This is a genomic window from Rhodococcus sp. NPDC058532 (assembly GCF_042719255.1).
In the GTDB taxonomy this organism is placed as follows: domain Bacteria; phylum Actinomycetota; class Actinomycetes; order Mycobacteriales; family Mycobacteriaceae; genus Rhodococcus_G.
Window position 1 is genome coordinate 468,306 of the sequence record NZ_JBHXNU010000001.1, and the last position, 56,247, is coordinate 524,552.

The 56,247-nt window shown below is 71.2% G+C and carries 56 protein-coding genes (2 of these 56 running past the window's edge); 38 read left to right on the plus strand and 18 right to left on the minus strand.

The features are described 5' to 3' along the window. Positions 1-88, minus strand: partial view of a D-arabinono-1,4-lactone oxidase gene (locus ACFWQG_RS02065; protein ID WP_378505892.1) — the 5' end (the start) only. 1,226 nt of this gene lie to the left of the window's left edge; only the first 88 of its 1,314 coding nucleotides appear in the window; its start codon is at positions 86-88; the stop codon falls past the left edge of the window. Positions 89-165: 77 nt separating this feature from the next. On the opposite strand from ACFWQG_RS02065, the gene ACFWQG_RS02070 reads away from it, so the two are divergent. Together ACFWQG_RS02070 and ACFWQG_RS02075 are read left to right on the plus strand one after the other, a co-directional pair. After that, positions 166-807 carry a TetR/AcrR family transcriptional regulator gene (locus ACFWQG_RS02070; protein WP_378505893.1) on the plus strand — a complete coding sequence of 214 codons (642 nt, stop codon included), beginning with the start codon at positions 166-168 and terminating at the stop codon, positions 805-807. 94 nt (positions 808-901) lie between these two features. After that, positions 902-2,077: an amino acid deaminase/aldolase gene (locus ACFWQG_RS02075; protein WP_378506051.1), complete on the plus strand. Its 1,176-nt coding sequence runs from the start codon at positions 902-904 to the stop codon at positions 2,075-2,077. Here ACFWQG_RS02075 and ACFWQG_RS02080 read toward each other — a convergent pair. Continuing rightward, entirely contained in the window at positions 2,062-5,538 is a 3,477-nt protein-coding gene (locus ACFWQG_RS02080) for a TM0106 family RecB-like putative nuclease (RefSeq protein ID WP_378505894.1), read from the minus strand. The genes ACFWQG_RS02075 and ACFWQG_RS02080 overlap by 16 nt on opposite strands. A 39-nt stretch (positions 5,539-5,577) precedes the next feature. Here ACFWQG_RS02080 and ACFWQG_RS02085 point away from each other — a divergent pair, with 39 nt between their 5' ends. Beyond that, on the plus strand, positions 5,578-6,198 hold the full coding sequence (locus tag ACFWQG_RS02085; protein ID WP_378506052.1) for an alpha/beta hydrolase: 621 nt from the start codon (positions 5,578-5,580) through the stop codon (positions 6,196-6,198). Beyond that, the gene (locus ACFWQG_RS02090) at positions 6,195-6,944 is read left to right on the plus strand and encodes a maleylpyruvate isomerase N-terminal domain-containing protein (RefSeq protein ID WP_378505895.1); all 750 of its coding nucleotides are present in this window, start codon (positions 6,195-6,197) and stop codon (positions 6,942-6,944) included. Before ACFWQG_RS02085 ends, ACFWQG_RS02090 begins: the two co-directional genes overlap by 4 nt. On the opposite strand, the gene ACFWQG_RS02095 is transcribed toward ACFWQG_RS02090, so the two are convergent. The 5 genes from ACFWQG_RS02095 to ACFWQG_RS02115 all read right to left on the minus strand — a co-directional run bounded on the left by ACFWQG_RS02095 (position 6,941) and on the right by ACFWQG_RS02115 (position 12,283). Next, the gene (locus ACFWQG_RS02095; RefSeq protein WP_378505896.1) at positions 6,941-7,390 is read right to left on the minus strand and encodes a hypothetical protein; all 450 of its coding nucleotides are present in this window, start codon (positions 7,388-7,390) and stop codon (positions 6,941-6,943) included. The genes ACFWQG_RS02090 and ACFWQG_RS02095 overlap by 4 nt on opposite strands. A gap of 126 nt (positions 7,391-7,516) precedes the next feature. After that, positions 7,517-9,304: an AMP-dependent synthetase/ligase gene (locus tag ACFWQG_RS02100; protein ID WP_378505897.1), complete on the minus strand. Its 1,788-nt coding sequence runs from the start codon at positions 9,302-9,304 to the stop codon at positions 7,517-7,519. A gap of 182 nt (positions 9,305-9,486) precedes the next feature. Continuing rightward, a complete protein-coding gene (locus ACFWQG_RS02105) occupies positions 9,487-10,113 on the minus strand; it encodes a phosphoribosyltransferase (protein ID WP_378506053.1) in 627 nt (208 codons plus the stop codon). A gap of 36 nt (positions 10,114-10,149) precedes the next feature. Next, positions 10,150-10,947, minus strand: a complete 798-nt coding sequence (locus tag ACFWQG_RS02110; RefSeq protein ID WP_378505898.1) for a carbon-nitrogen hydrolase family protein — start codon at positions 10,945-10,947, stop codon at positions 10,150-10,152. 43 nt (positions 10,948-10,990) lie between these two features. Beyond that, complete coding sequence (locus ACFWQG_RS02115) at positions 10,991-12,283, minus strand: TrpB-like pyridoxal phosphate-dependent enzyme (protein ID WP_378505899.1); 1,293 nt, start codon at positions 12,281-12,283, stop codon at positions 10,991-10,993. Positions 12,284-12,409: 126 nt separating this feature from the next. Here ACFWQG_RS02115 and ACFWQG_RS02120 point away from each other — a divergent pair, with 126 nt between their 5' ends. Beyond that, the gene (locus tag ACFWQG_RS02120; protein ID WP_378505900.1) at positions 12,410-14,170 is read left to right on the plus strand and encodes a DEAD/DEAH box helicase; all 1,761 of its coding nucleotides are present in this window, start codon (positions 12,410-12,412) and stop codon (positions 14,168-14,170) included. 33 nt (positions 14,171-14,203) lie between these two features. Here the strand turns inward: ACFWQG_RS02120 and ACFWQG_RS02125 are convergent, their stop codons facing one another. From ACFWQG_RS02125 to ACFWQG_RS02135, 3 genes are read right to left on the minus strand one after another with little or no spacing between them, the layout of a single operon-like run. Further along, on the minus strand, positions 14,204-14,722 hold the full coding sequence (locus tag ACFWQG_RS02125; RefSeq protein ID WP_378505901.1) for a hypothetical protein: 519 nt from the start codon (positions 14,720-14,722) through the stop codon (positions 14,204-14,206). Positions 14,723-14,748: 26 nt separating this feature from the next. Further along, a complete protein-coding gene (locus ACFWQG_RS02130) occupies positions 14,749-15,516 on the minus strand; it encodes a deoxyribonuclease IV (RefSeq protein WP_378505902.1) in 768 nt (255 codons plus the stop codon). A gap of 17 nt (positions 15,517-15,533) precedes the next feature. After that, complete coding sequence (locus ACFWQG_RS02135; protein WP_378505903.1) at positions 15,534-16,070, minus strand: TetR/AcrR family transcriptional regulator; 537 nt, start codon at positions 16,068-16,070, stop codon at positions 15,534-15,536. Between the two features lie 93 nt (positions 16,071-16,163). On the opposite strand from ACFWQG_RS02135, the gene ACFWQG_RS02140 reads away from it, so the two are divergent. From ACFWQG_RS02140 to ACFWQG_RS02155, 4 genes are all read left to right on the plus strand, one after another. Continuing rightward, entirely contained in the window at positions 16,164-17,693 is a 1,530-nt protein-coding gene (locus ACFWQG_RS02140; protein ID WP_378505904.1) for an MFS transporter, read from the plus strand. A gap of 115 nt (positions 17,694-17,808) precedes the next feature. After that, positions 17,809-18,591, plus strand: coding sequence for an ABC transporter ATP-binding protein (locus ACFWQG_RS02145; RefSeq protein WP_378505905.1), 783 nt, complete (start codon positions 17,809-17,811; stop codon positions 18,589-18,591). Between the two features lie 2 nt (positions 18,592-18,593). Beyond that, positions 18,594-21,119, plus strand: a complete 2,526-nt coding sequence (locus ACFWQG_RS02150) for an ABC transporter permease (protein WP_378505906.1) — start codon at positions 18,594-18,596, stop codon at positions 21,117-21,119. Between the two features lie 400 nt (positions 21,120-21,519). Further along, a complete protein-coding gene (locus ACFWQG_RS02155) occupies positions 21,520-22,134 on the plus strand; it encodes an HNH endonuclease signature motif containing protein (protein WP_378505907.1) in 615 nt (204 codons plus the stop codon). A gap of 10 nt (positions 22,135-22,144) precedes the next feature. Here the strand turns inward: ACFWQG_RS02155 and ACFWQG_RS02160 are convergent, their stop codons facing one another. Beyond that, entirely contained in the window at positions 22,145-22,765 is a 621-nt protein-coding gene (locus ACFWQG_RS02160) for a hypothetical protein (protein WP_378505908.1), read from the minus strand. Continuing rightward, a complete protein-coding gene (locus ACFWQG_RS02165) occupies positions 22,762-23,394 on the minus strand; it encodes a histidine phosphatase family protein (protein WP_378505909.1) in 633 nt (210 codons plus the stop codon). Before ACFWQG_RS02165 ends, ACFWQG_RS02160 begins: the two co-directional genes overlap by 4 nt. 81 nt (positions 23,395-23,475) lie before the next feature. On the opposite strand from ACFWQG_RS02165, the gene ACFWQG_RS02170 reads away from it, so the two are divergent. Together ACFWQG_RS02170 and ACFWQG_RS02175 are read left to right on the plus strand one after the other, a co-directional pair. Beyond that, entirely contained in the window at positions 23,476-23,757 is a 282-nt protein-coding gene (locus ACFWQG_RS02170; RefSeq protein WP_378505910.1) for a helix-turn-helix transcriptional regulator, read from the plus strand. Between the two features lie 58 nt (positions 23,758-23,815). Continuing rightward, on the plus strand, positions 23,816-24,967 hold the full coding sequence (locus tag ACFWQG_RS02175) for a hypothetical protein (protein ID WP_378505911.1): 1,152 nt from the start codon (positions 23,816-23,818) through the stop codon (positions 24,965-24,967). 10 nt (positions 24,968-24,977) lie between these two features. On the opposite strand, the gene ACFWQG_RS02180 is transcribed toward ACFWQG_RS02175, so the two are convergent. Then, positions 24,978-25,583, minus strand: a complete 606-nt coding sequence (locus ACFWQG_RS02180) for a TetR/AcrR family transcriptional regulator (RefSeq protein WP_378506054.1) — start codon at positions 25,581-25,583, stop codon at positions 24,978-24,980. A 164-nt stretch (positions 25,584-25,747) separates the two neighbouring features. On the opposite strand from ACFWQG_RS02180, the gene ACFWQG_RS02185 reads away from it, so the two are divergent. The 10 genes from ACFWQG_RS02185 (at position 25,748) to ACFWQG_RS02230 (ending at position 34,533) form a co-directional block, all read left to right on the plus strand. Next, positions 25,748-26,923, plus strand: coding sequence for an acyl-CoA dehydrogenase family protein (locus ACFWQG_RS02185; protein WP_378505912.1), 1,176 nt, complete (start codon positions 25,748-25,750; stop codon positions 26,921-26,923). Between the two features lie 9 nt (positions 26,924-26,932). Beyond that, a complete protein-coding gene (locus tag ACFWQG_RS02190; protein WP_378506055.1) occupies positions 26,933-28,066 on the plus strand; it encodes an acyl-CoA dehydrogenase family protein in 1,134 nt (377 codons plus the stop codon). Between the two features lie 105 nt (positions 28,067-28,171). After that, the gene (locus tag ACFWQG_RS02195) at positions 28,172-28,729 is read left to right on the plus strand and encodes a TetR/AcrR family transcriptional regulator (protein WP_378505913.1); all 558 of its coding nucleotides are present in this window, start codon (positions 28,172-28,174) and stop codon (positions 28,727-28,729) included. A gap of 107 nt (positions 28,730-28,836) precedes the next feature. Beyond that, positions 28,837-30,432 carry a GMC oxidoreductase gene (locus tag ACFWQG_RS02200; protein ID WP_378505914.1) on the plus strand — a complete coding sequence of 532 codons (1,596 nt, stop codon included), beginning with the start codon at positions 28,837-28,839 and terminating at the stop codon, positions 30,430-30,432. A 133-nt stretch (positions 30,433-30,565) separates the two neighbouring features. Further along, positions 30,566-30,781 (plus strand): hypothetical protein, encoded by a 216-nt coding sequence (locus ACFWQG_RS02205; RefSeq protein WP_378505915.1) that lies wholly within the window; start codon positions 30,566-30,568, stop codon positions 30,779-30,781. A 198-nt stretch (positions 30,782-30,979) separates the two neighbouring features. After that, positions 30,980-31,423, plus strand: a complete 444-nt coding sequence (gene rplM / locus ACFWQG_RS02210) for a 50S ribosomal protein L13 (RefSeq protein WP_378505916.1) — start codon at positions 30,980-30,982, stop codon at positions 31,421-31,423. Further along, complete coding sequence (rpsI, locus tag ACFWQG_RS02215) at positions 31,420-31,938, plus strand: 30S ribosomal protein S9 (protein WP_378505917.1); 519 nt, start codon at positions 31,420-31,422, stop codon at positions 31,936-31,938. Before rplM ends, rpsI begins: the two co-directional genes overlap by 4 nt. Before the next feature lie 142 nt (positions 31,939-32,080). Then, complete coding sequence (gene glmM / locus ACFWQG_RS02220; protein ID WP_378505918.1) at positions 32,081-33,421, plus strand: phosphoglucosamine mutase; 1,341 nt, start codon at positions 32,081-32,083, stop codon at positions 33,419-33,421. A 111-nt stretch (positions 33,422-33,532) separates the two neighbouring features. Then, positions 33,533-33,790, plus strand: a complete 258-nt coding sequence (locus tag ACFWQG_RS02225) for a hypothetical protein (protein WP_378505919.1) — start codon at positions 33,533-33,535, stop codon at positions 33,788-33,790. Continuing rightward, positions 33,787-34,533 (plus strand): hypothetical protein, encoded by a 747-nt coding sequence (locus ACFWQG_RS02230; protein WP_378505920.1) that lies wholly within the window; start codon positions 33,787-33,789, stop codon positions 34,531-34,533. The genes ACFWQG_RS02225 and ACFWQG_RS02230 overlap by 4 nt, the downstream gene beginning before the upstream one ends. Positions 34,534-34,657: 124 nt before the next feature. Here ACFWQG_RS02230 and ACFWQG_RS02235 read toward each other — a convergent pair whose 3' ends face one another. Further along, positions 34,658-35,488: a hypothetical protein gene (locus ACFWQG_RS02235; protein WP_378505921.1), complete on the minus strand. Its 831-nt coding sequence runs from the start codon at positions 35,486-35,488 to the stop codon at positions 34,658-34,660. A 93-nt stretch (positions 35,489-35,581) separates the two neighbouring features. Here ACFWQG_RS02235 and ACFWQG_RS02240 point away from each other — a divergent pair, with 93 nt between their 5' ends. The 10 genes from ACFWQG_RS02240 to ACFWQG_RS02285 all read left to right on the plus strand — a co-directional run bounded on the left by ACFWQG_RS02240 (position 35,582) and on the right by ACFWQG_RS02285 (position 45,687). Beyond that, a complete protein-coding gene (locus tag ACFWQG_RS02240; RefSeq protein WP_378505922.1) occupies positions 35,582-36,676 on the plus strand; it encodes an alpha/beta fold hydrolase in 1,095 nt (364 codons plus the stop codon). 34 nt (positions 36,677-36,710) lie between these two features. After that, positions 36,711-38,573 carry a glutamine--fructose-6-phosphate transaminase (isomerizing) gene (gene glmS / locus ACFWQG_RS02245; RefSeq protein WP_378505923.1) on the plus strand — a complete coding sequence of 621 codons (1,863 nt, stop codon included), beginning with the start codon at positions 36,711-36,713 and terminating at the stop codon, positions 38,571-38,573. Positions 38,574-38,655: 82 nt separating this feature from the next. After that, complete coding sequence (locus tag ACFWQG_RS02250) at positions 38,656-40,095, plus strand: NAD(P)H-hydrate dehydratase (RefSeq protein WP_378505924.1); 1,440 nt, start codon at positions 38,656-38,658, stop codon at positions 40,093-40,095. Positions 40,096-40,155: 60 nt separating this feature from the next. Continuing rightward, positions 40,156-41,376: an alanine racemase gene (alr, locus tag ACFWQG_RS02255; RefSeq protein WP_378505925.1), complete on the plus strand. Its 1,221-nt coding sequence runs from the start codon at positions 40,156-40,158 to the stop codon at positions 41,374-41,376. Next, positions 41,376-42,449: an alpha/beta fold hydrolase gene (locus tag ACFWQG_RS02260; protein ID WP_378506056.1), complete on the plus strand. Its 1,074-nt coding sequence runs from the start codon at positions 41,376-41,378 to the stop codon at positions 42,447-42,449. The genes alr and ACFWQG_RS02260 overlap by 1 nt, the downstream gene beginning before the upstream one ends. Further along, on the plus strand, positions 42,442-42,921 hold the full coding sequence (gene tsaE, locus ACFWQG_RS02265) for a tRNA (adenosine(37)-N6)-threonylcarbamoyltransferase complex ATPase subunit type 1 TsaE (protein WP_378505926.1): 480 nt from the start codon (positions 42,442-42,444) through the stop codon (positions 42,919-42,921). The genes ACFWQG_RS02260 and tsaE overlap by 8 nt, the downstream gene beginning before the upstream one ends. A gap of 22 nt (positions 42,922-42,943) precedes the next feature. After that, the gene (gene tsaB / locus ACFWQG_RS02270) at positions 42,944-43,594 is read left to right on the plus strand and encodes a tRNA (adenosine(37)-N6)-threonylcarbamoyltransferase complex dimerization subunit type 1 TsaB (RefSeq protein ID WP_378505927.1); all 651 of its coding nucleotides are present in this window, start codon (positions 42,944-42,946) and stop codon (positions 43,592-43,594) included. Beyond that, the gene (rimI, locus tag ACFWQG_RS02275) at positions 43,591-44,079 is read left to right on the plus strand and encodes a ribosomal protein S18-alanine N-acetyltransferase (RefSeq protein WP_378505928.1); all 489 of its coding nucleotides are present in this window, start codon (positions 43,591-43,593) and stop codon (positions 44,077-44,079) included. Before tsaB ends, rimI begins: the two co-directional genes overlap by 4 nt. Then, positions 44,076-45,128 (plus strand): tRNA (adenosine(37)-N6)-threonylcarbamoyltransferase complex transferase subunit TsaD, encoded by a 1,053-nt coding sequence (gene tsaD, locus ACFWQG_RS02280; protein WP_378505929.1) that lies wholly within the window; start codon positions 44,076-44,078, stop codon positions 45,126-45,128. The genes rimI and tsaD overlap by 4 nt, the downstream gene beginning before the upstream one ends. Continuing rightward, positions 45,118-45,687, plus strand: coding sequence for a potassium channel family protein (locus ACFWQG_RS02285; RefSeq protein WP_378505930.1), 570 nt, complete (start codon positions 45,118-45,120; stop codon positions 45,685-45,687). Before tsaD ends, ACFWQG_RS02285 begins: the two co-directional genes overlap by 11 nt. Before the next feature lie 6 nt (positions 45,688-45,693). Here ACFWQG_RS02285 and ACFWQG_RS02290 read toward each other — a convergent pair whose 3' ends face one another. Further along, complete coding sequence (locus tag ACFWQG_RS02290) at positions 45,694-46,137, minus strand: RrF2 family transcriptional regulator (RefSeq protein WP_378505931.1); 444 nt, start codon at positions 46,135-46,137, stop codon at positions 45,694-45,696. A gap of 88 nt (positions 46,138-46,225) precedes the next feature. Next, positions 46,226-47,974, minus strand: coding sequence for a TIGR03767 family metallophosphoesterase (locus tag ACFWQG_RS02295; RefSeq protein WP_378505932.1), 1,749 nt, complete (start codon positions 47,972-47,974; stop codon positions 46,226-46,228). A gap of 241 nt (positions 47,975-48,215) precedes the next feature. Here ACFWQG_RS02295 and groES point away from each other — a divergent pair, with 241 nt between their 5' ends. Together groES and groL are read left to right on the plus strand one after the other, a co-directional pair. Beyond that, positions 48,216-48,518 (plus strand): co-chaperone GroES, encoded by a 303-nt coding sequence (gene groES, locus ACFWQG_RS02300; RefSeq protein WP_378505933.1) that lies wholly within the window; start codon positions 48,216-48,218, stop codon positions 48,516-48,518. A gap of 79 nt (positions 48,519-48,597) precedes the next feature. Then, positions 48,598-50,214, plus strand: coding sequence for a chaperonin GroEL (gene groL, locus ACFWQG_RS02305; RefSeq protein ID WP_378505934.1), 1,617 nt, complete (start codon positions 48,598-48,600; stop codon positions 50,212-50,214). A 75-nt stretch (positions 50,215-50,289) separates the two neighbouring features. On the opposite strand, the gene ACFWQG_RS02310 is transcribed toward groL, so the two are convergent. Beyond that, positions 50,290-50,583, minus strand: a complete 294-nt coding sequence (locus ACFWQG_RS02310) for a WhiB family transcriptional regulator (RefSeq protein ID WP_378505935.1) — start codon at positions 50,581-50,583, stop codon at positions 50,290-50,292. Positions 50,584-51,126: 543 nt separating this feature from the next. On the opposite strand from ACFWQG_RS02310, the gene ACFWQG_RS02315 reads away from it, so the two are divergent. The 3 genes from ACFWQG_RS02315 to ACFWQG_RS02325 all read left to right on the plus strand — a co-directional run bounded on the left by ACFWQG_RS02315 (position 51,127) and on the right by ACFWQG_RS02325 (position 53,599). Further along, complete coding sequence (locus tag ACFWQG_RS02315; protein WP_378505936.1) at positions 51,127-51,930, plus strand: hypothetical protein; 804 nt, start codon at positions 51,127-51,129, stop codon at positions 51,928-51,930. A 90-nt stretch (positions 51,931-52,020) separates the two neighbouring features. Next, positions 52,021-52,599, plus strand: coding sequence for a sigma-70 family RNA polymerase sigma factor (locus tag ACFWQG_RS02320; RefSeq protein ID WP_378505937.1), 579 nt, complete (start codon positions 52,021-52,023; stop codon positions 52,597-52,599). Beyond that, positions 52,592-53,599, plus strand: a complete 1,008-nt coding sequence (locus ACFWQG_RS02325) for an anti-sigma-D factor RsdA (protein ID WP_378505938.1) — start codon at positions 52,592-52,594, stop codon at positions 53,597-53,599. Before ACFWQG_RS02320 ends, ACFWQG_RS02325 begins: the two co-directional genes overlap by 8 nt. Positions 53,600-53,663: 64 nt before the next feature. On the opposite strand, the gene ACFWQG_RS02330 is transcribed toward ACFWQG_RS02325, so the two are convergent. Further along, the gene (locus ACFWQG_RS02330) at positions 53,664-54,068 is read right to left on the minus strand and encodes a DUF5319 domain-containing protein (protein ID WP_378505939.1); all 405 of its coding nucleotides are present in this window, start codon (positions 54,066-54,068) and stop codon (positions 53,664-53,666) included. Positions 54,069-54,358: 290 nt separating this feature from the next. Between ACFWQG_RS02330 and guaB the strand changes: the two genes are divergently transcribed. Both guaB and ACFWQG_RS02340 read left to right on the plus strand, forming a co-directional pair. Continuing rightward, on the plus strand, positions 54,359-55,882 hold the full coding sequence (guaB, locus tag ACFWQG_RS02335) for an IMP dehydrogenase (RefSeq protein ID WP_378505940.1): 1,524 nt from the start codon (positions 54,359-54,361) through the stop codon (positions 55,880-55,882). 37 nt (positions 55,883-55,919) lie between these two features. Next, positions 55,920-56,247, plus strand: the beginning of a protein-coding gene (locus ACFWQG_RS02340) for a GuaB3 family IMP dehydrogenase-related protein (protein ID WP_378505941.1). 812 nt of this gene lie beyond the right edge of the window; the window shows 328 of its 1,140 coding nt (coding positions 1-328); it begins with the start codon at positions 55,920-55,922; its stop codon lies off the right edge, out of view.

Sequence of the window (56,247 nt, forward strand, 5' to 3'; positions counted from 1 at the left end):
TGAGCTCGGCAACGGACTTCGGCGTGGCGAACCGCCGGGGGTCGGCACCGGCGCTGCGCGCCCAGTTGTGCCACTTCTGTGAGTGCATCTGCACACTATTACCTGGACGTCCGTCCAGGTCAACACCTTGTATCCAATCAGGTTGGGACGTTTTAGGATCGTCGAATGCTGAATCGCCTTCCTGCGGACGAACGCCGCGCACAGCTGGTCGAATCGGCGATGGGGATCGCGGAACGAGGCGGCGTCAGCTCCGTCACGATCCGCGCCGTCGCGGAGGAAGCGGGTGTGTCGCTCGGTGTCGTGCACTACTGCTTTGAGAGCAAGGAGGCGCTCGTCGCGGCGATGGGCGAGGCCCTCGTCCTGCAGCTGAGCCAGGCCCTGCGGTACGCCTTCGGGCAGGCGCACACCGACGAGGCGCAGACCGGGGTGCGCGGACTGCGTGAGCTCCTGCACAGCGGCCTGTCCGCGATGTGGCCGATCGTCGAGGCCACCCCCGACCGGCAGCTGCTCACCTACGAGATCACCGCCTACGGTCTGCGGCAGCAGGCCGCCGGGGCCGAGCTGGCCGGTTCCATTGCCGCCAACCAGTACGCGACGATGGACGCCGAGGCGATCGAGTTCCTCGAGACCTCGGCCGCGCATGTCGGCATGCGATGGACCGAGCCGGTGGCGCACATCGCCCGGTTCGCGCTCGCCGTCATCGACGGCATCGTGCTGCGCTGGCTGGTCGATCGGAACGGCGAGGCCGTGCTCGCCGAGCTCGACGATCTGGTGCAGATGGTCACCGGCAAGGCCGTCGAGATCTGACCGGTCCCGCCGCGGCGCCAGCCCCGAATCATGGACAGTTGTCCAAATGGGGTGATTGACTGGGCAGGTGACCGCGACCACCGATCGATCCGCCATGACACCCACCGGCACCGTCGCCCGGCTCGACGCGGCGACCCGCCCGCTCGATCCGCCGTTCGCCGCGGTGGACCTGGCCTCCCTCGACGCCAACGCCGCCGACCTGGTGCGGCGCGCGTCGGGCACCCCGATCCGGGTGGCAAGCAAGTCCGTCCGCACCCGTGCGGTCCTCGAACGCGCGTTGGGATCGGGGCTCACCGAGTCCGGCGGATTCCGCGGCATCATGTCCTACTCGCTGCGCGAGGCGATCTGGCTCGTCCGCGCGGGCGCCCGCGACGTGCTGATGGGGTATCCCACCGTCGACCGGGGTGCGCTGGCCGAGCTCGGTGCCGACTCGCTGCTGCGGGACTCGATCACCCTGATGATCGACGGAGCCGAGCACCTCGACGTCATCGCCGCCGCCGGCGCCACCGGGGCGCGGCTGTGCCTCGACGTCGACGCCTCGCTGCGGATCGGGCCGGTCCATCTCGGCGTCCGCCGCTCGCCGCTCCGCACCCCCGAGCAGGCCGCCGACCTCGCCCGCGCCGCAACGACCCGGGGCTGCGCGGTGGTCGGGGTCATGTTCTACGAGGCGCAGATAGCCGGGCTCCCGGACACCAGCGCCGCCGTGCGACTGGTTAAGAGGGCCTCCGCCACGGAACTGTCCACCCGGCGCGGTGCGGTCGTCGCCGCCGTCACCGCGGTGGCGGGCCGCCTCGAGATCGTCAACAGCGGCGGCACCGGCTCGCTTGAGGTCAGCTCCGCCGACCCGGCCGTCACCGAGGTCACCGCCGGGTCCGGCCTGTTCGTTCCGACCCTCTTCGACCGCTACCGGTCGTTCACCCCGCGTCCGGCGATGTTCTTCGCGCTGTCCACGGTGCGGCGGCCGAGCCCGAAGATCGCGACGCTGTTCTCTGGCGGCTACATCGCCTCCGGCCCCGCCGGGGCGTCTCGGGTGCCGACGCCGGTGTGGCCTGCCGGGCTGAGTCTGCTGCGCAACGAGGGCGCGGGCGAGGTGCAGACCCCGGTGACCGGACTCGCGGCGAGCGCGCTGCGGATCGGGGACCGGGTGTGGTTCCGGCACGCGAAGGCGGGCGAGCTGTGCGAGCGGTTCACCGACGTGCACCTCGTCGCCGCGGACGGCGCCGTCACCACGGTGCCCACCTACCGCGGCGAAGGTCAGTGCTTCGGCTGAACCAGGGCGGGCCCGGGATGGGTGCGGAGGAACGCGCCCAACTCGGTCAGCCCGTCCGGCGTTGACGGCAGGTAGTCGGTGAGCGCGGGGGAGCGGACGATCATCGCGCGCCACTTGCCCCGGGAGATGGCCACGTTCAACCGGTTCCGGGACAGCAGGAAGCCCATCCCGCGGGGCACATCCGCGGCCGACGACGCCGTCATCGACACGAACACCACGGCGGCCTCCCTGCCCTGGAACTTGTCGACGGTGCCGACGAGCACCTCGCCGAGGCCCGCCGCGGCGAGGTGCTCGCGGATCAGCGTCACCTGCGCGTTGTAGGGCGCGACGACGAGGACGTCGGCCTGCCCCAGCGGGCGCGGGGCCTCGCCCGCCGCGGTGGTCCACGGCGTGCCGATCAACGAGACGGCCGCCGCGGTGATCGCCGCCGCCTCCTCGGCGGACGCGGTCGAGTTCCCGACATGGTCGACGAACAGCGCCTCCACCCCCGGCTCCACGCCCGCGAGGTGCCGCCCGGTGGTGACCGACTCCTTCGCGTGCAGCCTGCCCTCGTACGACAGGTCCGACACCGCCGCGCACACCGCGGGGTGCATCCGCCAGGTGATGTCGAGGAAGTACCCGAGTTCCGGTGGGAGCGCGCCGTGCCCGGCGGCCAGCCACCCCAGCGCGGAGGTGTCCACCGGCTCGGGGTGGATGCCCTGGCTGACCTGCGGAAGCTGCTGCGGGTCGCCGAGCAGCAGCAGGTTGCGTGCGGAGCGCCCAACCGCGACCGTGTTCGCAAGCGAGAACTGCCCGGCCTCGTCGACGACCAGCAGGTCGAGGCTGCCCGGCGGGACCCGGTGGGGGTGCGCGAAATCCCATGCGGTGCCGCCGATCACGCAGCCGCCCTCCGCGTTCTCGTCGAGGAAGGCGGGGAATCCGGACGGGTCGAGTTTGGTCCACTTCGGGTCGTCCGCGAGCCCCGACCCGGGTTTCTTCGCGACCCGGTCACCGGCGACCCCCGACCGCACGATGCCGTCGAGCATGTTCTCGACCACCGAATGCGACTGCGCGACCACCCCGACCCGCCACCCGTGCCGGGTGACCAGGTCCGCGACGACGGCGGCGCCGGTGTGCGTCTTCCCGGTCCCCGGCGGCCCCTGCACGGCCAGGTACGAGTCGTCGAGGTCGAGCAGCGCCCCGGTGATCGCCTGCGCCCGATGGTCGGGGTCGGCGGCGGGGAGCGGCGCCCCGGACCGGGTGCGGGGCGGGATGCGGCGCAGGATGTCCAGGGCCGCGGTGCCCGGCATCGTCGGCAGCGCGGCCGCGACCACGGCGGCCTGAGCGGCGATCGCGGCCTCGATGTTCTTGGTCGGCACCGGCCTGCCGGGTGCCAGCGCCATCGGCACGCTGTCGTGCGGGTCGGCACCCTGCAGTTCCTCGATGAGCACCACGTCGCGGGTGCGGCCGTCGCTGCCCGGGTCGGACGCGAGCGCGCGCACGGTGACGGTGACCGTCCCGCGGCTCGCCGCGTCCTCGCTGCCGATCCCGGTCGCCGCGTCGTACAGCGCGAACGGCTGATCGCCGACCCGGGCCGTCGAGCCGGACCCCCACCGGCCGACGAGCCGGACCGTGCGACGCTGTTTGCGTTGCCGCGGCGTGCTCGTGTGCCAGTCCTCGGTGACCGTCACGGTGTCGGCGACGAAGGCGTCCGCGGTGTCGGCCCACTCGTCGACGGGGGCGGTGAGCCGCTCGAAGTGTGCCCACCAGTACGGCTTTCGTTCGCGGCGGTGGTAGCCGAGCGCCGCGGCAAGGAGCGCCGCCGCCTGCTGGTCCTTGCTCCGGTCGCCGGCCAGTGCCCCGCCGACGTGCGCCAGCAGCGCCGTCTCGTCCGCGCCGGGCTCTTCGACCGTGACGTCGACGGCCTGCTGCGCCGGGTGCGGCCGTACGCCCCGCTCGGCGGCAAGGCCGAGCAGCCAGTCCCGCAGGCGCAGCGTCGATAGGCAGTCGTACTCGTTGTAGTCCGCGATCCCGGCCAGCACCGCGGCCGCGGCGTCGTCACCGGCGTCCCGCAGCGCGCAGTACCGGCCGTACTCGACGATCGAGTCGGCGGCGTTGTCGACGCCGGTCCGGATCGAGTCGCCCATGTACAGCGGCTCCAGCTTCTTGATCGAGTAGGACGGGGCCCCGACCCGCAGCGCACCCCGCACCACCGGGTACAGGTCCACCAGGACGTTCTCGCGCAGCAGCGCGTCCACCGCGTCCTCCCCGACGCCGTGGCGACCGGCCAGGCGCAGCAGGGCGGTCTTCTCGTACGCCGAGTAGTGGTGAACGTGCATGTGCGGGAATCGTTTCCGGCGGTCGGTGAGGTAGTCCAGGAAGTCGAGCAGCGCCCGGCGCTCCCCGATCCGGTCGTGCGCCCAGAACGGCAGGAACGTGCCGTCGGACTCCACCACCCCGAACAGGTACTCCAGCCCCCAGTCGGTGGATCCGTCCTCCGCCCACAGCGGGTCGCCCTCGAAGTCGAAGAAGATGTCACCCGGGTCGGGGGCGGGGATCGCGGCGAGCGCGTCCGGGTCGGTGACCTCGACCGCAGGCGGACCGCCGGGTGGTGTGCGGAGTTGGACGGCGGCCTGCCCCCGCAGGGCGGCGAAGGTGCGCTCGCTCATCCCGGCGACCCGCTCGGTGGCGCCGGCGAGGGCGTCCACGGTGGTGAGGCCGCCGCGGATCAGGACGTCCCGCTGCGTCGAGCGCAGTCCCGCGACCAGGGTCAGGTCCCGGCTGCGTTCCACCTCCGGGCCGCAGTCGGCGCACCGCCCGCAGCCGCGGACCTCCCCCCACACCACCGCCGTTCCCCGGTCGCGGTGCTCGTCGAGCAGCCGCACCAGCGCGTCCCTGCGCTGCCGGAACACCGGAAGGATGTCGTCGAGCGGGTAGGACACCTCGGTGCCCTCGCCGAGGACCAGGCTCACCGTCGGTGCAGGCGGGACGCCGTCGGCGGCCAGTGCGTCCGCGTACGCGGCCACCTGCAGGAGGGCGGGCACCCTGGCGTGCCGGGACAGCTTGGTGTCGACGACCCGGTACCCGGCGTCGGTGCGCACCAGAAAGTCGCAGAAGCCGAGGAACCGGGCGGCGGGCGTCGCCTGCCGGAAGAAGGTGCCCTGGTAGATCACCTCGACACCCGCGCGGGCGGCATCGATCGTCGCCTTCGTCGCGCGGGCCAGGTCCTCGGCGTCGAGCCGCGGCCGCTCGATGGTGACGACACCGTCGCCGAACCGCTGCCGGTACTCGTCCAGCCTGCGGCGTTCGTGGGCGTCGCCGAGGGCGGTGGTCCGCTCGAGCATCGGATCCGACGGGCCCGCCGCGGGCCGGGCGCGATGCCCGAGGGTCACGTCGAGCTGCCGCAGCAGCGCGAACTCGCAGTCCGCCGCCCGCGTCAGGTCGCCCGCGCTGTGGACGAGGACGTCGTCGAGGAGGAACACGACTGCGACTATGGCAGACCGTCCCGACATAATCGGGTGGTGCCGTTCTTCACCGGGGCCTCCGGGCAGGTCCACCACCGTCGCTGGCCGTGCCCCGACCCCGTCGCCGCGCTGGTGTTCCTGCACGGCATGGGGCAGCACACGGGCCACTATCACCGGTTCGGGCGGGCCCTCGCCGCCGAGGGCATCGAGACCTGGGCACTCGACCACGTCGGGCACGGGCTCAGCGAGGGCGAACCCGGCCACCCCGGTTCGCTCGACGTGCTCGGGGCCAACGCGCTGCTACTCGCCGACCTCGCCGCACACGACCGACCCGGGCTGCCGCTCGCGGTCATGGGGCACTCGCTCGGGGCCGCCACCGCGATCGCCGCGCTCGGCGCCGCGCCGGACCGGTTCGGGGCCGTCGTGCTGTGCGGGCTTCCGCGCGCCGCCGCGGCCGATCCGGGCGCGGTCGGCGGGGTGCTGGCGCCGATCCTGGTGGTGCACGGCGTCGACGACCGGCTCGCCCCGATCGACGGTGCACGGGCGTGGTCGGCCGCCGTCCCGACCGCGGACCTCCGCGAGTACCAGGACGCGGGCCACGACCTGCTGCACGAACCGGTGCATCGGCGGGTCACCTCCGACGTCGCCGCGTTCCTCCGCGCTACCGTTCGGGCATGACACCCGACGAGCATGTCGCCGTGCTGCGGGCCGAGGGCATGCGCCTGGCGGCGATGCCCCCGGACGCGCTGGGCGCCCCGGTCCCGACGGTGCCGGGGTGGACCCTGGAACGGGTGATCCGGCACACCGGGAAGGTGCACCGCTGGGTGACGGGCGTGCTCGCCGCCGGGCCGGGCGCCACCCTCGCCGGGTCCGCCGACGCCCCGCCGCTGCCGCACGGACCCGGCTGCCTGCCCGCCTACCGGGAGTCCCTCGATGCGCTGCTCGCCGAGCTGTCCGGCAGCGACGTCGACCGGGCCGCACCGACCCTGACCGGCCCGGGCACGGCCCGGTTCTGGGCGCGCAGGCAGGCGCACGAGGTGACGGTGCACCGGGTGGATGCAGCCGACGCGGTGCACGCCGCCGGTGGCCGGCCGCCCGCGCCGGTCGATCCGCGCTGCGCCGCGGACGGTGTCGACGAGTGGGCGCGGCTGATGCTGCCGCGGGCCGTCCCGCAGATTCCGAACACGTTGCACGGCAAGAGCGTTCACCTGCATGGCACCGACACCCCGGATGCGGAGCTGCTGCTCGCCTTCGGCGCCGACGGAGTCCGGGTGGAGGCCGGACACGGGAGGAGTACTGTGGCGATCCGCGGCACAGCGGAGGACCTGTTGCTCACGATGTGGCGCAGGCGCCCGCTTGCCGCACTGGAGATGGTCGGCGACGCCGACGTCGCGCGCCGGATGATCGACGCCGCCAGGATTTAGGCCCGGCCACCGCATCCCCACGCCAGCCCGGCCGCCCGCTGCGCCGCCGCAAGCGCCCCGGCGAGCGCCGCGTCGGTGAGGGCGGCGTCGTCGAGGTCGGGGCACGCGAGCACGGTGACCGGTCGGTCGCCCGCGCTCACCGTCGATGCCCCCGGCGCGTAGTCCGGACCGCTGAGCGACAGGACGGCCTGCATCGCGGTCCACGCGTCGGCGCCGAACGTCACCGCCGCCCGCACCCAGGGCCCCAGCTCGTTCCATCCGTCCGCCGGGTCGTCGACGATGCGGGCGCCGAACAGTTTCTGCCCGCTGGCCTCCCGGTCGCCGGGGAGCGCCGCGACCCCAGCCAGGTGCAGCGCGCGCAGGAGCCGCGGCTCGGCGACCGCGCCCGGACCAACAAGCAGCAGCTTGGGGAACCGATCACCGAAGCCAGGAACTGTCGTCGTCATGCCCGCCATTGAACCCGATCCCGCTGAACCCAATCCGGCTGAACCCGAACCGCCGCGAACGGCAAATGGGCCGCCTCCCGCGGGAGACGGCCCATTCGGCGGCGCCGGGAACGTCCGCCGGTGACGTCAGGTGTAGATCGCCTCGATGGCGGTGCCGAACGTGTCGTGGATGACGTTGCGCTTGAGCTTGAGCGTCGGCGTCAGCTCCCCGGTCTCGATGGTGAAGTCCACGTCGAGGATGCGGTACTTCTTGATCTGCTCCGGGCTGGAGACCTTTTTGTTGCCCTCGGCGATCGCGGCGTCGACCTCGGCGACCAGGTCGGGGTGCTTGACCACCTCGGCGATCGGCAGGTCGGCGGCGACCCCGTTGCGCTCGCGCCAGCCGGGCAGCGCCTCCTGGTCGATCGTGATCAGCGCACCGATGAACGGCTTTGCGTCGCCGACGACGAGGCACTGGCTGATCAGCGGGTGCGCACGCAGGGCGTCCTCGAGGACCGCGGGGGCGACGTTCTTGCCGCCCGCGGTGACGATGATCTCCTTCTTGCGGCCGGTGATCGAGACGAAGCCGTCCTCGTCGATGGAGCCGAGGTCGCCGGTGTGGAACCAGCCGTCGCGGATCGAGTCGGCGGTTGCTGCGTCGTTGTGCCAGTACCCGCCGAACACGACCGGGCCCTTGAGCAGCAGCTCGCCGTCCTCGGCGATCTTCGCGGCGTGCCCGTTGAGCGGCTTGCCGACGGTGCCGACCCGCTGCGCGGTGGTGGTGTTCACGGTGACGGCCGCGCTGGTCTCGGTGAGGCCGTAGCCCTCGTAGACCGGGACGCCGATGCCCCGGAAGAAGTGGCCGAGGCGGGCGCCGAGCGCGGCGCCGCCGGACACGGCGCGGTCGCATTCGCCGCCGAGCGCGGCCCGCAGCTTGCCGTAGACCAGCTTGTCGAACAGGGCGTGCTTGAGCTTGAGTCCGAGGCCGGGCCCGCCGTTCTCGATGGCCTCGCTGTACGCGATCGCCGTCTCGGCGGCCTTGCCGAAGATCTTGCCCTTGCCGCCGTCCTCGGCCTTCTGCTTCGCCGAGTTGTAGACCTTCTCGAACACCCGCGGCACCGAGAGGATGAAGTTCGGCTTGAACACCGCGAACTGGTCGACCAGCGTGGTCAGGTCGGCGGTGTGGCCGACGGTGACCTTGTTGTCGAACGCGCCGAACGAGATCGCGCGGGCGAACACGTGGGCGAGCGGGAGGAACATCAGGGTGCTGCGGCCCTCGTACATCGCGTCGGCGAGGGCGATCTTCACGGCCTGCGACTCCGCGCTGAAGTTGCCGTGCGTGAGCTGCACGCCCTTGGGCCTGCCGGTGGTGCCGGAGGTGTAGATGAGGGTGGCGGGGGAGGAGGCCCCGACCTGCCCGCGGCGCTCATGCAGCGCCTCATCGGTGATCTCGGCGCCCCGGGCGGTGAGCTCGTCGAGCGCGCCCGCCTCGATCTGCAGCATCTCCCGCAACGCGGGCGCCGCCTCGGCGACATCCTTGACGGTGGCGGCGTGCTTGGCCGTCTCGACGACGAGCAGCGCGGTCGCCGAGTCCTCGAGGATCCACTGGGCCTGGTCGGCGGACGAGGTCTCGTAGATCGCGACGGTGCAGCCGCCCGCGGTCCAGATCGCGTAGTCGAGGACGACCCACTCGTAGCGGGTGGCGCACAGGATCGCGACCCGGTCGCCGAGCTCGATGCCGGACGCCATCAGCCCCTTGGCGACGGCCGTGACCTGGGCGGCGAACTCCGCCGCGCTGACATCGACCCAGGCGCCGCCGACGAGCTTCTTGAAGGGCACATGCTGCGGGCATTCCTTCTCGAAGCGGAACACCGTGTCTGCCATCGAGACGTCGTCCGGAACGGAAAACGACTGCGGAACTTCGAACTCTCGCACTTGGGGACCCTCCAGGACTACCGACACATACGGGTGTGCATTGCATCACATTCCGGCGGGGGATGCACGAGCTTCCCTGTCCGGAATGACCGGATGTAACGCCGCCGAAACAAGGTGTCTGTTACTCGAAGTTCCGCGAACTGTGACTTTGCGGTGTCCGGCGCAGGGGAGTGAGGCGTAGATCACGTTTTCAGCGCCGCCCGCACCTCGTCGTCGGTGAGCTGGTGAAAGTCGCGGTAGGCGCCGCCGACGCCCCCGAGCCACCGGGGCACGAGGGGGCACACCACCTCGTCCGCGACCGCGCGCAGCCGATCCATCGCCTCCTCCGACGACACCGGCATCGCGACCACCACCCGGGCGGCGGCCCCGGCCCGCGCGACCAGGCAGGCGACCTCGGCGGTCGCGCCGGTGGCCATCCCGTCGTCGACGAGGACGACGGTCCGCCCGGCCATCGGGATCGGCGGGCGGTCGCCCCGCAGCAGCCGGACCCGCCGGTCCAGTTCGCGGCGCTCGGCGGTCTCCGTGCTGGACAGGGTCAGCGGCGATACCCCGGACCGGCCGATCACGTCCTCGTTGAGCACCCGGACGCCGCCCTCGCCGATGGCGCCCATCGCCAACTCCGGCTGCCACGGCAACCCCAGCTTCCGGACCACGATGACGTCGAGGTCCCCGGCAAGGGCCCGGGCCACCTCGACGGCCACCGGCACGCCGCCGCGCGGCAGTCCCAGCACCAGCGGGTCGGTGCCGCGCAGGTGCCCGAGGGAGGTGGCCAGGTCGCGGCCCGCCTCGGCGCGGGTGGCGTAGAGCATCGCACCGTCGACGCTACGCCGCACCCGGCCCGGGCACTATCGTTCGGCGACCCCGAAGCGCCGCAGCGTCAGCGCCGGATTGACCGCCCGCACCTGGGCGATCCGGTCCGCGGTGGCCTCCGCGCGGGCGGTGCCGACGCGCTCACCGAGGGCGGCGAGGACCACGCCCATCGGGTCGACGATCATCGAGCATCCCGAGCCGGTGCGGGCGCTCTGGTCGGCGGCGGCCACGTAGATGGTGTTCTCGATGGCCCGGGCCCGGACCAGCGTCGCCCAGTGGTCCTCCTTGAGCGGGCCGGGCACCCACTGCGCGGGCAGCGCGAGCACGTCGGCGCCCGCGTCGACGATCCGCCGCGTCACCTCGGGGAAGCGCAGGTCGTAGCAGGTTTGCATGCCGAAGGTGAGGCCGTCGACGGTGAAGGTGACGGGATCGGTGATCGGGCCTGCCCGGTAGACGTCCGACTCCCGGTAGCCGAACGCGTCGTAGAGGTGGAGCTTGCGGTACACGGCGGCGAGGGTGCCGTCCGGAGCGGCAGCGACGAGCGTGTTCGAGATCCGGTCGTCGCCGGGCAGCGACTCGTTCACCCCGGCCACCAGGTGCACGCCGACCTCGGCGGCGACCGCGAGCAGGCCGGAGACGAACGGCCCGTCGAGCGGTTCGGCCGAGGCGGCGACCCCCGCATCGAGCCGCGGCGCGGTGTACATCGCGTACTCGGGGGCGACCACCACCCGGGCACCGCGGGAGGCGGCCTCGCCAACGAGGGTGCGGATCACCCGGAGGTTGTCGTCCTTGCCCGTTCCCGCGGAGAACTGGGCCACTGCGATCTCGACCATGCGCCCATTGTGCGCACGGCCGAGATCGGGCCGCAGCGGGAGGTCAGGACATGTCGCCCACGGTCGAGACCAGGTTGCCCTGCATGAACTGGTGGTACGCGGGCAGGTCGAGCATGCCGTGGCCGGAGAGACCGATCACCAGCACCTCGGGTTCGGTGAGCGTCCTCGCGTACTCGGCGCAGGCGGCGATCGCGTGCGACGACTCGGGGGCGGGGACGATGCCCTCGGCCCTGGCGAACTGCACACCCGCGGCGAACGACGCGGTCTGGTCGACGGCCTTGCCGGTCACGTAGCCGAGGTCGACGGTGTGGCTGAGCAGCGGCGCCATGCCGTGGTAGCGGAGTCCGCCCGCGTGGATCGGGTCCGGCACGAAGTCCTGTCCGAGGGTGTGCATCTTCAGCAGCGGCGTCAGGCCGGCGACGTCGCCGTGGTCGTACCGGTACTCGCCCTTGGTGATCGACGGGCACGCGGCGGGCTCGACGGCAATGACCCGGGTCTGCGCGCGGCCGTGCAGTACCTCGCGGATGAACGGGAACGCCAGGCCGGCCAGGTTGGACCCGCCCCCGGCGCACCCGAACACGACGTCGGCGTTTGCCTCGCCCGCGCCGCGCAGCTGCTCGACGGCCTCGAGGCCGATGACGGTCTGGTGCAGCACCACGTGGTTGAGGACGCTGCCGAGCGCATAGCGCGCGTTCGGGTCGCCCGCGGCGACCTCGACCGCCTCGCTGACGGCCATCCCGAGGCTGCCGGGGGTGTTCGGGTCGTCGGCGAGCATCTTCCGGCCCGCCTCGGTCAGCGTGGACGGGCTCGGATGCACGGTGCCGCCGTAGGTCTCCATCAGGAACCGGCGGTACGGCTTCGACTCGTACGATGCCCGCACCTGCCACACCTCGAGGTCGATGCCGAACTTCGCGCACGCGAACGACAGCGCCGAGCCCCATTGCCCGGCACCGGTCTCGGTGGTGATCCTGGTGACACCGTCCTGCGCGTTGTAGTACGCCTGCGCGACGGCGGTGTTGGTCTTGTGGCTGCCGACCGGGCTGACACCCTCGTACTTGACGTAGATGCGCGCCGGGGTGCCCAGTGCCTTCTCGAACTCGCGCGCCCGGATCAGCGGCGCGGGCCGCCACGTCCGGTAGACCTCGCGGATCGGCTCGGGGATCGCGATGTACTGCTCGGTGGATGCCTCCTGCTCGATCAGGCCGGACGCGAACAGCGACTCCAGGTCGGCCGGTGTGACCGGTTCCCTGGTCCCCGGGTGCAGATGCGGCGGCGGGGGCACCGGCAGATCCGCGGCGATGTTGTACCAGTGGGTGGGGATCGGCGTGTCGGCCACGGGGCGCTCCTGGTGTCGAAAGGCGGGTTTCGCCCCGCATTGTGCCCGGGATGGTGATCAGGGTTACCTCGGCCGGGTGGCCGCGGGTCGGCCGCACCGGCGGACATCGACTAAACTCCTGGTGAAATGAGTGACACCGAGCAGTACCCCGAGCCGGAAAACGACAGCACCACATTTGCCGATCTCGGCATCGACGATCGGGTGCTGCGGGCACTGACCGACGTCGGGTACGAGTCGCCATCGCCGATCCAGGCAGCCACCATCCCGCCCCTGATGGCGGGCAACGACGTGGTGGGCCTCGCGCAGACCGGCACCGGCAAGACCGCCGCGTTCGCGGTGCCGATCCTGTCCCGCATCGACCCCGAGCAGAAGCGTCCGCAGGCGCTGGTGCTCGCGCCGACGCGGGAGCTGGCGTTGCAGGTCGCCGAGGCGTTCGGCAAATACTCCGCACACATCCCGGGGCTGCACGTGCTCCCGATCTACGGCGGCCAGTCCTACGGGGTGCAGCTGTCCGGGCTGCGGCGCGGCGCGCAGATCATCGTCGGCACCCCCGGCCGGGTCATCGACCACCTGGAGAAGGGCACCCTCGACCTCTCGCACCTGGACCACCTGGTGCTCGACGAGGCCGACGAGATGCTCAAGATGGGGTTCCAGGAGGACGTCGAGAAGATCCTCTCGGAGACCCCCGAGTACAAGCAGGTCGCGTTGTTCTCGGCGACGATGCCTGCCGCGATCCGCAAGATCTCCAAGCAGTACCTGCACGATCCGGTCGAGATCACCGTCAAGGGCAAGACCTCGACCGCAACGAACATCACCCAGCGCTGGGTGCAGGTCGCCCATCAGCGCAAGCTCGATGCGCTCACCCGGATCCTCGAGGTCGAGCCCTTCGAGGCGATGATCATGTTCGTCCGCACCAAGCAGGCCACCGAGGATCTCGCGGAACGCCTTCGCGCGCGGGGCTTCTCGGCGGCCGCGATCAACGGCGACATCGTGCAGGCCCAGCGCGAGCGGACCATCGGTCAGCTCAAGTCCGGCGCCCTCGACATTCTCGTCGCCACCGACGTCGCCGCCCGCGGGCTGGACGTCGAGCGCATCTCGCACGTCGTCAACTACGACATCCCGCACGACACCGAGTCGTACGTGCACCGGATCGGCCGTACCGGCCGCGCGGGCCGGTCGGGCGACGCGCTGCTGTTCGTTGCGCCGCGCGAGCGGCATCTGCTCAAGGCAATCGAGCGGGCCACCCGGCAGCCGCTGACCGAGATCCAGCTGCCGACCGTCGAGGACGTCAATGCGCAGCGGGTCGCGAAGTTCGGCGATTCGATCACCGAGTCGCTGAGTTCCGAGAACCTGGCGCTGTTCCGCCGACTGATCGAGGACTACGAACGCGAGCACGACGTGCCGCTCGCCGACATCGCGGCCGCGCTGGCCGTGCAGTCCCGGGACGGCGAGGCCTTCCTGATGGCCCCCGAGCCGCCCGCGCCGCCGCGCAAGGAGCGGGAGCCGCGGGAACGTCCGCCGCGCCGATTCGACGACGAGGGACCGAAGATCGGCCGCAACGGCCAGGAGATGGCCACCTACCGGATCGCGGTCGGCAAGCGGCACCGGGTGGTGCCGGGCGCCATCGTCGGTGCCATCGCCAACGAGGGTGGCCTGCGGCGCAGCGACTTCGGGCACATCAGCATCCGCCCCGACCACAGCCTCGTCGAGCTGCCTGCCGATCTGGCCGCCGAGACCCTCGAGGCGCTGCGCGCCACCCGGATCTCGGGCGTGCTGATCCAGCTCACCCCCGATCAGGGTCCGCCCGGGCAGCGCCCGCCGCGCGAGGGCAAGGGCCGCTTCGGCAAGGGCAAGTTCGACAAGAAGCCCAAGCGCGACCGGTACTGAACCGGGCGGCCCACCCGATCGGTCGGCGGCGGCTCAGCGCGCGCTGGGTCGCCGCTCGCCGTGCGCGTCCCGGACGGCAGCGACGAAGGTCGACTTGCGGGCGTTGTAGCTGGCGCGGAAGTCGTCACAGTCGTGGACGCCGTCCATCGTGGATTCGGTGAGGAACCGGAAGTGGTCGGTGGCGGCGTCGACGACGGCGGTGGGTGCGAGCAGGCGCAGCTCGTTGACCATGCCATCGAGGTCGACGATGGCCCTGGCGAGGGCGCGCAGCTTCGGGTCGCTGGACTCGAGGGCGCGCTCGAGGTCCGCCTCGGCGAGCGTGTCCCCGTCGATCTCGACGATGCTGTTGTGCGCGGTGTCGGTCGCGGCGAGGAACCGCACGTAGATCGCGCGAACCTGTGGGTCGTGCGGTGCGGTGCGCGCGGCCGGTGTCGGGGCGGGACGCCCCCGCCGAACCGCGAACACTCCGAGCAGCATGCCGATGATCATCGACACCGGAACCGCCCACCACGGGGCGGCCTGTGAGCTGAACGTGTCGATCACGGAATCCACTTGCCGACCCTAGCAATTCGCTGGCATCACAGCACGGAGCGGAGGTACTCCAGGTCGTCGGCGAGTCCGTCCGCGGGGGTCTCGAGGATCACCGGCGCCTGCGCGGTGCGCACCACCTCGGCGAGCACCTCGGCGTCGATGGTGCCCGAGGCGAGGTTGGCGTGCCGGTCCCGCGCCGAGTTGAACTCGTCGCGGGAGTTGTTCAGGTGCACCAGGTCGATCCGGCCGGTGATGGCCCTGACTCGCTCGACGACCCCGACGAGATCCTCGCCGCCCGCCCAGGCATGGCAGGTGTCGAGGCAGAACCCGGCGCCGAACTCGCCGACCGCGTCCCACAGCCGGGCGATGTCGTCGAAGCGCCGGGCCATCGCGGCGTCCCCGCCCGCGGTGTTCTCGATCAGGATCGGGACCGCGAAGCCGCCCGCGTCCGCCTCGCGTTCGAATAGCTTGCGCCAGTTGGCGAATCCCGCGGCGGGATCCTCACCGTCGCGGACATGACCGCCGTGCACGACGAGGCCGATCGCGCCGAGGTCGGCGGCGGCGGTGGCCTGCTCGGTCACCGACTTGCGGGACGGGATCCGGATCCGGTTGTTCAGCGATGCCACGTTGATGACGTACGACGAGTGCACGACGACGTCGATCGGGCTTTGCCGGATCTGCTCGGCCTTCGGGTGCGGGGTCAGCTTGTTCCACTTCTGCGGGTCGGTCAGGAACAGCTGGACGATCTCCGCGCCGAGGGCCTCGCCCGCCCCGATCGGGTCGTCGTCCTGGCGTACATGGGCTCCGATGCGCATGGGATCAGCGTAGGCGTTCAGGGGCCGACGATCCGGCGGACGACACCGAGCAGGTCCTCCATCTCCTGCGGTGACGCCGCGAACTCGGTGCCGGAGTGGGCGGCCCGGTAGTAGAGGCCGTCGCCGAGCAGCATCACCGCCCGCGCCGCCGACGGGTCGGAGATCTCGTCGGTGAGGGCGTCCATCCAGCCCTGCTGGATCCGCAGCAGCGCCTGCTGCGCCGCGGTGTTCTCGCCCTGGCTGAGGCGGGTGGCGGCGATGATGGCCCGGTCCAGCCGGGAATTCTCGAAGTTGGAGGTCCGCACGTAGTAGGCGGCCGCGCCCTCCGGCGCGGCGCGCATCCGCTGCGCGTCCTCGGCGGCCAGTTCGGTGAGGTGGTCGAGCAGGCCGTCGATCAGGGCGTCCTTCGAGCCGAAGTGGTAGAGCAGTCCGCCCTTCGAGACCCCGGCCGCGGTCGCGACGGCCTCGATGGTCGCGGCGCGCTCGCCCTGCTCGATCAGGATCGTGACGAAGGCGTCGAGCAGCTTGGCTCGCGCGGCGGGTGGTCGGGACACGGACGTGATGCTACCCACGCCATTCCTGTACCGTCCAGCTGGTACAGTAATGGCGTTCGTTTCGATCATCCCGCACCAGAAATCCGGAGAGTCATGTCGACCCACGTCCTCGATCGCCACGAGGCCACCGCCGTCCCGACCGCAGGCAGGCGTGGCTGGATTGCCCTGGCGGTGCTGATGCTGCCGGTGCTGCTGGTGTCGGTGGACAACACCGTGCTCTCCTTCGCGCTGCCGTCGATCTCCACCTCGCTCGGACCCACCGGCGCCCAGCAGCTGTGGATCATCGACATCTACCCGATGGTGCTCGCGGGCCTGCTCGTCGCGATGGGCAGCATGGGCGACCGGTTCGGCCGCCGCAGGCTGCTGCTGATCGGCGCCACCGGATTCGCCGCGGTGTCCGTGTTCGCGGCCTACGCGCCGACCCCGGAGATGCTGATCGCGTCCCGGGCGATCCTCGGCTTCTTCGGTGCGATGCTGATGCCGTCGACGCTGTCGTTGATCCGCAACATCTTCCATGACCCCGCGCAGCGCCGACTCGCCATCGCGATCTGGGCGTCCTGCTTCGCGGCCGGTGCGGCGCTCGGCCCGATCGTCGGCGGCTTCCTGCTCGAACACTTCTGGTGGGGGTCGGTGTTCCTGCTCGCCGTGCCGGTGCTGATCCCGCTGCTCGTGCTCGCCCCGATCTTCGTCCCGGAGTCGAAGGACCCGAACCCCGGTCCCGTCGACCCGATCAGCATCGGGCTCTCGCTGCTCGCGCTCGCACCGATCGTGTACGCGATCAAGAACCTCGCGCACGGCGGCGACCTCACCGCGACCCTGGTGCCCGCGGCCGTCGGCCTGGTCGCGACCCTCGGATTCGTCCGCAGGCAGCTGCGGCGGGCCCAGCCGATGCTCGACATGCGGCTGTTCACCAGCGCCACGTTCTCCGGCGCCGTTGCCGTGAACCTGCTCAGCGTGTTCTCCCTGGTCGGGTTCATGTATTTCGTCTCGCAGCACCTGCAGCTGGTGCTCGGTCGCAGCCCGATGCAGGCCGGTGTTGCGCTGCTGCCGGGGCTCGCGGTGATGGTCGTTGCCGGTCTTGCCGTTGTCCCGCTGGTGCGCCGGGTCCGGCCGTGGCTGGTGGTGGTGGTTGCGCTGCTGTTCTCGTCGCTCGGCTACCTGACCGTGCTGCTGTTCGTCTCCCCGACCGCGGTCGCGCCGGTCCTGATCGCGTTCGCGCTGCTCGGTGCGGGCATCGGCGCCGCCGAGACCATCTCCAACGACCTGATCGTCGCTGGCGCGCCGGCGGAGAAGGCCGGTGCCGCGTCGGCGGTCTCGGAGACCGCGTACGAGATCGGCGCGGTGCTGGGCACCGCGGTGCTCGGCTCGATCCTGATGGCGTCGTATCGCTCGCACCTGACCCTGCCCGCTGGGCTCGACGAGCAGGCCGCGGCACGGGCCGCCGAGACGCTCGGCGGTGCGCACGGCGTCGCGGCGGACCTGCCAGCAGGCCAGGGCTCGGCGCTGCTCGAGTCCGCGCACGCCGCCTTCGACGCTGGCGTGGTTGTCACCTCGGCGATCGGTGTCGTGACGATGGTGGTGGCGGCGGGCCTGGCATATCTGACGCTGCGGCCGCGTCCCTGACCTGGCCGGCCACCGAAGATCAGGGTGGTCCCTGATGGCGCGGACGGCGGGCTGCCGGTAAGGATGGACGGGACGGGCCGTCCGGTCCGATCGCATCGGACCAGGAAAGGCCGTCATGAGCGCGCACGCCGCACCCGACCCGACACCCCCGATCGAGGCCGTCGCGGCCCGCGCGGTGAATCTGACCAAGACGTACGGTTCCGGGGAGACGGCGGTGACGGCGCTCGGCGGCGTCGACGTCGACTTCGGTCGCGGCGAGTTCACCGCGATCATGGGGCCGTCCGGGTCCGGCAAGTCCACGCTCATGCACTGCCTCGCCGGACTCGACTCGGCAACGTCGGGATCCGTCCTGATCGGGGACACCGACCTGACCGGGCTGTCCGACAAGGAGATGACGGCGCTGCGCCGCGACCGGATCGGGTTCGTCTTCCAGGCGTTCAACCTGGTACCGACGCTGACGGCGCTGGAGAACATCACCCTGCCGCTGGACATTGCCGGGCGCAAGGTCGACCAGCAGTGGCTGGACTCGGTGCTCACCCGGCTGGGGCTGACCGACCGGCTCGGCCACCGGCCCAGCGAACTGTCCGGCGGCCAGCAGCAGCGCGTCGCGTGCGCGCGGGCCCTCGCCGGGCAGCCGGAGATCATCTTCGGCGATGAGCCGACCGGCAACCTGGACTCGCATTCCTCGGGGGAGGTGCTGTCGATCCTGCGTGCCGCGGTCGACGAATTCGGGCAGACCGTCGTCATCGTCACCCACGACCCCCGGGCCGCCAGCCACGCGGACCGGGTGGTGTTCCTCGCCGACGGGCAGATCGTCGACGAACTGCGGGAGCCGACCGCGGACACCGTCCTCGACCGGATGAAGGGCCTCGACGCCCGCGTGAGCGTGCAGGGCTGACGATGGCACAGAACCCGATGCGCAGGGTGTCCCTGCGCAACCTCGCCGCGCACAAGGTGCGCCTGGTCCTCACGGTCCTCGCCGTGGTGCTCGGCACCGCATTCGTGACCGGATCGTTCGTGTTCACCGACACCCTGCAGCGCACCTTCAACGGGCTGTTCGAGGACGCCGCGAAGGGCGTCGACGTCCGGGTGTCGAGCCCCGAGCGCGGATCGAGCGGGGTCCCGCTCGAGGACATCGCCACGATCGAGTCGCTCCCCGGTGTGCGGACGGTCGTGCCCGCCGTCGAGGGGCAACTGGTGCTGCTCGGCGCCGACAAGACCCCGGTCCAGACCGGCGGTGCGCCCAGCATCGGCTCGACCTACGTTCCGCCCGAGCAGGCGCTCGGCGAACCGGAGACCTTCGTCGTCGGTGCCCCGCCGTCCGCGCCGGGCCAGATCGCGCTCAACGAGGGCGGTGCCGAGCGCGCCGGACTGTCGGTCGGCGACACCACCCAGGTGCTGGTCCCCGCGCACGGCGTCCTCGACGCGACCGTGACCGGCGTCTACGACGTGCCAACGGACACCGGCGGATTCGTCGGCGCCCTGTTCACCGCGGACCAGGCCACCGAGCTGTTCACCGACGGCGCGCACGTGAACTACATCGACGTGGCCGGGGACGGCAGTGCAGGCCCGGAGCAGTTGCGGGACGAGGTCGCGACCGCGCTGCCGGATGCGAAGGTGCAGACCGGCGACGAGGTGCGCGAGGACGTGAAGGCGGAGGTTACCTCCGCGCTCAAGTTCGTCAACTATTTCCTGCTCGCCTTCGGTGCGATCGCGTTGCTGGTCGGCACGTTCATCATCTACAACACGTTCTCGATGATCGTCGCGCAGCGGCTGAAGGAGCTGGCGCTGCTGCGGGCGATCGGTGCGAGCCGCGGCCAGGTCGGTCGGTCGGTGGTGACCGAGGCGCTGGTGGTCGGGGTGCTCGGCAGCGCGATCGGCATCGCCGCTGGCGTCGCCCTCGCGTACGGGCTGCGGTCCATGCTGAACGCCTTCGACGTCGGACTGCCGTCCGGCCCGCTGCAACTTGAGCCGCGGACCGTGGTCGTCGCGCTGGTGATCGGCGTCTTGGTGACCGTCGTCAGCGCCTACGCACCGGCCCGCCGTGCGGCGAACACGCCGCCGGTTGCCGCGATGCGGGAGGAGTTCGCCGCTGCCGGCGACACGCTGCGGGTCCGCACGCTGGTCGGGGCGATCATCGCGGTGATCGGCATCGCGTTGCTGGTGGCCGGGTCCCAGGGCACCGGCGGCGGGGCGGCCGCGACCGTCGGGTTGGGGGCCGCTGCCCTGATCCTCGCGGTGCTGCTCGCCGCGCCTGCGCTGTCCCGGCCGGTGGTCGGGGCGCTCGGTGCTGCGCTGGCACGTCCGTTCGGCGCGGTCGGCAGGCTGGCCCGCACCAACGCGGTCCGCAATCCGCGGCGCACCGCGGCGACCGCGTTCGCGTTGACCCTCGGGTTGATGTTGGTGACGGTGATCGGGGTGTTCGGCTCGTCCGCGAAGGCGAGCATCGATGAGCTTGTGGACTCCGGCATCACCGCCGACTACGTCCTCACCGGTCCGCAGCAGATCGGTGTTCCGGTCGGGGTTGCTCCTGCCGTCGCCAAGGTGCCCGGCGTCGAATCCGCCGTTGCGTTGCACCTGATGCCGGTGCAGATCGACGACGAGGACACGTTCGGTACCGGCATCGGGGGACAGCTCGACGGTGTCATCGACTACGAACTGCGTTCCGGCAGCGCCGATCTCGCTGGCGATACCGTCGTCGCCTCGGAGTCCTTTGCCGCGGAGAAGGGCTGGACCGTCGGATCCCCGGTCACGATGACCAACCGGGACGGCGTCGAGGTCACCGCGCCGGTCGGCGGCATTCTGGCCGACAACCAACTGCTCGGCGACTGGTTCACCTCCGAGTCGGTGTATCAGCAGCTGGTGCCCGCGTCGATGCGCGCCGATCTGGCGGTGCTCGTGCAGGCGGCGCCGGGCACCGACGTCGCCGCGTTGCGCGGCGACCTGGAGAAGGCCAGCGACCCGTTCCTGGTGGTGCAGGTCAAGGACCGTGACGAGTTCAAGGGCGAGCAGGCCAAACAGATCGACACCCTCCTCGCCGTCCTGTACGGGCTGCTCGCGCTGGCGGTGGTGATCGCGATCCTCGGCATCGTCAACACCCTCGCGCTGTCGGTGGTCGAGCGGCGCAGGGAGATCGGCATGCTGCGGGCGGTCGGCATGCAGCGTCCGCAGGTGCGTCGCACCATCTACATCGAGTCGGTGCTGATCGCGGTGTTCGGTGCCGCGGTGGGCGTGCTGCTCGGGCTCGCGTTCGGGTGGGGCTTCGTCCGCACCCTCGCCGACGAGGGGCTCGGCACCGTCGCGGTGCCGTGGGGTCAGGTGGTGGCGATGCTGCTCGGCTCCGGCGTCGTCGGCGTCCTCGCCGCGCTGTGGCCCGCCAGCCGCGCCGCCCGGACGAAGCCGCTGGAGGCGATCGCGGGAGTCTGACCGCAACCGTGATACAGGCTGTGCCGGTGGGTGTATTGCCCACCGGCACAGCCGTTTCGGGGTGGGCCCGACTATCTTCGAACGAATGTGCGCATGGTGGCCCGATTGTCGGAGCGGGCCGGTATGATCGAAACCATGTTCCCCTGAGCTGATCGATGTATGTCCTTGATGTAGTTCATGTAGACCGCTTCTCTGGCGCAGCTTTCGGGCGACACCGTCCTCTAGGGTGTCCACGATGAAGCGCCAGTCGGCTCTTCTTCTCGTTGTGAAGGTGAGGCAAACTCCGCGCCAATGCGGTGCTTCAAACGGCAATTTGCCTGCCAGCTCTCGCGCACGAAGTATGCGCCGATGCCGCAGCCTAGAAGAGATCGTACTGACCGCCTGAAAACCGCGAAAAGCCGTGAACGGACAGGTGAGCCCGGAGGAGTTTCGCCCGGTTGCCTGCGACCCGGTCCGGCCCCCGGCGCCGCCCGCGCCCCCACCGAGCGTCGGCGCGATCGCGGACGCCATCCTCGCTGCCGTCCGGGTCGACCCGACCCTCGCGACCGGTAGGCGCGCCGACGGGCATGGTGGCCTGCTGCGTCCGCCGCCGGGCGCACTGACCTATCGGCCCGACGCCGCGACGGCCGCGCTCGTGCGGGCCAGGGACCGGCACTGCCGGTTCCCCGGCTGCGCGCGGCCCGCGGCGCAGTGCCAACTCGACCACATCACCGAGTACCGCACCCGCACCCCGCGCGCCGGCGGCTGGACCAGCGTGTCGAACCTGCAGTGCCTCTGCGCCTTCCACCACCAACTCAAGACACTCGGGCTGTGGCGGGTCAGCGCGCTCGGCAGGCCGGGTATCGGAGGCAACGCCCTCCTGTGGCTCTCCGCCCTCGGCGCAACGGCCGTCACCCTCCCGGGCGGAGCGACTGGCACCTGGGACGACTCTGGCCTCCGGCCCCGCATCGCGGGATGCCGCGGCACACCCACGCGTGCACCATCGGAACCCGACCCGGATCCGGCGCCGTACTGACCGCGCCCGATCAGCGGGCGAAGTCGACGACCACCCGCTCCGGGTTGCTCAGCCGGGACACCGTCACCGGGAGCTGGTCGGTGTCGAGGCCGATGAACGTCTGTGTGACACCCTCGAATACCGTCGCGACCCGCACCTCGGACACCGCACCGGCGCCCGGCAGCGGGTTCGGCCCCGCGTACTCGTCGACGCCGGTGTCGAACGGGTAGCCGGTGCCGGTCAGTGACACCTCCAGGATTTGGCGGCCCGCCACGTCCACCTCCCGGCCGCTGCCGTCCTGGACCGCCGCGTCGACGTACCTGACGTTCCACCCGGGTTCGCCCTCGCCGTGCAGTTCGTAGACGACGCGGTCGTACCCGTCGTGCGACCCGACCCGCACATCGGTGACCGACAGGGACGCGTTCCCCGACGCCGCGGCCCGCGGCTCGGTAACTCCGCCCCGCGCCGGGGGATACTCCTGCACCGGGGTGCTCGGTGCCGCGGCGGATGTCGAGGTCACCGCCGATGCGGCGGTCGCGGCGGGTTCGGCGCTCGTGGCGCAGCCCGCGAGGGCCCCCGCGAGCGACACCATCGCCACGATCGAGGTGCCCGCGGTCGTCATGGTCCGGCTGCGTGAGAATCGATCGGTCATCGATTCAGGGTATCCCCCGTCCAGCCGGAGACCGCGTCCCCGACACGGGGGCGCGGTTCGCCGGGAGTGGCCGGGTCGACCTCGCGGCCGTTGACGGTCACAACCGCCCAGCGCGCGCCGTCGTGCCGGAGAGCGGTGATGGCTGCGTTCGGGATTCGGGGCACCGGCCATCCGTGCAGCGCGCCGATGACCGAACGGATCAGGCCGCCGTGGCTGACCGCAACGATCGCCGAGCCCGGGTGGCGTTCCGCGAGGTCGTCGAGCGCGGCCAGTCCTCGGCGGGTCACGTCGGCGCGGGGTTCGATCCCCGGATAGTTCCCGTCCGGCCAGCGGTCCCATGCCTCGTAGTCGGTGATCCCCTCGGCCTCACCGAAGTGTCGCTCGGTCAGTCCGGGGTGGGTGCCCGACCGCGTGAGGTTCAGGTGGGTGCCGATGATGTCGGCCGTCTCCCCGGCCCGGGACAGCGGGGAACTGACCAGGACGTCCCACTGCCCTGCCGCCAGCAGGGAGCCTGCGCGGGCGGCCTGCGCGCGACCGGTGGCGTTGAGCGGGATGTCCGACGAGCCCTGCAGGCGCCGCAGCGCGTTCCAGTACGTCTCGCCGTGTCGGACCAGTGCCAGGTGAGTCATGGTCGCCGCAGGCTAGCACCGCTGGACAGCGGGTGCGGGCAGGCGCACACTGCACGCGGGCAGCGGAGGAGGTGGTGCGCGGTGCCCGAATCCGAGTCGACCGCGCCGTCGTCTGGCGGGCGTCCCCGGCGCAGCAACCGGGCGCGGGCGGGGCCGATCGCGGACGGATTCGTCGCGCGGCGGCTGCAGTTGGGGCTCACACAGTCCCGGCTCGCCGCGCTCGCCGGGGTGTCCCGCTCCAGCGTGCAGGCCATCGAATCGGGCCGCAGCACCGTGCAATTGGACATGCTGGAGGCCGTCGCCGACGTCCTCGGCTGCGACATGGTGCTGGCGCCGAGGGCCGGGCGCAGTCTGCCCTCCTGACGTGGGTGTCGAAATTCTGGAACAGTGGAGTCGGCGAGTATCGATACTGGGAGGCCCGATGGACGCGGCGTTGCGACGGGAACGGATCACCGCGCAGGTCCGGCGGTGGTGCGAGGAGGCGCGGGTCGACGGCTTCCGTCGGGACCTGACCGCGGGCGCCGCGGTCCTGATCGCGGCGGGCCATCTCGACGACGGCACGCGCACGGTGCTCGCGAACCGGCGGCGGCTCGGGCGCACCCTGCCCGACCTCGGCGGCTTCGGTGCGCTGCGCATGCTCGCCGACGATTACGCCCGCCTCGACCGGAAGGCCAGGTCGATGCGCCCGGGCGTCATGCAGGTCCTCGCCGCGGCGCGGGCCAGCGAGGTCGAACGCCGCCTGCTGAGCGCCCGCGCGAAGTTCCTGCACGCGCCTGCGCATTACGCGAACGGGGTCCGAACCATCCGCCGCGACCGGCGGGACGGCGTGCACCTGGAACCGGTGCAGCGGGAGGCCCTGTTCGATGCGCTGGCCCGCACACCGGTCCCGATGCCCGAACACCGGATGGATCAGGCGACGGCCGCCGCGGTGACGGTGGCGGCGGAGCGGCTTGCCGGACTGGTCGAGCGGACGCCGTTGGCGGCGGCGGGACAGCGCGCGGTGGAGGCGCTCGGCGGGCGGGCCGGCCAGCCGGACCGGTTCGTCGACCGGTTCGATGCGCTGCTGTTCCTGGCCGGTGCGCTGTACGACCGGATCGACGGCTCCGAGGCGTGGCGGTCCGACTACTTTGCGGTGCAGCGGGCGCAGCTGGACCTCGCAGACGAGCTGACCCAGATCGCGGTCGACGCGGTCGCGTTGCGCGGCATCGGCGGGGAACTGGACGAGGCGCTGCGGCACGCGAACGGCGATGCCGCCCGCGACCAGATCAGGTCGCGGCAGCGGGCGCTCGACCAGGTGTGGGACCAGCTCGTTGAGCGGGTCGCCGCGTTGGCCCGGATCGGCGATCTGCTCGGTGAGGCGGAGGGGCAGCTGCGGTCGATGGCCGCGGTGCAGCGGACGATGAGCCTCGACACCCGGATCGACGAGCTGATCGCGCGGGCCGGCGACCGGGAGCTGTCCACCGAGAACACTCATCACGTCGGTGACCAGATCGGCGGCGTCGACGAGGTGATGGTCGGATATCAGGCACTGCTGCACGGCGACATCCTGGCGTTACAGACCCGGGCGCGCTGAGCGGTCGTGCTCAGTCGCGGGCGCCGACCAGCCGCAGTGCGAGCTCGGCGTACAAATCCGCGACCGCGTCCGGGTCGGTGAATCCGCCGCCGGGGAACCAGCGGCACACGTCAACGCAGAGCGAGTTGATCGCGAGGTTCACCCCAGCGGCGTCCGGGACCACGAACGAGCCGTCCTGCACTCCCGCACCGATGATCCGGTCGATGATGCCGCTGATGTCGCGGCGCAGTCCGAGGATCTCGCGGTAGTGCTCGGGTGAGAGCGCGGTCAATTCATACTGCACGACCATGCCCCGGGTGTGGTGGAGCGCCTGCCACCCGGCGAACCTGCGCACCACCGACGCCAGCCGGACCGTCGGTGTCGCGTCGGTCGGGTCGGCCTCGGTGAGCAGTTCCACACACTTGAGGTGGCCCTCGTAGCTGATCGCGAAGAGCAACTCCTCCTTCGACCGGTAGTGCGGGTACATCGCGGCGGGGGAGAGCCCGAGCCGGGCCGCGATGTCGCGGGTGGTGGTGCCGCCGTAGCCGTTCGCGGCGAACGCTTCGGCCGCGGCGGCGCGGATTCGGGCCGCCGCCTTCGACGTGCTCACCACGGTGTTGGGGGTCGTGAGGTTCATCGCGTTCGGGTCCCTCGCGTCGGTCTCGCTCACCGGCACCTCCGTTCCGCCTGTCGTCCTTGACAATGACCGGTCACGCGGTGAGTATAAGCATGCGCTTAGATAATGAGCGGCCGCTTAGATTTGCGGGGCGCTGTCCCTCGACCCGACACAGAAAGCACGCCATGAATCTGAAACTCACCGACGAGGAACTGACGTTCCGTGACGAGCTGCGCACCTTCTTCAGCACGCAGATCCCCGCCGAGATCCGTGAGCGCGCCGCCGCGGGCGGGGAGCTGACCCGCGAGGACTTCGTCACCACCCAAAAGATTCTCGACGCCAACGGTCTTGCCGTGCCGCACTGGCCCGCGGAATGGGGCGGCAAGAACTGGACCCCGGTGCAGCTGCACATCTACCGCGACGAGATGCAGCTCGCATCCGTGCCGGACCCGCTCGCGTTCAACGCCGACATGGTCGGCCCGGTCATCGCCGCGTTCGGCTCGCCGGAGCAGAAGGAGAAGTTCCTCCCCGGCACCGCGAATCTCGACATCTGGTGGTGTCAGGGCTTTTCCGAGCCCGAGTCGGGTTCCGACCTGGCCTCCCTGAAGACCCGCGCCGTCCGCGACGGCGACAGCTGGATCGTCAACGGGCAGAAGACCTGGACGACGCTCGGCCAGCACGCCGACTGGATCTTCTGCCTCGTGCGCACCAACCCGGACGCACCGAAGCGGCAGCAGGGCATCTCGTTCCTGCTCATCGACATGACGACGCCGGGCATCACGGTCCGGCCGATCAAGCTGATCGACGGCGGCTACGAGGTCAACGAGGTGTGGTTCGAGGACGTGCGCGTCCCCGCCGAGAACCTCGTCGGCGACGAGAACGCGGGCTGGTCCTACGCCAAGTTCCTGCTCGGCAACGAGCGCACCGGCGTCACCCGCACCGGTGCAACCAAGGCCAAGATCGCGAAGGCCAAGAAGTACGCCGCCGAGACCCGGGTCGGTGACGGCACGCTCCTCGAGGATCCGCTGTTCGCGGCCCGCATCGCCGAACTCGAGAACCAGCTCGTCGCGCTCGAACTGACCCAGCTGCGGGTCGTCGCGAGCTCGGCCGACGGCAAGCCGAACCCGGCGTCGTCGCTGCTGAAGCTGCGGGGCTCGGAGCTGCAGCAGGCCGCGACCGAGATCCTGATGGACGTCGCTGGACCCGACTCACTGGCGTTCGAGGCGGGCGACGACATCGCGTCCCCGGCATGGGCGCAGCGCAGCGCGCCGCTCTTCCTGAACTACCGCAAGGTCTCGATCTACAGCGGATCGAGTGAGGTTCAGCGCAACATCATCTCGTCCTCGATTCTCGGATTGTGAGTGGCAGCCATGGATTTCGAACTCAATGACGAACAGATCATGCTGCGGGACACCACCCGTGAGCTGCTGAGCCGCAGCTACGACGCCGAGAAGCGCAACGCCGTGACCGCCGACGGCAAGGGCTGGAGCGACGAGGTGTGGGGCAAGCTCGCCGAGATCGGCCTGCTCGGTCTGCCGTTCTCGGAGGAGGACGGCGGCATGGGCGCCGGACCGGTCGAGACGATGACCGTGATGAACGAGATCGGCAGGGCGCTCGCCCCGGAACCCTTCCTCGACGGCGTCCTCATCCCCGGCGGCCTGGTCGCCGAGGTCGGCACCGCCGCTCAGCGCGCGACGCTGCTTCCCGCGTTGGTCGAGGGCGCAACGCTGCTCGCGTTCGCGCACGACGAGCCGGGCAGCCGCTGGCCGACCCAGGTCGTTGCCACCGCCGCAACCGCGTCCGGGGAAGGGTGGACCCTGACCGGCACGAAAAATCCTGTGCTGCACGGCGACTGCGCCGACACCCTCGTTGTGAGCGCCCTGCTGCCCGACGGCGGCACCGGACTGTTCCTCGTCGCCGCCGACGCGGCAGGCGTCACCCGGAAGCCCTACGCCACCCACGACGAGCTGCGGGCAGCGCAGATCGAACTCGCGGACGCCCCCGCGGAGCAGCTCGGTGAGGGTGGCGACGCGTCCGCCGCGATCATCGCCGCACAGGTCAGCGCGCAGGCCGCGCTGTGCGCCGAGGCGGTCGGCGCGATGGCGGAGACGCTGCGGCTGACCACCGACTACCTCAAGCAGCGCAAGCAGTTCGGTGTCACGCTGTCGAAGTTCCAGGCGCTGACCCAGCGGGCCGCCGACATGTACGTCGAGCTCGAACTCGCGTCCAGCATGAGCCTGTACGCGACGATGAACCTCGCCGACGGCATCGTCGATCCGATCGTCGCGTCCCGTGCCAAGCTGCAGATCGGCCGCGCCGCACGGCACATCGGCCTCGAGGCGATCCAGATGCACGGCGGCATCGGCATGACAGCCGAATACCCGGTCGGGCACTACGTGTCCCGGCTGACCGCGATCGGCCACACCCTCGGCAGTGCCGACGATCACCTCCGGGTGCTCGCCGGTGTCGTCGCAGACCACGAGATGGTCGAGATCACCAAGTAGAGCCACGCATTTCCCCCTCGCACCGCGGCCCCGCAGACCCCTCCGGTCGGCGGGGCCGCGGTGTGTTCCCGGGTGCGCCTGCGGGAGTCGGGTGATAATGGCGCGATGCGGTCGCGAACGAAGATCCTGGACGCCACGCTGACGCTGATCGGCAGTGACGGTTTTGGTGGCGTCTCCATCGCGTCCGTCGCGGCGGCCGCGGGGGTCACCCGGCAGACCGTCTACACCATCTTCGGCTCCCGCGAGAGCCTGGTGTCGCAGGCGATGGCGGGGCACCTGACCGAGGTGGCCCGGGGCATCCAGCGTGACCTGGCGTCGTCACGGACCCCGTGCGAGTACGTGGTCGGGTTGATCGTCGACAGCAGGCGCGCGGTCCGCGCCGACCCCGTTCTGATCACGCTGCTGCGGTCCGAGGCAGGCAACCCGCTGTTCGACACGGGCGCGATCAGCCGCGCGAGGGACGTTGCCCGCGGACTCCTTGAGCCGCTCGTCGACCTGTTCCCCGAGGTCTCGGCCCGCTTCGAGGACATCGTGGAGATCGCCGTCCACCTCGGCCTGACGTCGGTGTGCTTCGATGACGGGTCGCTGCGCACCGACGCCGAACTGCGGGCCTTCCTCACCCGATGGATCGAACCGGCGCTCACCTCCCCCAGCACTCCTTGACACTTCAGCGGAGAACTGTCTAGTTTGAGCCGTCCCGGTGGGTGGCTGCGGAACGCGGACCGACGACATCGGGCGGTCACTCGTCGTTCGCAGCTGGGGGTAGCTCTGTGTCCGGGTTCACTCGTCGTTCCTTCCTTTCCGCAACGGCCGCAACGGGATTGGCGTTCGCCGCCGCAACGACAGCGCGCGCAGAGACCGGAATCGGTGCGCAGGTACGCCGGGTGCCGCTCACCAAGGAGGAGCACCGGGCCGTGGTGATCGGCTCCGGATTCGGCGGCGGGGTTGCCGCGCTTCGCCTTGCCGAGGCCGGCGTGCCGGTGCTGGTGCTCGAGCGCGGAATCCGGTGGCCCACCGGCCCGAACGCCATGACGTTCCCGAATCCCACGGCCCCCGACAAGCGGGTGCTCTGGTACCGGTCGGCCCCGCAGCTGTTCGGCAGGCCCGCGGTCTTCGACCCCTACACCGGCCTCGTCGAGGCGGTCGCCGGGGCGAACATGACCGCGCTGTGCGCGGCAGGTGTCGGCGGCGGATCGCTGGTCTACCAGGGGATGTCGCTGCAGCCGTCCGAGGCCGTGTTCAACCGGTTCTTCCCGAACGAGCTCGACTGGCGGCTGATGAACCGGGTGCACTATCCGCGGGTTGCGGCGATGCTCCGCCTCGCGACCGCCCCCGACGAGCTCGTCGCCAGCGACGCCTACCTCGCACCCCGCGTGTTCGCCGAGCACGTCACCCGGGCCGGATTGCCGCTGTCGAAGATCCCGATGCCGATCGACTGGGGCTTCGCGCTCGCCGAGCTGCGCGGCGAGATGGCGCCCTCGTACACCGACGGGTCGGGGGCCCTCGGCGTCAACAACGGCGGCAAGAACTCCGTCGACGTCACCTACCTCGCCGCAGCGGAGGCGACCGGTCGTGTCGCCGTCGAGGTGCTCCACGAGGTCACCGCCATCGAGCGCGCCGGGGACGGTCGATGGCGGGTCCGCGTCAACCGGATCGATACCGCAGGAACGGTTCTCGAGAACAAGATCCTGACCGCCGACGCCGTGATCATGGCGGCGGGCAGCCTGAACACCACCAAGCTGCTGGTGCGGGCCGCGGCCACCGGAGGCATCCCCGACCTGCCGGACGACCTCGGAGCAGGCTGGGGCACCAACGCCGACCGGATCTACGTGTGGACCAACCCGGAACGGGAGTTCGGCACCGCGCAGGGCGGTCCGGTCGTCTACGGCAGCCTCAACTGGGGCGACCCCGCCCGCGCGCATACCGTCGTTCAGGCGTCGATCCCGTCGGTCGCGATGGACGTGCGCAGCACGATGATGGTCGGGTTCGGGGTCAGCGAGGGGCGCGGCCGGTTCACCTACGACTCGGTGCGGGACGAGGCGACGCTGCACTGGCCGAAGGAGGGCGACGCCGTCATCCAGAACGGCGCGATCGGCCCGACCGCGCACCGGATCGCCGGACCGGGCAGCCTGCTCACCGACACCAACGCGCTGTTCCCGTCCACCTGGCATCCGCTCGGCGGCGCGAACATGGGTCCGGTCTGCGACCTCGACGGCCGGGTCCACGGGCAGCGGGGCCTGTATGTACTCGACGGCGCCCTGATCCCCGGCACCGCAGGCGCGTGCAATCCATCGATGACGATCGCGGCGGTCGCGGAACGGGCCATGGACAACCTGGTGGCCGCCGACGTCGGCGTGGTCATCTGACCGTTGCCCGCCGACACGCCGGGAATGAACGGGAAACGGCGCGCCTCCCGCGCCGGAGCCGTGACCGACGCTAACGTGATGGCGACCTTCGCGCGCGTGCGTGCGTCACATTCGGCTCGGGTAGGTGTTCTCGATGACGGCAGTCCCTCCGCCCACGAACAAGGTCCTGGCCAGAAAGATCGTCGGCACCTGCGTGTTTCTGGCCGGGCTGGTCGGCGCCGCCGTCGGCATCTGGACCCTCGACGTCGTGGTCGCGGTGCTGTGGCTCGTTGTCGCCTCGCTGGCGGGGTTCTACCTGTTGAAACTGCGGGCCGAGGCGCGTGGTCGCCTCGACCGCACCTCGCCGTGAGGCCCACCCCACTTTGACCCGCTCCTGACCTGGGCGGTAAGGTCATCTGCTGGCGTACGGTACGACGCGCATACTCGGGACACTCCGGTGGTCGATGTGCGTTCGTAGCGCGGGTTCCTGGGTCTCCACTGGCCGCCGGGAACGAATCCGGACCGTGCCCGCTGGCCAGCAGTTATACGACATGACGAGGAAGTAGCTGTGTCTACCTACGCCCCGAAGGCGGGTGACGTGACCCGACAGTGGTACGTCATCGACGCCACCGACGTGGTGCTCGGCCGCCTTGCCGTCCAGGCAGCGACCCTGCTGCGCGGCAAGCACAAGCCCACCTTTGCCCCCAACGTTGACGGCGGCGATTTCGTCGTCATCATCAACGCCGACAAGGTCGCCATCTCCGGCAATAAGCGCACGGACAAGTTCCTGCACCACCACTCCGGCCACCCGGGTGGACTCAAGTCCCGCTCGGTCGGTGAGGTGCTTGAGAAGAACCCCGATCGTCTGGTGGAGAAGGCCATCGTCGGCATGATCCCGAAGAACAAGCTGGGCCGCGCCATCGCTGGCAAGCTGAAGGTCTACGCAGGCCCGAATCACCCCCACGCCGCGCAGCAGCCGGTTCCGTTCGAGATCAAGCAGGTGGCACAGTGACCGAGCAGAACGAGACCCCCGAGGTCGAGACCGCCGAGGTCGTCGTCGAGGAGTTCGCCGCCGAGCCCGAGGTCGTCGAGGAGTACGTGGTCGAGGAGTCCGTCGCCCCGGCGGCCCCGATCTACATCGACCGCCCGATCCAGACCGTCGGCCGCCGCAAGGAGGCCGTCGTCCGCGTCCGGCTGACCCCCGGCACCGGTGAGTTCAAGCTCAACGGCCGCACCATCGAGGACTACTTCCCGAACAAGGTGCACCAGCAGCTGATCAAGGCTCCGCTGGTCACCGTCGAGCGGACCGAGTCCTTCGACATCACCGCGCTGCTGCACGGTGGCGGCCCGTCCGGTCAGGCAGGCGCCCTGCGTCTCGCGATCGCCCGCGCCCTGATCGAGGTCACCCCCGAGGATCGCCCCGCGCTCAAGAGCGCAGGCTTCCTCACCCGTGACGCCCGCGCCGTCGAGCGCAAGAAGTACGGCCTGAAGAAGGCCCGCAAGGCTTCGCAGTACTCGAAGCGCTGATGCGGCACCGATGCCCGCTTCGCGGCGGGCATCGGGACCTGTTCACCCGAGAGCAGGCGTCCAGCACCACCGGACGCCTGCTCTTGGCGTAGAAGTGCACCAACCTGCGGGAATCCGCACGAACGGCAAGGGGTCTGAATTCATGGGTCGGATGTTCGGTACGGACGGGGTGCGGGGGCTGGCGAACGCAGACCTCGACGCGGAACTGGCGTTGCGGATCGCCGGGGCGGCGGCCTCGGTGCTGGCATTGTCCGAGCGGGGCGCCGCCCGGCCGACCGCGGTCGTCGGCCGCGACCCCCGCGCCAGCGGTGAGATGCTCGCCGCCGCCGTCACCGCAGGACTCTGCGCCGCCGGTGTTGACGTGATCGACGTCGGGGTGCTGCCCACCCCGGCCGTCGCCTACCTCACCGGTGTCCACGGCGCCGCGCTCGGGGTGATGATCTCCGCCTCGCACAACCCCATGCCCGACAACGGCATCAAGATCTTCGCGGCGGGCGGTCACAAGCTTGATGACGAGTCCGAGGACCGTATCGAGTCGGCGCTCACCGACCATGACCTGATCCCGCGGCCCACTGGCGCCGCGATCGGTCGGGTCGTCACCGCGGGCGACGCCGCGTCGCGGTACCTGGACCATCTCGCAGGGGCCGTCGGACACGCCCTCGACGGCCTCACCGTCGTCGTGGACTGCGCGAACGGCGCCGCATCCGCGGTCGGCCCGGCCGCGTACCGCGCCGCGGGCGCCACCGTCATCGAGATCCACAGCGCCCCAGACGGATACAACATCAACGACGGCTGCGGCTCGACCCACCTCGCCGACCTGCAGGCCGCCGTGCTCGAGCACGGCGCCGACCTCGGCCTCGCCCACGACGGCGACGCGGATCGTTGCCTCGCGGTCGACGCGACCGGCACCGTCATCGACGGCGACGTGATCATGTCGATTCTCGCCGTCGCGATGCGCGAGGCGGGGGAGCTCGTCGACAACACGCTCGTCGCGACCGTGATGAGCAACCTCGGACTGCACATCGCGATGCGGGAGGCGGGCATCGAGGTCCGCACCACCGCCGTCGGTGACCGCTACGTCCTCGAGGAGCTGCGGGCGGGCCGGTTCAGCCTCGGCGGCGAGCAGTCCGGGCACGTCGTGCTGCCCGGGTTCGGGACCACCGGTGACGGCGTCCTGACCGGTCTGCGGCTGATGAGCCGGATGGCGCAAACCCGGTCGTCGCTGGCCGACCTCGCGACCGTGATGCAGATCCTGCCGCAAGTCCTGGTCAACGTGAAGGTCACCGACAAGGCCGCCGTCGCGGTCGCGCCGACCGTGCTCGAGGCGGTCGCCGACGCCGAACGCCGACTCGGCGACACCGGCCGGGTGCTGCTGCGCCCGTCCGGCACCGAGCAGCTGGTTCGGGTGATGGTCGAGGCCACCGAGATCGAGGTGGCGCGTGCCCTCGCGGACGGTCTCGCGGACCGGGTCGCCGCCGTCTGAGCCCCGTCAATGGACTCGGGGAACCGGTTCCGGTTGCCGTGCGTCTGACACCGTGACGGTGTAGTCGGGCGCGCAGGCGCGCGGCCTCGATACGGCAGCGGGGTGGGGCAGGTGGACGGGGAGCTGACGCTCGACGAGGCAACGGTGCGCGCGGCGGCGGCCGTGTTCGCGGATTCGGCAGCGGAGCTCGCCCGGCTCGCCGAGCGGGTGGAGACCGCGCTGGCCTGCGGCGACGGTCGGCAGGCCAGCGTGACGCGGGCCTGGGCGCAACGGACCGCCGCCGCGGCGGCGCTGCTGACATCGACCGCCGACCGGTATGCCGCGCAGGAGGTGGCTGCCGCGGCCGCGTTCCGGCGGCTCGACTGGTGAACCCGCGATACCGGGACCTCGAACCGGATGCCCTGCACGCCGACGCGGAGATCCTCCGGTCCACCGCCGCGGTTCTGCGTGCGCATCTGCTCGCCCAGGAGCAGGCCGTCGCCAGGGTGACCGCCACCTGGACCGGGCCCGCCGCCGAGGCGGCGCTCACGGTCCTCCGGCGTCACCTCGACACGGCACGGGCGGACTGCGCGCGCATCGCGGCGGCAGCGGACACCCTCGACGCCGGTGCCGAGCTGATCCGGGAGGCGCACGCGGCACGGGCGGACCTCGCGCGACGGGCCGCCGACCTCGATCCGGAGGACGGAGCGCACCCCTGCGTGGCCATCGCCGCCCTGACCGAGCTGTTCACCGTCGTCGACCGCGTCGTCGAGGGGGTGCGCGAGATGGTGGAGCTGGCGCTCGCCAGCGTCGGTGCTGCCGAGTCCCCGCACGTCGCTGCTCCGCCGCCCGTTGCTGCTCCGCCCGTTGCTGCGCCGCCGCCCGTTGCTCCGCCGGCCGCTGCCGCGCCGCCCGTTGCTGCGCCGCCGCCCGTTGCTCCGCCGGCCGCTGCCGCGCCGCCCGTTGCTCCGCCGGCCGCTGCCGCGCCGCAGCCGGTGCCGGTCGCGGCGGGTGACGTCGATGCGCTCGCGTTCGGGCCGCGGCGGGATCGGTCGGGTGCGGCGGCGCCGACCCACGCCGCGGTCGCGGCCGACCGCAGCGGGGCGGAACTGGCCGACGCGGGGCCGCTGTGAGCCTTGACGACCTGCGCGTGCTGCTGACCGCCGCGGTGGACCGGGCGGAACGCGCGCTCACCGACCGGGCGGACCGGGATCCGGCGCCGTCGCCACGGTCAGCGCCGGCGGATGAACCTCCAGATCAGCCGCGCAGCAGTTGGCTGGTGTGATCGGGTTCCTCCAGGTCGGGAACCAGGGTGGTGTGCGGAATCTCGACACCCGGCGTCGCGAACGGCGCGTAGTCGGTGTCGCCGGACAGGTGGTACAGCAGATAGCCGGTGAGCAGGGCCCGCGTGGTCCGCTGGGTGCCGCGCTGCGACCGGCCGAGACCGAGCGCGCCGAACAGCGCCCGACCCTCGGCGAGGCCACCACCGGACGCCTTGTCCACTCCCCGCAGGATCGCCTGCCCGCCCCAGGCCGCGGCGAGGGACCGGGCGTTGCAGTTCATCGAGTCGAGGTCCTCGGCCGCGGCGAGGACCAGCGCGGGCCCCGACTGCTCGGCCGCGAACGCCTCCGCCGCCGGTGCGGTCGGTGCGGGGAAGAGTGCCGCAACCGCGGGCGAGCCGTGCTCGGCTGCCGCGATCACCGCCGCGCCGGCACCCATCGCATGCCCGGCGAAGGCGACCCGGTCGGCGGCGACCGAGATCTTCCCTTGGCCGAGCCGGACGCCGGTGCAGATGTCGGCTGCGCCGCGCAGGTCCGCGGCCAGCGCGAGGTGGGAGGCCACCGGGGACCGCTGGGTGTCCGGGGCGGCGGCGACGATGCCCCACGACGCCAGGTGGGTGAGGGTCTCCCGATAGCGGTCCACCCCGGTCATCCATCCGTGGCCGAACACCACGGCAGGCAACGCGAAGCCCTCGGCCGGGGTGTACACCACGCCGGGCAGACCCGCCAACGCGAGGTCGCCGCGCAGCACCCGGTGCGGTCCGCGCTTAGATAGACGAGAGGCCAGGGTCTTCGGAGTCGGCGCCACGTGCACGACCGTATCCGATCGACGGGCGGTGGATGTTCGAAGGCCGCCCGGCGCCCCGGCCGGGCATGGCAGGACGGCGAGGGAGTTTTCACGGTGTTTGGCATTCCGGTTCCGGTACCGCGGGATCTGGCGCGGGCGGCGGCGAACGTCCGCGCCCGGATCGGATCCGGGGGCCTCGCGGATCTCCGACCGACCGACTCCGAGGTGGTGGACGAGAACGCGGACCGGACAATCCGGCGGTTCCGGTCCGCCGACGGCCCCGGGGTCGGTGCCCCGGTGCTGCTCGTCACACCGCTGGCGGCCACCTCGATCGCGTTCGATCTGCGGCGCGGCTGCAGTTTCGTCGAGTACCTCCGGGACACCGGAAGGGACGTGTACGTCGTCGACTACGGTCCGGTGAACTTCGCGGACCGCAGCCGCGGGTTCGAGCACTGGGTCGACGACGTCGTTCCCGACGCGGTCCGGGTGGTCAGCGCCGACGCGGGCGGGTCGGATGTCCACCTCGCGGGCTGGTCGCTCGGCGGGATCTTCGCCGTGTACGCCGCCGCAGCGCACCGGGAACTGCCGCTGCGGTCGCTGACCCCGATCGCCAGCCCGTTCGACCTGCGTCAGGTGCCGCTGTTCGCGACGCTGCGCCCGCTGGACCGGCTGTTCGGGCCGCTCACCGTCACCCCGTTCTACCGGCTCGTCGGCACGGTGCCCGCCCCGCTGACCAGTCTCGGGTTCAAGGTCGCCAGCGTGGACAAGTACCTGACCAGGCCGTGGACGGTGCTCACCAACCTCGACGATCGGGACCACCTCGAGCAGATCGAGGCCGTCGACCGGTTCATGAACAGCATGTACGCCTACCCAGGACGCACCTTCGGTCAGCTGTACCACGTCGTGATGCGGTCCAACGAGTTCGCGACCGGGCACATGCGGATCGGCGGCAGGCAGGTGGACCTGGACGCGATCGACGTCCCGGTGATGGTCGTCGCGGGCAGCGGCGACGGACTCGCCCCGAAACAGGCTGTTCGGCACCTGACCGACCTGCTCGGTGGTGCCCCGACCGTGCGGTACGGCGTGTACCCCGGCGGGCATCTCGGTGTGCTCACCGGACGCAGCGCCAGGGACACCATGTGGCCCGCGTTCGCCGCGTTCCTCGCGGACTGCGACGACGCCGGGTCGGATCCCACGGGTCCGCGCTGACCTGGGGGTGGCGCGCCCAGTAGGCTTGGGCACCATGTGCGGAATCGTGGGATACGTCGGCCACCGCCCTGCCCTTGGCGTCGTGGTGGAGGCGCTGCGCCGAATGGAATACCGCGGCTACGACTCCGCCGGGATCGCGGTCCTGGACGGAGCGGGTGGGCTTGCGGTCGAACGCAAGGCGGGCAAGCTTGCCAATCTGACGGCCGAGCTGGCGGAGGTCGGCGCCGACCGCTTCGCGGGCAGCACCGGAATCGGGCATACGCGGTGGGCAACGCACGGCCGCCCCACCGACCGCAACGCCCACCCGCACCGGGACGCGGACGGCAAGCTGGCCGTCGTGCACAACGGCATCATCGAGAACTTCACCCCGCTCCGTCAGGAGCTGGAGGCCGCCGGGATCGAGCTGCAGAGCGACACCGACTCCGAGGTGGCCGTGCACCTCGTCGCGCGGGCCTACGCCGAGGGCGAGACCGCAGGCGACTTCGTGGCAAGCGCACACCAGGTGCTGCGCAGGCTCGAGGGCGCGTTCACGCTGGTCTTCACGCACGCCGATCACGCCGACACCATCATCGCGGCCCGCCGGTCGACGCCGCTGGTCGTCGGTGTCGGTGACGGCGAAATGTTCGTCGGCTCCGACGTCGCCGCGTTCATCGAGCACACCCGCGACGCGATCGAACTCGGCCAGGACCAGGTCGTGGTGATCACCGCCGACGGCTACCGGATCACCGACTTCGCCGGCAACGAGGCCACCGGGCGTCCGTTCCGGATCGACTGGGACCTCGAGGCCGCCGAGAAGGGCGGCCACGACTACTTCATGCTCAAGGAGATCGCCGAGCAGCCCGCCGCCGTCGCGGACACGCTGCTCGGGCACTTCGAGGACGGCAAGATCGTCCTCGACGAGCAGCGGCTGTCCGATCAGGAACTGCGGGACGTGGACAAGGTCTTCGTCGTCGCCTGCGGCAGCGCCTACCACTCCGGCCTGCTCGCCAAGTACGCGATCGAGCACTGGACCCGGCTGCCCGTCGAGGTCGAGCTCGCCAGCGAGTTCCGGTACCGGGACCCGGTGCTGGACCGGTCGACGCTCGTCGTCGCGGTGTCGCAGTCGGGGGAGACCGCCGACACCCTCGAGGCCGTGAAGCACGCCAAGGATCAGAAGGCCCGGGTGCTGGCGATCTGCAACACCAACGGTGCCCAGATTCCCCGTGAGGCCGACGCCGTCCTCTACACCCGGGCCGGTCCGGAGATCGCCGTCGCGTCGACGAAGGCGTTCCTCGCCCAGGTGACGGCCAACTATCTGGTCGGTCTCGCGCTCGCGCAGGCGCGCGGCACCAAGTACCCGGATGAGGTGGCGCGCGAGTACGCCGAGCTCGAGTCGATGCCTGCGCTGGTGACGCGGGTGCTCGAGACGATCGAGCCGGTGCGCGCGCTGGCGAGGGAGCTCGCGGACGCATCGACGGTGCTGTTCCTCGGCAGACACGTGGGCTACCCGGTCGCGCTTGAGGGTGCACTCAAGCTCAAGGAGCTCGCATACATGCACGCCGAGGGCTTCGCCGCCGGTGAGCTCAAGCACGGTCCGATCGCGCTGATCGAGGAGGGCCTGCCGGTCATCGTGGTGATGCCGTCCCCGAAGGGGCGCGCCGTGCTGCACTCGAAGCTGGTCTCCAACATTCAGGAGATCAAGGCCCGCGGCGCGCGCACGATCGTCATCGCCGAGGAGGGCGACGAGATGGTGCGGCCGCACGCCGATCACCTGATCGAGATTCCCGCCTCGCCGACCCTGCTGCAGCCGCTGCTGTCGACGATCCCGCTGCAGGTGTTCGCGGCGGAGGTCGCCCGCGCCCGCGGCTACGACGTCGACAAGCCCCGCAACCTCGCAAAGTCCGTCACCGTCGAGTAGGCGGCTCCGCCGCCTGTGAGTCTTTTTGGCCCCGACCGGGGCCAAAAAGACTCACAGGCACGGAGTGCCGGAGGGGGGTTCGGTGCGCGAATTTCACACCGCCGAGCAGGTCAGGGCCGCCGAGGCGCCGCTGCTGTCGGCGCTGCCCGAGGGCACGCTGATGCGCCGCGCCGCGCACGGGCTCGCCGGTGTCGCGGCCGCCGAACTGCGGGCACGCGCCGGGGGTGTCGCGGGGCGATCGGTGACGCTGCTCGTCGGGTCCGGGGACAACGGCGGGGACGCGCTGTTCGCGGGTGCGCTGCTGCGGCGGCGGGGAGTCGCGGTGCGAGCGGTGCTGCTCGACCCCGCGCGGGTGCACGGTCCGGGGCTCGCGGCACTGCGCGCGGCGGGCGGCCGGATCGGCGCGGACCTCGGCGATCCGGACCTGGTGCTCGACGGGATCGTCGGGATCTCCGGACGCGGGCCGCTGCGCCCCGCCGCGGCGTCGGTGGTCGCGTCGATCACCGCGCCGATTATTGCGGTGGACCTGCCCAGCGGCGTGGACCCGGACACCGGGGCGGTGGCCGGGCCCGCGGTGACGGCGTCGGTGACCGTCGCGTTCGGAGCGTTGAAGCCGGTGCACGGGCTTGCCGCCGCCCGGTGCGGGCGGGTGGAGCTGGTCGACATCGGATTGGCTCCGATGGCGGCCGGAATCCGCGCGCTGACGCCAGCCGAGGTGGGGGCTCGGTGGCCGCTGCCCGGCGCGGCGGACGACAAATACAGCCAGGGCGTCGTCGGGGTCGTCGCGGGCGGCGAGCGCTACCCGGGTGCCGCCGTGCTGTCCTGTGGGGGCGCGGTCGCGGCAACCTCCGGCATGGTGCGCTACGTGGGATCCGCGGCACCACAGGTGATTTCGGCGTGGCCAGAGGTGGTCGCCGCGGATCGGCTGGACACGGCGGGCAGGGTGCAGGCCTGGGTGGTCGGGCCGGGGATCGGGACCGGTCCCTCCGCAACGGCCGTGGTGCGGGGCGCGGTCGAGTCGGACCTGCCGGTACTGATCGACGCGGACGGGCTGACCGTTCTCGCCGCGGATCCCGGACTGCTCGCTGGCCGGTCGGCCCCCACCCTGCTGACACCGCACGCCGGGGAGTTCGCGCGGCTCACCGGCGTGGATCCCGGCGACGACCGGGTCGGGTGTGCCCGCGACCTCGCCGACCGGTGGGGGGTGACGGTGCTGCTCAAGGGGCGCGCGACGGTGATCGCGGAACCCGGGGGCGCGGTGCTGGTCAACGACGCGGGCGGGTCCGCAGCGGCGACCGCCGGATCCGGGGACGTGCTGGCCGGGCTGATCGGCGCCCTGCTGTCCACCGGCCTCGACCCGTCCGGCGCCGCGGCGATGGGTGCGCGGGCACACTCGCTTGCGGCGGCACTCGCGGCGGGTGCGGGGTCGGCGACGGCGGCACCGATCTCAGCGGGTGCTCTGTTGACGCAGGTCAGATCCGCGATCCGGATTCTGCGGGCCGCATCGGACGCCGGGTCCTGACCGCACCGAGTGAGCGGGGTCATTGGGCATAAGGGCAGGTGGTGGCAGGATTGGGGGATCATGACCATCACCGCGAACAGTGACCGTACGGCGCCCGTCCCCCCGGCGGGCGCCGATTTGTCCGGACCCGCGCCGCAGGCACCGGCACCCCAGGCGGAGGCGCTGATCGACCTCGACGCGATCGCGCACAACACGAGGGTGCTCAAGGAACACGCGGGGGACGGCGCCGTGATGGCGGTGGTCAAGGCCGACGCCTACAACCACGGGGCCGTTGCCGTCGCCCGAGCAGCGCTCGACGCGGGCGCCTCCGACCTGGGCGTCACCACCGTCGGGGAGGCGCTCGCCCTGCGCGCCGCCGGGATCACCGCTCCGGTGCTGTCGTGGCTGCACACCGCGGACACCGACTTCCGCGCCGCGATCGCCGCCGACGTCGAACTCGCCGTGTCCTCGCCCCGCCACCTCGCCGCGGTGGTCGCCGCGGCACGCCAGGTCGGGGCCACCGCGGCGGTGTCGGTGAAGGTGGACACCGGGTTGAACCGCAACGGCGTCTCGCCGACCGAACTCGACGACCTGCTCGACGGACTCGCGCGGGCCACGGCGGAGGGCGCGGTGCGGCTCGGGGGAGTGTTCTCCCACCTCGCACACGCCGACCAGCCCCATCACCCGGTCATCGACGAGCAGTCGCTGGTGCTGCGCGACGCGGTCGAGCGGGCGACGCGGCTCGGGCTGGCTCCGGACCGGGTGCACCTGGCGAACTCCGCGGCGACGCTGACCCGGCCCGACCTGCGGTTCGACATGGTTCGGCCCGGTATCGCGCTGTACGGGTTGTCGCCGGTCCCGGAACTCGGCGGCTTCGGGCTGCGCCCGGCGATGACGCTGCGCGCCAGGGTCGCCCTGGTCAAGAAGGTTGCGGCGGGCGGCGGGGTGTCCTACGGGCACACCTGGATCGCGCCGCACGACACCACCGTCGCACTGCTGCCGGTCGGCTACGCGGACGGTGTTCCGCGGGCGCTCGGCGGACGGTTCGAGGTCCAGATCGGGGACCGACGGTTCCCTCAGATCGGGCGGGTGTGCATGGATCAGGTCGTCGTCGACCTCGGGCCCGACCCCGGTTCCGTCGCGGAGGGGGACACCGCGATCCTCTTCGGCAGCGGGGCCGATGGCGAGCCGGTCGCGCAGGACTGGGCCGACCGCCTCGACACCATCCACTACGAGGTGGTGACCGGTGTCCGCGGCCGGGTGGTGCGCACCTACATCGGCGGCGACCGGACTCGCGGGTGATGCCGTTCGGTCGCCGCGGTGCGATCGGCGGTGCCGGGGTCGCTGCCGCGGTCGGGGCGCTGGCCGGGGTGCGGGCGGCGCAGCAGCGGACCGAGCCGAGCAGGCGCCGTCGGGACCGGCACGCCGACGAGGACTTCGGGCTGCTCGACAGCGACCGCGGCAGCCTGGTTGTCGCCGATGACGGCGTCGCCCTCGCGATCCGGGAGGTCGGCCCGGTGGACGCGCCGCTGACCGTGGTGTTCGTGCACGGATACTGCCTGCGGATGGACTCCTGGCATTTCCAACGGCGGCAGTTGCGGAAGCGCTGGGGTGACTCGGTGCGGATGGTGTTCTACGACCAGCGCGGTCACGGCCGCTCCGGCACCCCGACCGCGGAGTCGTGCACAATCGGTCAGCTCGGTCGCGACCTGCACGCGGTGCTGCGGGCCGTCGCACCGACCGGGCCGGTAGTGCTGGTCGGCCATTCGATGGGCGGCATGACGATCCTGTCGCTGGCGCGTCAGATGCCGGAATTGTTCGGGGAGCACGTGATCGGGGTTGGGCTGCTCGCGACCGCGGCGGCGGGCCTGAACCGGACCGGCCTGAGCCGGAACCTGCAGAACCCGGTGATCGACGCGTTCCGGTTCGCGGTGCGGACCGCGCCGGGTGTCGTCCAGGTGGGGCGCGGTGCCGCCCGCGCGATTATCTCCCCGATCCTGCGGGCGTCGTCGTACGGCACCGAGGTGAGCCCGTCGCTGACCCGGTTCTCGGAGCGCATGCTGAACGAGACGTCGGTGACGACGATCGTCAACTTCCTCAAATCGCTGGAACTGCACGACGAATCGGAGGCGCTGCCGGTGATCGCCGGTCTGCCAGCACTGGTGCTGTGCGGTGACACGGACATGGTGATCCCGTTCGCCCAGTCGCAGGCGATGGCCGACGAACTGCCGAACTGTGAGCTGGTGCGGGTGGTCTCGGCCGGCCACCTGGTCCAACTGGAGTTCCCGATCCGGGTGACCGACGCGATCGACCGGTTGGTGACCCGGGCGGTCGCCGAACACGACCTGGAAACGAAGGAGAGCATTGGTGGCTGACCACGAGCAGGCGGTGATCCACCTCCCGACGGTGGCGGACACCGAGGCGTTCGGGCGGAGGCTGGCCGTCGAACTCGGCGCCGGTGACCTGGTGGTGCTGGACGGGCCGCTCGGGGCGGGGAAGACGGCGCTGGCGCGGGGCATCGCGGCGGGTCTCGGCGTGCAGGGCCGGGTCAGTTCCCCGACCTTCATCATCGCCCGCGAGCACCGCGCGGGCAGCAGGCCCGACGGCGGCGTGGCCGTCGCGATGGTGCACGTCGATGCGTACCGGCTCGGCCTCGGCGCCGAACGGTCCGCCACGTTCGACGAACTCGACGCCCTCGACCTGGACACCGACCTCGCGGGCGCGGTGGTGGTGGTCGAGTGGGGCGAGGGAATCGTCGAGCATCTGACCGACCGGCATCTGCTGGTGCGGCTGCGGCGTGAGCCGGAGTCCGACGTCCGCACCGCGCGGTGGGGATGGGTTTCGTGACCGGCGGGTATCCTCGATAGCCGTGCTCGTTCTCGCTGTCGATACCGCCACCCCGGCCGTGACCGCGGGGGTGGTTCGCCTCGACGGCGACGCTCCCCGCGCCCTGGCCCACCGGATCACCGTCAATCCGCGTGCCCACGCGGAGGTGCTCACGCCGCACATCCTGGCGTGCCTTGCCGAGTCGGGGCACGGGCCCGCCGACCTGGACGCCGTCGTGGTCGGGGTCGGCCCGGGACCCTTCACCGGTCTGCGGGTCGGGATGGCGACCGGTGCGGCGTTCGGTGACGCGCTCGGGATCCCCGTGCACGGGGTGTGCAGCCTCGACGCGATCGCCGCCGACGCGGCCGCCGAGGATCAGCGGGATCTGTTGGTGGTCACCGATGCCCGCCGCCGGGAGGTGTACTGGGCGCGGTACCAGGGCGGGCGCCGCGTCGAGGGCCCCGCAGTGAACCGGCCGGCGGACCTCGAACCGCAGCCGTCGGTGGTGGTCGCGGGGTCGGCGGTGCACGCGGAGCTGTTCGATCTGCCGGTCGTTGCGGTGGCGACCCCGTCGCCCGCCGGGCTGGTTGCGGTGGCCGCGGCCGCGCTGATGGCCGCGGTGGATCCGGAACCTCTTGTGCCGCTGTATCTTCGACGTCCGGATGCCGTCGAGATGGCGGACCGGAAGAAATGAGCGACGCGCTCACCGCGATGCGGCCTGCCGACGCGCAGCGCTGCGCGGAACTGGAGACGCTGCTGTTCGCCGGGGACGGGCCCTGGAGTGCGGACGCGTTCCGCGCCGAGCTCGCGCACCCGCACAACCACTACGTCGTCGTCCGCAGCGACAGCGGCCGGGTGCTCGGGTACGCCGGAGTCGCGTTGCTGGGCAACGCGCCCGACATCGAGGCCGAGGTGCACACCATCGGTGTCGACCCCGAGCACCGTCGGCGGGGTCTGGGAGCGTTGCTCCTCGACGAACTGCTCGGGCTCGCCGACCGGCACGGAGCCCCGGTCTTCCTTGAGGTCCGCACCGACAACGAGGCGGCCATCGCCCTCTACCGGCGCGAGGGATTCGAGATCGTGGGAACCCGCCGAAACTACTACCAGCCCAGCGGCGCCGATGCGTACACGATGCGTCGCCCCGGGGTGTTGATCGAGCAGGAGGAGTCGCAGTCGTGATCGTGATGGGAATCGAAAGCTCCTGCGACGAAACGGGAGTCGGCATCGTTCGGTGGCGGGCGGACGGCACCTGCGAACTGCTCGCGGACGAGGTCGCGTCCAGCGTCGATCAGCACGCCCGCTACGGCGGGGTCGTCCCGGAGGTCGCCTCCCGCGCCCACCTCGAGGCGATCGTCCCGACGATGCGGCGCGCCCTCGCGCAGGCCGGGATCGCGAAGCCGGACGCGCTGGCCGTCACGATCGGTCCCGGACTGGCCGGGGCGCTGCTCGTCGGTGCTGCCGCCGCGAAGGCCTACGCCGCCGCCTGGGATGTGCCGTTCTACGCGCTCAACCATCTCGGCGGTCACGTCGCCGTCGACACCCTCGAACACGGACCGATGCCGCCGTGCGTGGCGCTGCTCGTCTCCGGCGGGCACACCCACCTGCTGCACGTGCGGGACCTCGCCCGGCCGATCGAGGAGCTCGGCACGACGGTCGACGACGCGGCCGGCGAGGCGTTCGACAAGGTGGCGCGACTGCTCGGCCTCGGCTTCCCCGGCGGGCCCGCGCTCGACGCCGCGGCCCGCGACGGTGACCCGAACGCAATCGCCTTCCCGCGCGGCATGACCGGGGCGCGAGACGCGCGGCACGACTTCTCGTTCTCCGGGCTCAAAACGGCGGTCGCCCGCTACGTGGAGTCGAAGGAGCGGGCCGGTGAGCCGGTGTCCATCCCGGACGTCGCCGCCTCGTTTCAGGAGGCCGTCGCCGACGTGCTGACGATGAAGGCGGTGCGCGCCGCGACCGATGTTGGGGTGGACACCCTGGTTCTCGGCGGCGGTGCCACCGCCAACTCGCGGATCCGGTCGCTCGCCGAGGAACGCTGCGCGGCGGCCGGATTGACGCTTCGGATCCCGAAGCCTCGGCTGTGCACCGACAATGGCGTGATGATCGCCGCACTCGGTGCCCACGTCATCGCCGGTGGCGCTGCGCCGTCGCCGCTGACCGTCGCGACCGACCCCGGCCTGTCCGTCACCGTCAGCCAGTCCTCGGTCGCGGGCGATGTCCGCTGACGGGAACGGTGACGTTCCCGGCGGCGGAGCGGGTTTCGCCGCGCTCTCGAGGTCGGCGCAGCGCACGCTGATCCGCCGGGCGGTGCTCCGTCCGGTGCTCACCGCGACACTGCTGGTCGTCGTGTACTTCCTGGTGCCGATGCACGATCTCGCATCGCTGTCCGCGGTGGCCGGGCTGGTGATCGGCCTGCTGGTGGTGACCGTGGTCTTCGGCTGGCAGATCCGCAGGATCGTCACCGCCCGCTATCCGGGGGTGCAGTCGATCGAGGCGCTCGCGGTCTCGGTGCCCACCTACCTACTGGCGTACGCCACCGTCTACCACCTGCTGTCGCAGGCGGCGGTCGACAGCTTCAGCGAGCCGCTGTCCAAGCTGGATGCGCTGTACTTCACCCTCGTCTGCTTCTCGACGGTGGGCTTCGGGGACATCGTCGCCGAGACCGAGACGGCGAGGGCCGTGGTGTCGGTGCAGATCGTCGGGAATCTGGTGCTGCTCGCGATCGGGCTCCGGGTGATCACCGCTGCCGTCCGTGCGGGGCGCCGCCGCAGGGACGCGGCCTGACCTGCCCTACTCCGATCGCGGGACGGAGAGGGTGAGCAGGACCCGGGTGTCGGGTTCGCGGACGAGGTCGTCGATCGTGATGTCGTCGAGGGCGGTGTAGAAGGCGTCCTGCGCTCGGCGCAGTGCGCCCCGCAACCGGCAGCCGTGCCGCAGGGGGCAGGGGGTGGCGCCGTCGCAGGCGACCACCTCGTCGTCGCCCTCGAGGCGGCGGGTGAGCCAGCCGACGGAGGTGCCGCGGGCCCGTTCGGTGATCGAGAGCCCGCCGCCCCGACCGCGGCGGGCTTCGACCATGCCGAGTTCCTTCAGCCGCAGCACCACCTTCGTGGTGTGCGTGTAGGGAATCGCCATCTCTTCCGCGACCTGGCCGGTCGTGAGTCCACCGCCTCCGGGGGCGACGGCCAGGCGCATCATCACGCGCAGCCCGAGGTCCGTGAACTTGGTTAGCTGCACGTGAGCGACGGTATATTACTTGCATTTCGTATTCAACAAATACGAGGTGTGATCTGTGCTGGTCAGCGTGTCGATCCCGGGGCGGTGCTCAGCCGCGCGGGGACGGCAGCAGCAGTTCGGTGTTGTGGTCGCCCGGGCCGCCGAACAGCGCGGCGTCCGCATGGATGTCGTTGAACGACAGCTCCCGGTACAGCGACGCCAGGCCGGCGGGGGAGTGGTCGCCGTGCCGCACCTCGTAGCGGCTGTCGGCTTCGTTCAGGGTGGTCAGCAGGGAGATCGTGCCATCCCCGTTGTCGGTGACCTCGATCACCCGCGCGTGCTGCGGGAAGTCGACGTGGGAGGCGGTGTTGATCTCCCAGAAACCCTGCGCGGGCGTCGCACCCGGGTGCGGGGTGATCCGGTTCTGGTGAGTGTGGCCGTTGACCCACCCGAGCACGTTCGGGAACCGGTGCAGCAGATCCACCAGTTCGCCGCCGCCGTACCGGCGTTCGCCCGGATTCTCGGGGTCGGGCAGCAGGTTGTCCATCGTGTCGCTGGTGTGGTGGCTGAACAGCAGGAACCAGGTGTCGTCGACGGCTCGGGAGACGACCCGCCCGTCCCGGTCATGGTGGCGGCTGCTGCCCGCCTCGAGGGTGCGCTCGATCCACCGGAACTGCGCCTCGCCGAGCGAGCCCTCGACGAAGCCTGCGCGGTTGGTTGAGTCCATGCTGATGCCGACCACGCTCGGGAGTTCGGGGACGGCACCGCCGCCGCGCGCGATCTCGAAGGTGTAGTACCCGATGCCGGTCTCGCCGGCGTCGGGGGCGAACCCGTGTCCCACCGGGCCCGGCCCGGTGTTCTCCGGATCGAGGTGCGCGGCGATGAACTGGCGCGGGGTGAACGGTGCCCGGGCCGGGTCCGGGGTGACGATCCGCGGCGGTGTGGTGACCGCGGCAAGCGCGGCGACCAGCGCGCCGGGGTCGGCGCTGGCGGCGCTGCCGATCGCCCTGGCCTGCTCCGAGTTCGGTGATTCGATCTTGAGCCCGCCGGTGTACATCGCCTCCAGCGGGCCGATGCCGCTCGGCACGGTGCCCTGGACCGCGTCGTCGTGGTTGCCGAACACGCAGTACCAGGGGGTGCGCAGGCCGGGGCTGGTGACCGGGCGCAGGGCGGCGCCCAGCAGGCCGGGCATCGGCGGGAACCCGGCACGCTGGTAGCGGTCGGGGAGGTCGGACTCCGGGTTCCAGTACAGCTCCGAGCCCGAATTCTGCACCCCCTCGTAGCGGCCGGCCGCACCCGTGTTCGGAACGAAGGTGCCGCCGTTGAGCGCGGCAAGGAACCAGTTCAGCTCCGCGTGTTCCTTGTTGTCGGTGTTGTCGCCGGTGGTGACCACCGCGTCGAAGTCGCGGCGCGTGTGCGGTCCCCGGCCCAGCGCGTTGACCCGCGCGACCAGCGCGACCAGGCCCTGCGTGGTCAGCGTCTCCTGGGGGCGGAACGCGGACCCGGTGAACTGGTGGACGTACTCGAACCGCATCGGCGACTGTGCGTCCAGGATGTGCAAGTCGGTCAGCTGAACGAGGGCGGCCAGCGCGGTGCGGCGGTCCTCGCGCCCCGGCCTCGGTTCGGCGAGTTCGCCCCGCACGATCATCGGCAGGCCGGGCCCGGCGGTGAGGGTGCGGTAGCCGGCCGCGCCGACCGGGGCGGCGACGGTCTCGAGGGTGGTTCCGGCGATGGCCGCGGTGTCCGCCGCCGCGTACCAGGTGCCCCACGGCGCCCGGCCCAGTGCGCCGACCCCGAGGAGGCCCGCCGCGCCGAGCCCGGCCAGGCCGAGGAAGTCACGCCTGTTCAGGTTCGCCACGGTGCGACTGTAGGGCACCGGAGGGGCGACTCCGCGGATTTCGCCCGCGGCGAAGCCCGCGAGGTGAGCAGTCCGATGTCTTGAGCGCTGGCACTCGCATGTATAGAGTGCTAGTTGGCACCGACCCGGTCCCGGCACCCGCGACGACGGGACCGCGCGAGGCGCCGTATGCGTGCACTACAACCTACTTGCCCGGGGAGCAGCCCTGGGCGCTGGAAACCCCGAAAGTGGAGGGCTCATCGTGGCGAGCGTGAACATCAAGCCGCTCGAGGACAAGATCCTCGTCCAGGCCAACGAGGCCGAAACGACGACCGCCTCTGGCCTGGTCATCCCCGACACGGCGAAGGAAAAGCCCCAGGAGGGCACCGTTGTCGCCGTCGGCCCCGGCCGCTGGGACGAAGACGGCGAGAAGCGGATTCCGCTCGACGTCCAGGAGGGCGACACCGTCATCTACAGCAAGTACGGCGGAACCGAGATCAAGTACGCCGGCGAGGAGTACCTGATCCTGTCGGCGCGCGACGTGCTGGCTGTCATCTCCAAGTAAGCCACGTGCATCCGCCCCGGCGTCCCGACAAGGACCCGGGGCGGATCTCGTCCAGGACCTCCCAGGAGCAACAGCACCCATGTCCAAGCAGATCGAATTCAACGAGACCGCGCGTCGCGCACTCGAGCGTGGCGTCGACCAGCTCGCCGACGCGGTCAAGGTCACCCTCGGACCCCGCGGCAGGCACGTCGTGCTCGCCAAGGCGTTCGGCGGCCCGACCGTCACCAACGACGGCGTGTCCATCGCCCGCGAGATCGAGCTCGAGGATCCCTTCGAGAACCTCGGCGCGCAGCTGGTCAAGTCCGTCGCGACCAAGACCAACGACGTCGCGGGCGACGGCACCACCACCGCGACGGTTCTCGCGCAGGCGCTCGTCAAGGCGGGCCTGAAGAACGTCGCGGCTGGCGCCAACCCGATCGCGCTCGGCGTCGGCATCGCCAAGGCCGCCGATGCGGTGTCCGAGGCCCTGCTCGCCGCGGCGACCCCGGTCGAGGGCAAGGAGGCCATCGCCCAGGTCGCGACCGTCTCCTCGCGCGACGAGGAGATCGGCGGACTGGTCGGCGAGGCCATGACGCGGGTCGGCACCGACGGCGTCGTCACGGTCGAGGAGTCCTCGACCCTGCAGACCGAACTGGTCGTCACCGAGGGCGTCCAGTTCGACAAGGGCTTCCTTTCGCCGTACTTCATCACCGACATCGACGCACAGCAGGCCGTGCTCGAGGACGCGTCGGTGCTGCTCTACCGCGACAAGATCAGCTCGCTGCCGGACTTCCTGCCGCTGCTCGAGAAGATCGCCGAGTCGGGCAAGCCGGTCCTGATCATCGCCGAGGACATCGAGGGCGAGCCCCTGTCCACCCTCGTCGTGAACTCGATCCGCAAGACGATCAAGGCCGTCGCCGTCAAGGCGCCGTACTTCGGTGACCGCCGCAAGGCGTTCCTCGACGACCTCGCGGTCGTGACCGCCGGCACCGTCGTCAACACCGACGTCGGGCTGTCCCTCAAGGACGCGGGCCTCGACCTGCTCGGTTCGGCGCGGCGTGTCGTCGTCACCAAGGACGAGACAACCATCGTCGAGGGTGCGGGCACCCAGGCCGACATCGACGTCCGCGTCGGCCAGCTGCGTCGCGAGATCGAGAACACCGACTCGGACTGGGATCGCGAGAAGCTCGAGGAGCGCCTCGCGAAGCTCGCGGGCGGCGTCGCGGTCATCAAGGTCGGCGCGGCCACCGAAACCGACCTCAAGGAACGCAAGTTCCGCGTCGAGGACGCCGTCAACGCGGCCAAGGCCGCGGTCGAGGAGGGCATCGTCCCCGGCGGCGGTTCCGCCATCGTGCAGGCGGCGCAGGCCCTGACCGAGCTCGCCGCATCGCTGTCCGGTGACGAGGCGACCGGTGTCGAGGTGGTCCGGACCGCGGTCCAGGCGCCCCTGTACTGGATCGCCACCAACGCCGGGCTCGACGGGTCCGTCGTCGTCAGCAAGGTCGCTGAGGCGCCGAAGGGGCACGGATTCAACGCGGCGACCCTCACCTACGGGGACCTGCTCGCCGACGGTGTCGTCGACCCCGTGAAGGTGACCCGTTCCGCGGTCGTCAACGCGGCGTCCGTGGCGCGGATGGTGCTCACCACCGAGTCCGCGGTCGTCGAGAAGCCGGCCGAGGACGAGGACGCAGGCCACGGGCACGGGCACAGCCACTAGGCTCCCCGCGCCGCGGTAGACGCGGCGAACGGCCCCGGACGATCACATCGTCCGGGGCCGTTCGTGTGTCGTGGGTCAGGAGGCGATGCGCTGACGATAGCGGCGGGTGTGCGCCTCCCGCTCCGCCTCGGACATCCCGCCCCAGATGCCGTACGGCTCGCACACCGTCAGGGCGTGGGTGCGGCACTGCGCGAGCACCGGGCACTGCCTGCACATCTCCTTCGCGCGGTTCTCCCGCTGGGCGCGGGCGCGGCCGCGCTCGCCGTCGGGGTGGAAGAACATCGCGGAATCGACGCCGCGGCAGAGTCCGTGCATCTGCCAGTCCCAGATGTCGGCGTTCGGGCCGGGGAGGTGATTCGGTTGCGGCATTCCAGCTCCTGACGTCGGCTCGGGCATTGGCTTCACGGGGCGCCGCGCCGTGCGATCCCGGTGCACGAACTGCCCCGGTGGTCGAAGCGCCGCTGTGAAGGTCGTTCACGTGCGTACTCAATTTCAACGGCAACGTTATAGTCGGCGCGGAAATCGCGTCAACAGTTTCGGTTCGTGGTGATTTACATACCCCGCGACGCGAGAATTAACGATCCGTTCATGGACATTGACACAATTTCGTGATTATCGAGGGCCCCTCGGAGAATCGGGTTCTCGCCCGGCGGATGCCGATATTATTGCAGGTCGCAGCCGATTTCGGGTGGCTCGGACCGGGCATCTCGGCGGGGGCGGGGGAGGTGGGGTCCGCTCGGCGGGGTCGGATCGCGCGGCTGTTGGTTATCGGCAGACGGTTCCGGGAAATGAGTTCAATAATTTTGCAAGTCGAAATCTTAATGTGACCTGAACGGTCGTCGAACCGGCCGGAAACGTTTCGTGACGGACGCGAATCGGGGCCGTCGTGGGGTGCGCTCTACGCTTCACCCCGTGCCAGTGCCGACAGCCGCCGATCTCACCGACATCGCATTCGGGCCAACCCCGGGAGCCGTGCCCGGGCAGGCGCGATCCGCACGCGACCGCTGGCTGCGCGCGGTCGCCCTCGGCGGGCAGGGGCGCTACGCGGCCGCCCGCACCGAATTGGCCGCGGTGCGACGGGAGCGCCCCGGCGCGGTGCTCGCCTCCCTCGCCGCGAGCACCGAGGCGTCCCTGTTGCGTCAACTCGGATGGCATCGGCTCGCGTCCGCGCACGATGGGCGAGCGTTGGCGGTGATCGGCGACGACCGGACACCGTTGGCCGTCGCGGCCCGGTGCGACGCACTGACCGGACTCGCCGCCGACGCCCTCGGTTGCGGTCGAACGGCCCTCGGGTTCCGGCTGCTCGAGCGGTGCGCCGATCTGCTCGACGGGGAAACGGACGAGTCGTTGCTGCGGCAGCGGATCCGGTTGCACTGGGTGAGTGCCGAGATGTTGCTGGTGTCGGGCGACCCGGATCGTGGCCGCCGACACGCCGCGGCCGCGGTCGACCTGGCTGCGGGGTCGCCGTCGGCGCGACACCAGGTCAAGTCCGACCTGCTGCTCGCCGCCGCGGTCAGCGCCGGGCCGGACCCGGCCGCCGCCGTCGACCCGGCGCGGCGGGTGCTGGCCCGGTGCCGCGAGCACGACCTCGTTCCGCTGGAGTGGGCGGCGGCGATGTTGCTCGGCGGCGTTGCGCCCGGACCCGAGGCGGACCTGGCCAGGCAGCGCAGCGCGTCGCGGATCATCCGCGCGGGCGGGCGATTCAGGGAAACGTGAGAACCGGTCGCTATCCTTCACACGTCCCGTCAATCGGCGGGAGCGTCCGGTCGCGCGGGCGCCACTGTAACGCCAGGACACAGTCTGTCGATGAGTAGTACGAGCGAGGAGTTGGACTCAGCCGTCGCTGCGGCAGCGCAGGGCGATCGAGTCGCCTTGTCTCGGGTTCTGGAGTTTGTCCGACCCATGGTCGTGCGGTACTGCCGATCACGGGTCGGAGCCGCGGAGCGGGGACACCTGTCCGCGGACGATGTGGCGCAGGAGGTGTGCCTGGCTGTGATGACCGCTCTGCCGCGGTATCGGGATCAGGGCCGCCCCTTCATGGCGTTCGTCTACGGGATCGCCGCGCACAAGGTGGCCGACGCGCACCGCAGTGCGGGACGCAACCGGGCCGAGTCGATGGCCGAGGTCCCGGACGTCGTGTCGGCCGACGAGGGACCGGAGAAGCTGGCCCTGGACTCCGAGACGAACAGGCAGGTCAAGGCGCTGCTCGGCACGTTGTCCGAGAAGCATCGAGAGATCGTCATCCTCCGACTGGTAGTGGGTCTGTCGGCGGAGGAGACGGCCGCCGCCGTGGGGAGCACGGCGGGAGCAGTACGGGTCGCCCAGCACCGGGCGCTCACGAAGTTGAAGACCGAAGTAGCGAAAGCAGGTGAGATGTATGGCTAGGGGGAGCAAGCGCGGCCACGACAAGTGGACGCGGCGTCACGATGCGTCCGATGCCGATCTCACCGTGCCGCAGGGTGATCCGCTGGCGGACGAGATGCGCGGGCAACCGTTCGATCTCGGCGCAGTGCAACGCGATGACGCCCTGCTCGACGCGCTCGCCGGTGGTGGCGACGTCCCGACCTCGACCGAGGAGGAGTACCGGCTGGCGGCCCTGCTGGCGGGGTGGCGAGCCGAGATCGTCGGTCCCGATCTGCCGGCAGGACCGACGCTCGACGAGGCCGCGGCCGCGGTCGATCGGGAACGCGGCGACCAGCAGGCGCCGCGGCGCGGACTTCGGCTGCTGCGCCCGATTGCGGGCGCGGCCGCGGCCATCGCGGTCGTGATGGCCGGGGTGACCGTGTTCTCCTACAACGCTCAGCCGGGGGATCCGCTGTGGCGGGTCAAGGAGGTCGTCTTCACTCAGCGCGCCAACTCGACGGTGGCGAGCATCGACACGACGAACAACCTCGAAGAGGCGGAACGGATGATCAAGTCCGGCAACCCGCAGGGTGCGATCGCCGTGCTGGAATCCGCGAGCAAGCGGGTCGGGGATGTGAGCGACACGGACAAGCGCGACGAGCTCAACGCCTGGCATGACCGGCTGATGGCCGACATGGGGAAGACCACCACCACGACCGCGCCGCCCGGCACCACCACCTCGGTGCCCGGGGCGACGACCACCCTGCCCGCCGTGCCGCCGACGTCGCTGCCGGGCAGCGCAGTCACCACCAAGCCCTCGGTCCCGCCCGAGATCCTGATCGCACCGGAGGTGCCGAGCCAGCCGCCGGTGACGACGGCTCCGCCGATCACGACCGTCCCGCCGGTCACGACGGTCCCGGAGCCGACGGTCGTCGAGCCCGCGCCGACCACGGCATCGTCGACGTCGAGCCGCGTCGTCACGCCGATGACGGCGACCATCGAGACCCGGCCGCTCACGCCGGACACCTCGCCCTCTGGCTAGCGCGCACCAGCACACGAGAACGGCCCGACACGTCACGCGTGTCGGGCCGTTCTCGTGCCGTGCGTCAGGCGTCGAAGGCGTCGCCGTGCAGTGCCTCGTTCATCGAGGCGTCCGCGTACCCACGGCAGTAGTCCCAGGTCACGTACGCATCGGGGACCGGGTCGTATGCCGGTTCGTGGGGGCGGACGGTGCCGTCGACGAGCAGCTGCAGCAGGTTCGCGCGCAGCATGTCCCAGTCGTGGTAGTGGTCCTGCTGGCAGTCGTCGCAGCAGACGACCAGGCCGCGGATCCCGCGGTGCGCGAGCAGTGCCTCGTAGACGGCGAGATCGGCGAGGTCCTCTTCCACGGCGAGGCGCTCGTGGGGGTCGAGGGGCTGTCCCGGCTCGATCGCATCCAGTGCGGCGGAGGGGTCGGAGGGGTCGCCGGCGAACGGGTCCGGCGGCAGACCGGGGGGCAGTTGATCACGCACAGGTCCCACGGTACGCAGCGCGGGGCCCTCCGCGCCACCCGTTACGGCCCCGGTGACGCCCGTAGGGTCACCGGGTTCGCCCGCGTCCTCGCGCAGCCGATACCATGGTGAACGGTCTGAGGGAATACATCGCCGGGGATCGAGCATTGTTTCAGTCTCAAGAAACCGCGACGCATCGGCAGGCACCAGCGGCGCGCAGTGGGTACCCCACTCGGGCGCGGCTGGGTCACTTCACGCAAGGGCCGACGATCCAGCGCAACCGACGTTCGAAGGAAAGGTTCGAAAGCCGCATGACAAATTCCGGAGGGCACGTGCGCACCGGCGGAGACCGCCCCGACAAGGTGGCGATGCTCGGACTCACCTTCGACGACGTGCTGCTGCTTCCCGCGGCATCGGACGTCATCCCGAGCAAGGTCGACACCTCCAGCCAGTTGACCCGCACGATCCGCCTGAACGTGCCGCTGGTCAGTTCCGCGATGGACACCGTCACCGAGTCCCGGATGGCGATCGCGATGGCCCGCGCGGGCGGGATGGGCGTGCTGCACCGCAACCTGTCGACCGAGGCGCAGGCCGCTCAGGTGGAGACGGTCAAGCGCTCCGAGGCGGGCATGGTCACCGACCCGGTCACCTGCGCGCCGTCCGACACCCTCGCCGACGTCGACGCGATGTGCGCGCGATTCCGGATCTCGGGTCTGCCGGTCACCGACGAGCAGGGACAGTTGGTCGGCATCATCACCAACCGCGACATGCGGTTCGAGGTGGACGAGAACCGGCCGGTGTCGGAGGTGATGACCAAGGCGCCCCTGATCACCGCGCAGGAGGGCGTGACCGCGGAGGCCGCGCTCGGCCTGCTGCGCCGTCACAAGATCGAGAAGCTCCCGATCGTCGACGGTCGGGGCAAGCTCACCGGGCTGATCACGGTCAAGGACTTCGTGAAGACCGAGCAGCACCCCAACGCGACCAAGGACCGGGACGGCCGCCTGCTTGTCGGCGCCGCGGTCGGTGTCGGCGACGACGCGTGGGCCCGCGCGATGGCCCTCACGGACGCGGGGGTCGACGTGCTCGTCGTGGACAGTGCGCACGGCCACTCGAACGGGGTGCTCGGCATGATCGCCAAGATCAAGGCCGAGGTCGGGGACCGGGTCCAGATCATCGGCGGCAACGTCGCGACCCGCGACGGGGCGCTGGCGCTGGTCGAGGCGGGCGTCGACGCGGTCAAGGTCGGTGTCGGACCCGGCTCGATCTGCACCACCCGCGTCATCGCCGGTGTCGGTGCACCGCAGATCACCGCGATCCTTGAGGCCGTCGCGGCGTGCAAGCCGCTCGGTGTTCCGGTCATCGCCGACGGCGGTCTTCAGTTTTCCGGCGATATCGCCAAGGCCCTCGCGGCCGGTGCCTCCACCGCGATGCTCGGTTCCCTGCTCGCGGGTACGGCGGAGTCGCCCGGCGAGATGGTCCTCGTCGGGGGTAAGCAGTTCAAGAGCTACCGCGGCATGGGTTCGCTCGGTGCGATGCAGAGCCGCGGCCAGGGCAAGTCCTACTCGAAGGACCGCTACTTCCAGGACGACGTCCTCTCCGAGGACAAGCTGGTCCCGGAGGGCATCGAGGGTCGGGTCCCGTTCCGCGGCCCGCTCGGCTCGGTGATTCATCAGCTGACCGGCGGCCTGCGCGCGGCGATGGGGTACACCGGGTCGACCACGATCGAGCACCTGCAGGAGGCGCAGTTCGTGCAGATCACCGCGGCCGGGCTGAAGGAGAGCCACCCGCACGACATCACGATGACGGTCGAAGCGCCGAACTACGCGGCCCGCTAGCCACACACCCAACTACACATCGAAGAAAGGGGCGCGCGTGCGCGACCTCGTTGAGATCGGTATGGGCCGAACCGCCCGTCGCACCTATGAGCTGGACGACATCGACATCGTCCCCTCCCGCCGGACCCGGTCGTCGAAGGAGGTGTCGACGGCGTGGCAGCTCGACGCCTACCGGTTCGACATTCCGGTGCTCGCGCATCCGACCGACGCCCTCGTCTCGCCGTCCTTCGCGATCGAGCTCGGCAAGCGCGGCGGCCTCGGCGTGATCAACGGCGAGGGGCTGTGGGGTCGGCACGCCGACGTCGACGCCACGCTCGCCGAGCTCGTGCACCTTGCCGAGTCGGATGCCGACCCGGACGCGCCGA

Bases quoted from the DNA above. Each gene is read 5' to 3' on its own strand.
- ACFWQG_RS02205 (WP_378505915.1), top strand. From the start codon at position 30,566: ATGACGGCAGTCCCTCCGCCCACGAACAAGGTCCTGGCCAGAAAGATC.
- ACFWQG_RS02160 (WP_378505908.1), bottom strand. From the start codon at position 22,765: ATGACCGATCGATTCTCACGCAGCCGGACCATGACGACCGCGGGCACC.
- ACFWQG_RS02150 (WP_378505906.1), top strand. From the start codon at position 18,594: ATGGCACAGAACCCGATGCGCAGGGTGTCCCTGCGCAACCTCGCCGCG.
- ACFWQG_RS02195 (WP_378505913.1), top strand. From the start codon at position 28,172: ATGCGGTCGCGAACGAAGATCCTGGACGCCACGCTGACGCTGATCGGC.
- ACFWQG_RS02325 (WP_378505938.1), top strand. From the start codon at position 52,592: ATGGCTAGGGGGAGCAAGCGCGGCCACGACAAGTGGACGCGGCGTCAC.
- ACFWQG_RS02260 (WP_378506056.1), top strand. From the start codon at position 41,376: ATGCCGTTCGGTCGCCGCGGTGCGATCGGCGGTGCCGGGGTCGCTGCC.
- ACFWQG_RS02075 (WP_378506051.1), top strand. From the start codon at position 902: ATGACACCCACCGGCACCGTCGCCCGGCTCGACGCGGCGACCCGCCCG.
- alr (WP_378505925.1), top strand. From the start codon at position 40,156: ATGACCATCACCGCGAACAGTGACCGTACGGCGCCCGTCCCCCCGGCG.
- ACFWQG_RS02105 (WP_378506053.1), bottom strand. From the start codon at position 10,113: ATGCTCTACGCCACCCGCGCCGAGGCGGGCCGCGACCTGGCCACCTCC.
- ACFWQG_RS02145 (WP_378505905.1), top strand. From the start codon at position 17,809: ATGAGCGCGCACGCCGCACCCGACCCGACACCCCCGATCGAGGCCGTC.
- ACFWQG_RS02165 (WP_378505909.1), bottom strand. From the start codon at position 23,394: ATGACTCACCTGGCACTGGTCCGACACGGCGAGACGTACTGGAACGCG.
- ACFWQG_RS02110 (WP_378505898.1), bottom strand. From the start codon at position 10,947: ATGGTCGAGATCGCAGTGGCCCAGTTCTCCGCGGGAACGGGCAAGGAC.
- ACFWQG_RS02310 (WP_378505935.1), bottom strand. From the start codon at position 50,583: ATGCCGCAACCGAATCACCTCCCCGGCCCGAACGCCGACATCTGGGAC.
- ACFWQG_RS02320 (WP_378505937.1), top strand. From the start codon at position 52,021: ATGAGTAGTACGAGCGAGGAGTTGGACTCAGCCGTCGCTGCGGCAGCG.
- ACFWQG_RS02140 (WP_378505904.1), top strand. From the start codon at position 16,164: ATGTCGACCCACGTCCTCGATCGCCACGAGGCCACCGCCGTCCCGACC.
- ACFWQG_RS02175 (WP_378505911.1), top strand. From the start codon at position 23,816: ATGGACGCGGCGTTGCGACGGGAACGGATCACCGCGCAGGTCCGGCGG.
- ACFWQG_RS02070 (WP_378505893.1), top strand. From the start codon at position 166: ATGCTGAATCGCCTTCCTGCGGACGAACGCCGCGCACAGCTGGTCGAA.
- ACFWQG_RS02180 (WP_378506054.1), bottom strand. From the start codon at position 25,583: ATGAACCTCACGACCCCCAACACCGTGGTGAGCACGTCGAAGGCGGCG.
- ACFWQG_RS02185 (WP_378505912.1), top strand. From the start codon at position 25,748: ATGAATCTGAAACTCACCGACGAGGAACTGACGTTCCGTGACGAGCTG.
- ACFWQG_RS02120 (WP_378505900.1), top strand. From the start codon at position 12,410: ATGAGTGACACCGAGCAGTACCCCGAGCCGGAAAACGACAGCACCACA.
- ACFWQG_RS02285 (WP_378505930.1), top strand. From the start codon at position 45,118: ATGTCCGCTGACGGGAACGGTGACGTTCCCGGCGGCGGAGCGGGTTTC.
- groL (WP_378505934.1), top strand. From the start codon at position 48,598: ATGTCCAAGCAGATCGAATTCAACGAGACCGCGCGTCGCGCACTCGAG.
- glmS (WP_378505923.1), top strand. From the start codon at position 36,711: ATGTGCGGAATCGTGGGATACGTCGGCCACCGCCCTGCCCTTGGCGTC.
- guaB (WP_378505940.1), top strand. From the start codon at position 54,359: ATGACAAATTCCGGAGGGCACGTGCGCACCGGCGGAGACCGCCCCGAC.
- ACFWQG_RS02130 (WP_378505902.1), bottom strand. From the start codon at position 15,516: ATGCGCATCGGAGCCCATGTACGCCAGGACGACGACCCGATCGGGGCG.
- ACFWQG_RS02095 (WP_378505896.1), bottom strand. From the start codon at position 7,390: ATGACGACGACAGTTCCTGGCTTCGGTGATCGGTTCCCCAAGCTGCTG.
- ACFWQG_RS02190 (WP_378506055.1), top strand. From the start codon at position 26,933: ATGGATTTCGAACTCAATGACGAACAGATCATGCTGCGGGACACCACC.
- ACFWQG_RS02090 (WP_378505895.1), top strand. From the start codon at position 6,195: ATGACACCCGACGAGCATGTCGCCGTGCTGCGGGCCGAGGGCATGCGC.
- rimI (WP_378505928.1), top strand. From the start codon at position 43,591: ATGAGCGACGCGCTCACCGCGATGCGGCCTGCCGACGCGCAGCGCTGC.
- glmM (WP_378505918.1), top strand. From the start codon at position 32,081: ATGGGTCGGATGTTCGGTACGGACGGGGTGCGGGGGCTGGCGAACGCA.